The sequence below is a fragment of the Paenisporosarcina quisquiliarum genome (assembly GCF_043641925.1).
In the GTDB taxonomy this organism is placed as follows: Bacteria; Bacillota; Bacilli; order Bacillales_A; family Planococcaceae; genus Paenisporosarcina; species Paenisporosarcina quisquiliarum_A.
In genome coordinates this window covers 1-57,671 of the sequence record NZ_JBHZRU010000023.1, presented here as the reverse complement: position 1 = coordinate 57,671, position 57,671 = coordinate 1, and the positions used below count along the sequence as shown (strand labels likewise).

Here is a 57,671-nt window from a genome sequence, read left to right as displayed (position 1 = left end):
AGAGCCATGGCAATCCAGACGCGTTGACGCTGTCCACCTGATAGTGAATCGACTGGATGGGACTTGAAGAATTTCGTACCTGTCACGTCAAGTGCCCAATCTATCATCTCTAAATCTCGTTTAGTCAATTGACCAAAGCGATTTTGATGAGGAAACCGTCCATATGAAACCAGTTCTCCAACTGTTAAGGCCCCTGCGCTTTCAGGTGTTTGTGGCAGAACCGCAATTTTTTGAGCTAATCGTTTCGTTGGTTCTTTGACAATGCTTTCCCCGTCGAGAACTATTGATCCACTTTGATGTGGAATTATACGTGTTAAAGCCTTTAACAAAGTAGATTTACCACATCCATTAGAGCCAATAATCACTGTTATTTGTTCATCTGGAATGGAAATCGAAAGCTCATCGACAATCATTCGATCACCATATCGAATTTGTAAATCCTTCGCCTGTAGCCGAACCATTTGCTACCTCCTTCCCACCATCTTGTATGTATTTTAACTGATAACGATTATCAATTTCATTTACAACGTAACTATAATGGGGTAAGCTAGAACTGTCAAGAGGATTGAATATAAAAAATAATTGTCAGAATTTAATGCAAGTTGAGGAAGGATTGAAGAAGGAATGAAACAATCAGAACTTTATGATGTAACGATTATTGGTGGAGGTCCAGCTGGACTATATGCCAGTTTTTATAGTGGGTTGCGTGGTTTAAAAACAAAGATTATTGAATTCCAACCTCAACTTGGTGGCAAAATTCATGTTTACCCCGAGAAAATGATTTGGGACGTTGGCGGACATCCCCCACTTCCTGGCGCAATGTTAATCGATAAACTAGTTGAACAAGGTTTAACCTTCCAACCAACCGTCGTATTAAACACAAAAGTGGAAGCCATTCACCAAGGCGATGATCGAATTTTTGAACTCGTCACTGATTCGAATGAACATCATTTCTCTAAAACTATCATTGTGGCCATTGGTAGTGGCATTTTAACTCCACAGAAACTTCAAATTGAAGGCGCTGACCGATTTGAGGTGAGCAACTTAAACTACACAATTAAATCGTTAATGCACTTTAAAGATAAAACGGTTGTTATTTCAGGTGGCGGGAATTCAGCCATTGACTGGGCTAATGAACTCGCTCCGATTGCAAAGCAAATTATTGTTGTCTATCGAAAAGGAGACTTTACCGGTCATGAAGCACAAATATCCAAACTTTTTGAAAGCAATGCCATCTGTCTGTTCCACAACTCAATCTCAAAACTGATTGCATCAAGTGACAATTCTAGAATTGAAACGGTTGAAATCACACATGCGACTACCGGTGAAAAACAATACTTAGCTGTAGATGAAATCGTCATTAATCATGGATATGAACGGGATATTGCCTTACTTGAAAACAGCCCCGTTCAAATACAATTAGCGAATGGATCGTTTATTGAAGGAAGCACGAACAGTGAAGCTTCTGTTCCAGGGATCTTTGCAGCGGGCGATATATTAAAGCACGAAGCAAAACTAAATCTCATTGCAGGGACTTTCCAAGATGCTGCGAATGCTGTGAATAAAGCGAAGCAATATATCGAACCAGAGGCTGCCAGTGTAGCAATGGTTTCGTCTCATAACGATGTCTTTAAAACGCGCAATAAAGAACTGGTGAAAGAGTTATTAAAAGAAAATGTTCATGCTTAAGCTACTTATTTTGAACCATAAGAAAAAGGGGCTATCTTAAAAGTCATTTAGTGACTTAGAGATGGTCTCTTTTCAGTCATGGCATGATTTTCACTTCAACGCACTTTCATGTTTCGAAGATAGCGGAGCAATGCAAATCCCTCTTCAAACACTAGTGTTATATTGAGCTACATGGATGGCATGCGCAGCAGGTTAGCAATAAGACACTGAATGTTTATTGTCGCTTTTGAAAGATATAGTGACGGATACGAAGCATGATATGTAATAAGTAGGTAACATAAAAATAGCTGCTCTAAGATGAGCAACTAAAATGAAGAATCGAATTTTTAATTTTTAAAAATTAGTTATGTACTTGAAGTTTGTTTCCATTCGGGTCATAAAAGCAAAAAAATTGATGTCCTCCATCTTCTTGAATGGATTCTACTATTACATCTTGACTTAATAAATATTCGTAGAGTTCATTAATATTTGGAGTTGTGAAACCAACAGAAAATTCTGCTTGACCATCTTTGAGAAAGTGGCCTCGTGAATTCATGTCGGCTTCTACTAATACTAACAACGGACCGGTTTCAAGCTCAAAAACAGCTAATCCATCTCTAGTAAATCGTAATTTGAACTTAAGACATTCTGAATACCATGACACGGATTCATTAAGATCGACAACCGGAATTCTAAAATAGTGGATACCATTGATTAGAGAATTACTCATATTGTTCCTCCTTAAAAAAAATAAACTACTTATAATTTCTCTAATCTTATATAAATATCCTTTTTTTATTGAATATTTTTAGAACACAGTTTGGTCCTACTACGACATAACTTTTTTTATTATTTATAAAGGTTTTTCTAACGAGTTGTAGAATTATGTAAAAGAAAATTAATAGAAAGGGTGAAATGTTAATGAATTCAATTGCTTCTCCAATCGCATGTAAGGTAAATAATGTTTTTATCCATGTTAGTAACTTAGAAAGATCTGCAGAATGGTACAGTACACTACTTGGATTATCCTTTAATAAGGATAATGTTTCATCTCCCGTTTATAATATTCCTATTACAGCTGAGACTGGACTTACTTTAGACGACCACACTTTCGATCCAAGCTTTACCTTTAATCCTTCAAACCATGTATTATTTAATTTTTTCGTCGAAGATATTGATGAAGCATACAGATTTATAAAAAACAAAGAAATAACAGTTGTTAGAGAAATTGAGCGTATTGGTGATTTTGCCTATTTTAACTTTCTCGATTTAGATGGAAACGTATTAATGATCTGTAATTGTTAAATGGCTTGAACAATGGTTTGAATTATCCACCAGTGCTCTTTTTTTATTGCACAATTTTACTATTCGATGCTTTAGTTAAAAAGACAGAAAAAAACGAGCTTGGACATGCTACTCCAAGCTCGTTTTCCTATACAAATCAATCATTAATTTTAATTAACCTATTAAACAAACAAACTTAAAAGCAAAATAAAGCCTAATCCAGCAACTGATATAATTGTTTCTAGTAATGTCCATGTAGCAAACGTTTCTTTAAGGGTTAAACCAAAGAACTCTTTGAACATCCAGAAACCTGCGTCATTTACATGGGAAGCTATTAAACTACCAGCTCCAGTTGCAAGAACTACTAAAGCTAAATTTACATCCGTAGTGCCTAACAAAGGGATGACTAAACCGGCAGTCGTTAGAGCTGCAACGGTTGCTGATCCTAAAGCGATTCGCAAAATAGCAGCGATTATCCATGCTAATAAAATCGGTGATAAAGTTGTATCACTAAACAATTCAGCAACGTATCCTCCAACACCACCATCGATTAACACTTGTTTGAAGGCACCGCCACCACCGATAATTAATAACATCATCCCAATACTAGCAATTGCACTAGAACAAGAATTCATTACTTCTTTCATTGGAATATTTCGTGCTAATCCCATTGTGTAGATTGCTAATAATAGTGACAGTAACATAGCGGTAGATGCGTTCCCTATGAAGCGAACGATTTCAAATGTCATATTATCTGGAATGTCCATTGTTTGTTGAACCATCGTAATAACGGTTGCAATCGACATTAGAATAACAGGAAACATTGCCGTGAATACACTAATACCAAATCCAGGTGTGTCTTCTAGGTTAAATGTTTTTTGTTCTCCTAAAGAGGCAATATCACCTGTTCGGTTAAATGAATCCGGAACAAGTTTTTTAGCAATCTTCGTAAATAAGGGACCTGCTAGAATTACCGTAGGGATGGCGATAATAAAGCCATATAGCAATACTTCCCCAATATTTGCCCCATATTCACCGGAAATAACGGTCGGTCCCGGGTGAGGTGGTAGGAAACCATGGGTCACCGATAAGGCTGCAGCCATTGGAATTCCTAAATAGAGAATAGATACTTTTAATTGTTTTGAAATGGAGAAGATAATTGGAATTAATAATACTAAACCAACTTCAAAGAATAATGCCACACCGATAATGAATGAGGCAACGACAACTGCCCATTGGATGTTTTTCGGTCCAAATTTATCGATTAAGGTCATTGCAATACGTTGAGCCCCACCCGCATCTGCAATTAATTTACCTAGCATCGCACCAAGTCCAAAGATTAATGCTAAATGTCCAAGCGTTCCGCCTAAACCCGCTTCAATTGATGTAACAATACTGCCTAAAGGCATTCCTAATCCTAAAGCAACTCCAAAAGATACAATGATTAATGAAACAAATGTATTTAGTTTTAAGCCCATAATCAGAACGAGTAAAGATACAATTCCGATGGCAACAATAAATAACGGCATTTTTATTTCCCCCAATTTTAGTTTGTGTTTTTAGATAATCCTCTTTGATACTTTGCAATGCTTGCATACTCTTTTTCTAAAACTCTTGATACATTAATGAAAATTGGTAGTAATTCTCGGTATTCTTGTACATCTTCTTCGATTGGTGTGTGTTTATGTGTACTGCCAATCATGTCAGATACAACATCAAATGATTCGATTTCTCCTATTGCGTATAATCCTAAAATACAAGCCCCTAAACATGAGCTTTCATAGCTTTCAGGGACAATCACTTCCAAATCAAATATGTCAGCCATCATTTGACGCCATACATCTGACCTTGCAAACCCTCCAGTTGCTTGAATTCGAACTACCGGTTCATCCATTACTTCCAGCAAGGCTAAAAATACGGTGTATAAATTGTAAATAACACCTTCAAGAGCTGCTCGAATCATATGTTCTTTTTTATGGGACATTGTTAAACCGAAAAACGAACCGCGTACATCCGGATTCCATAATGGTGCTCTTTCACCCGCTAAGTATGGATGAAACAGAAGTCCATCCGCTCCAGGTCTTACGCGTTCAGCAATCTTGATTAACACTTCATACGGATCAATACCTAATCGTTTTGCGGTTTCTACTTCTGAAGACGCAAACTCATCACGAATCCATCGAAGGACCATTCCTCCATTATTAACTGGCCCACCAATAACCCAATGCTTTTCCGTTAAGGCATAGCAGAAAATTCGTCCCTTTTCATCCGTTTGGGGACGATCAATAACTGTGCGAATAGCTCCACTCGTACCAATCGTTACAGCTACTTCTCCTTTTCCAATGGCATTTACACCAATATTAGAAAGCACGCCGTCACTAGCACCAATCACAAAAGTTGTTTCTGAACTGATTCCAAGCTGCTTGGCAAATTCTGCGTGACAGTTTGTGAAAGTCTCTGTTGTAGGTACTAACTTCGATAATTGCTCGCTAGTAACACCTGCAATCGATAAAGCTTCTTTGTCCCAATCTAATTTTTTCAGATTCATCATCCCCATAGCTGAAGCTAAGGAATGATCAACAACGTATTGGTCAAATAACTTTTTAAAGACATATTCTTTAATACCTATATACTTTTTCGCTTTACTGGCGATTTCCGGTTTTTCATTCACAATCCAAGCCAATTTACTTAAAGGGGACATCGGATGAATCGGTGTTCCTGTCCGTTTGTATACTTCGTGTCCATTCATTTCTTCTTTAATTTTCCGCGTCCAAGCTTCACTTCGATTATCCGCCCAAGTAATACATTGTGTAAGTGGCTGATCATGCTCGTCCATCGCAATTACACTATGCATGGCACTACTAAAGGAAATGAACTGTAAATCTTCAGAAGATATGTTGGATTTCGCTATAACTTTTGAAATTACATGTAGAACTGCTTGGAAAATTTCATCTGGATCTTGCTCAGCTGTCGATATATCCGGTGTGTGCAATGGATATCCCTTGTTTTCTTGTTGAATGATTTCACCTTGTTGTGTAAATAAAACCGCTTTCGTGCTAGTTGTACCAATATCTACACCTAACATATAGTTCGTCATTGATTTTGCTCTCCTTTTGTCGTGAGCATTTGTTGAGACATCCAAAGATCATCTACGGTACCTTGTACGTCATCAAAATTCTGATGCATAGCTTGAATCATGATATCTCGATCCTTCTTTTGTATCGCTTCAATATACAGGTCGTGATTCTTCAAGATGCGAGAAAAATCTTCTATCTTTTCCTCTAGTCTCATCCGCATGGACAACAGAATTAAACTCTCCATAACAGGTTTTGCATTATTCCAAATCAAGTAAATGTAAGTATGATTAATCGAGCGAATGACCGTCTCATGGAATAAAACATCTTGGTATGAAAACTCATCCGCATCTTTATATTTAATCGCTACTTCCATCATTTCACGGATTTTACTCAGTTCTTGCACTAACTCCGTTGTATCTATCTTTAATATACGTTCATATACAAACGTCTCGATTAATAGACGCACATCATATAATTCTTTAATATCTTGTTCATTTAATCCGATAACGACAGCACCCATTCGCTCTAAACGAATCATGTTTTCGGATGCTAATGTTTTTAAGGCTTCCCTAATGGGTGATCGACTCACTTCAAATTCCTGAGCTAATTTATTTTCTGATAAAACGGTACCCGCTGGTATCATGCCTGAAATAATTCGAATACGTAATTCAGATGCTAAACGCACTCCCGTGGAAGCGTTTCCAATCCACTTTAAAGGAAATAAGAATTCTTCACGTTTTTCCATACTCTCAGTCCTTTATTCATATTAGGTATACTTGTATACAAGTATAATAGTAGAGAAACTCAAAAATGTAAACGCTTTTATCTTGGGTAGTTTTATTGTAATTGGATATTTATGTTAAAATGTAAATAAGTTAGTGAAGGAATGTACTTAAACTTACGGAGCAGGTTAGTAAATAAAAATTTAATTCAAAAGGATTGAACTAATGATTTTTATTATTGATAAAAACCCCAAAAATGAAACGTTTGAGGCGTTAATGGATTTAGCATTCGAAACTTGCACTGAATTTCATCTAGTTTTAAGAAGAGATATGGGGAATATTCGAGCATTAGATCCTATCTTAGATAAGTTTAAAGGTTCGCTCAAAGAAATGAAGCTTGAATCAAAATGGGCAAGTACAATCTTGGAAGACGATAATAAAGCAGAAGTTTACTATTACCATGCAGATGAAAATGCCAAAAAAGTTGTAAAAGAATTGTCAAACTCATTGTATGAATGGTGTTTGTCAGGACCTAATGTATTACCTGAAGATTTATCATTTTTTAAAGATGACAGTGTTTGGTTAGTTAATTGTGCACATGAAAGAGAGAGCTATATAAATACGGATGATGAAGATGAAATTCAGAGGTTAAAGAATATTAAAGGATTAAAGATTAGTGAATATCCTCGGTAATTATGTAAAAAACCTTTTCTTTCTTCGACTATTCTGTGCCTCAAAGCTCTGTTATTTAATTATTAAGAGATAGGTAGTTGAATTAGGACTTACAACTAAATAAGTAGTAAGGAGTGTATGTAATAATGTGGCGTTTCTTAATGGGTATTACATTATTTATTCTCCTCATTTCAGGGTGTCGATCAAATAACATTGATGAAGATGTAAATGATGAACAGAATGACAATAAAAGTATTATAGAAGTGGTAAGCAAACATGGTCACATTCAAAATCTCGACGCTTTAAATACATTTGTAGAAAATGTTAAGAATCAACTTAAATCTGAAATCAATTATGTTCGTTATGGAATAGAGGGTCAACGTGGAGTAATGACACTAACATTTAACAGTGAAAATATTAATGTTTTTCATGAAGTGGATGGGAATTTTATAGAAGAATATAAGTGTAAGGATGTAATAGTAGAAACAAACGATGATGTTAAAAAATATATACTTATTCAATGTTCAGGTGATTTCGAAGGGGATTTTGAGTTATTAGAAGTTTCGACTAAGCAGTTCAATTAACGAAGTAATTAGTTCATAAACAGGAACTTTTCAAAAAAAAAGTGAGTTGAGATTGGCTCTCCGAACAATCATATTGGTAAAAATGATATCTTTTAAAAATAAACCCTCTTATTTTGATAAAACTTAATTCAAAATAAGAGGGTTATATATTTTAATTATTGAGGATTCTTTATAAATTTCTATCTACTAAAGAAAAATAATGATCCCTTTTTTTATTTAGCAACGCCTTCAAATTCTTCAATAACTTTGTTGAATTTGGTTTGAGTTTCTGAGACTGTTATTTGTAAATCCTCTGTAATTTTACTAACCTTTTCTACTTCCATGGTAATATTCTCTACATTGGTATTCACATTTTTGATGGCATCATCAACATTACCAGCCAATTTTCGGACTTCATCAGCTACAACTTTAAAACCTCGTCCTTCTTTTCCAACTCGGGCTGCTTCGATCGCTGCATTTAATGCCAACACATTTGTTTGAGTTGAGATATTGCGTATGGTTTTAGTTATTTCAATTATTAAATCAGTTTGTTTTTTTAGTGATTCAACTGCTTGAATTTTTTCTTTAGAATTTTGAACAACTAGACTTACTAATTCTATTGGCATATCCTTTAATTGACCGATGATTTTTGCCGTGTTATTTTCTCGTTCTGTAATATTGGTTGCTATTTTAAGAACAGCATCAACTATTCCATCTTCATTTAAAATTGGAATATAAGTGGCTTCTAACCAAAGTGAATTGCCCGTCTTATCGACCCTTTGAATCTTCTCTTGAAACTTATTCCCTTTTTCAAGATTCTCCCACAATTCTTCATACTTTCTACTGCTACTGAATTCAGCAGTACAAAATTGTTTATGCTGCATATTCTTCATTTCATCAACTGTATATCCCATATTCACTGCGAAATTTTCATTTACCCAGATAACTTCTCTATTTATATTAAATTCTATCATGGCTAAATTTGATTCGAGTGCTGCTAAAACAGATGTTTGATCTAAAATTTGAGTGCTCCTAATACTACTTGAAATAATACTCATAACCATAAACTCCCTTTGTTAAAAATGTTAGTAACTATATTGTAACAGTTACTTTGACCTATTTTAAAATTATTCAGAAAAATATATTAGTACATTAAGGCTAATTATTAAATGATAGGAATTTTCTTTTAAATGTGTAAAATTTGGTGTAAATAAATAGAAAAAGACCTTTTAAAATTAAGTAAACATAATCAAATCTTCCCTATGAACCCGTTTACAACAGATATTATCCAATAGTCTAGGCTGATAATCCAATTACAGTATGCTTTAATTTCGAATTGTTTAATAAATATTCAGCCTAAAAAAATACGCCCAGAAAAATCTGAGCGTTTTTATTTAACATATATATTACCAATATATATTTAAAGTATATGCGAATTAGATTGTCCATAAGGATTAATTTCAACGCCTATAATTCAATTTTGAATTTTTGTGAATCGCTTAATTTATTTTCATCCTTATCATATACATCACTAGTTGTAATCTCAATCCATTTAAGGTCTTTAGAAGATTCTAAAATAAAGCCTAGGTTGCCCTTTTTAGTTGTGTTACCGTCTATTTCACCGTTTAAATCTTCAAGATAAATATCTTTTTCCCAATCAATTTTCTCACCTGTGTTAGTTTCGATCATTGCTATTGGAGCAAAATTCACTTTTTCTTCGGACATATTTTCTGTTTCAATAAATACTTTTACAAAATTAAATTCCTCTTCATGTGTCAAAACATGAAAGTAATCAACAAGGCTGTAATCCGGCCTCAAGTGAATAACCTTCATATCTTTCACACGAAGTTCAATCGGACCAACAGGGTAAGTCTCATTCACAAGATTAATCGCCTTTAAAGTAGCTTCCCCTTTTTCATCTGAAACTTCTTGGCCAACTTCCAGTAATGAACGATCATCTGTCACTTGTGGATTTGAAGAGTAATCATTTAAATAATCGTCTTCTTTCTGTTTTTCGCTTTCAGAAACAGAACTGCTTTGTACGTTACTAGAACAACCATATAATAAAAGGGATACAAGTGTAATAAGGATAAATATATTTTTCAAGTAAAACCCTCCGTTTTTTAAATTTAGCAATAAAGAAAAAAGGACTGACTCCATATCTAAATGTCAGCCCCCATACTTTCTTTCTCTGGTTTATTATTTATCGTTAATAATAGTTTTATTTTTCTTTTTACCTTTTTCTAAGATATCAAAAACGTTTTTTGCAATGTCGATATTGTCAATTTGACCCGCAAAACGTTGTGCAGATGGTCCAAAGGCATAAACAGGAACATCTTCACCCGTATGGCCGCCAGTAGTCCAACCAGTGCTAGAACGGGTGTCGAAAATCTTTTCAATTGCATTATCAATATCGATACCTTTTTTAGAAGTCGAAGCATCTTTTATAGATTTAATTTCCTCTGTAGTTAAATCAAGTTCAATATATTTTTTTAACGTTTCTTCAACATCAGCACCATTCACAATTTCTTCTGCCATGAAATCAGGTGTTTTTTTTGCTGCTTTAATTGGAGCACCATCCCAGTTATATATACCATTTGCACCAATAGAATAACCGCCTGTAGAGTGGTCAGCAGTTGCGATGACTAGTGTATGCTTGTCCTTTTTTGCAAAATCAATTGCTGCTTTAAATGCTTTTTCAAAGTCTTCCATTTCACTCATCGCAGAAACGATGTCATTGTCATGACCCGCCCAATCAATTTGGCTTCCTTCTATCATTAAAAAGAAACCATTTTCATCTTTTTTTAAACGATCAATTGCAGAGTTAGTCATTTCTTCTAATGATGGAATGTCCTCTGTACGGTCAATCATCTTTGGCATTCCGCGTTTCGCGAATAACCCAAGAACCTGTTCGTTCTCATCATTTAATAGCTCATCTTTGTTAGTTACATAACTAAAGCCGTCTTTTTGAAATTCTTCAACAAGATTTCGATCGTTACGAACAAATAAATCAGTTCCTCCACCAAGAAGAACATCCACTTTATGTTTACCATTTACCAGGTCATCATAATAATCATTTGCAATAGCATTCATATTTTTACGACTTTCATCATGTGCGCCAAATGATGCAGGTGTAGCATGTGTAATTTCAGAAGTTGCAACAAGTCCAGTTGCTTTCCCACGTTCTTTTGCAGATTCCAATACTGTTTTCACTTCGGATCCATCATTATCAACCCCGATGGCATTATTGTATGTTTTAATACCAGCAGACATTGCTGTTGCAGCGGAAGCTGAGTCAGTAATATTTTGAACAGGATCTTCTGGATAGGTCATTTGTTGACCAACAAGATATTTATCAAGCTCTGTTCGATTCGCGAATTTGGAGTCAGAGCTATCTTGTAAATAACGATAAGCAGTTGTATATGATACGCCCATTCCATCCCCAATAAGGACAATAACATTTTTTATTTCTGCATTGTTTGACTTTACTTCTTTTGCCTCAGCGGTAGAAAAAGTTCCTCCTAAACTACCAACTGCAACTGTAGTCATTACTGCCAAGGGTAAAAGTTTTTTTTTCAATTTTTTATTAATCATTATGTTTTCCTCCTCCTCTTATCTTGAATTTATTATATTTCTCTAGTATTAATATGATATTAATTGGGTGTAACGATATTGTAAGTTGAGTGATAGGAGGTAGAAAGAATCAGAGAATGGTTTTTTTATAAGTAAATGAATTCAGTGTAATTACTAAAAAGGGGGTCCCGTATTATAAAACTCTTATTTATTGTATTAATAAAACTGTAATTAATATCGTCATAGTAAAATACTAATAGAATGACCACTGGAAGAATTTACAGGAGGTTTACAATCTTGAATTATCGTTAATATAATTACTTAAAAAAGCGTCAATCCTTTATGGATCAACGCTTTGTCTATTGATTATTAGGTTGGCTACATATTTTTACTTTGTTGAAGAAGTTTAGATTCTCCAGTACGTTCCCATTCTTCTACCGTCTCGTATGCTTTTTGAGGCGAATACCCTTTACCTACAAGAACCCCCATTAGAATAAATTCTTGAAGAATGTGTGTAGCGTTTATGCCTCTTTTCACATCTTCTAATCCTTCATCGACTAGATATTCCGTATATCGTACCCATTCATCAGGAGTCCTTCCAGAAATATCGGTATTTCCATTGCCATGACTATGCTCTTCTTCCGCAGCTAGTGCTTCTGCTTTTGTTTCATGAACAGTACCAAATGGATGATTTGGAGGAGCATAAATCGAGTAAAGTCTTAGTGGTTCATTACCTGTGTTGGTCAAATTGTGCCATGTGCCAGCAGGTATTAAGATTGCAAAATCATCATAAACATTTCTCTGGAAATTTAATTGATCTCTACGTTTGCCCATTTGAACAATTCCCTGACCTTGTTCAATACGAAGAAATTGATCCACGTTAGGATGCATCTCTAAACCAATATCTTCTCCAGGGTTTAGACTCATTAACGTAACTTGAAGATGATCTCCAGTCCATAAAGCTGTTCGATACGTGTCGTTTTGTTTCGTTGCTTCATTAATATTAACAACATAAGGTTTTGGTCCATAATCTCTTAATAAAATATTCTCAACATTGTTTGAAATGTCGGTTCCTTGAGGAAAAGCTTGGTAAGGATACTGTCTGCCGCAGGTACACATGGGTACATGAACGTAATGAGGACACTGGTACATATGAGGAACATAGTACATTTTCTCAATCCCTTCACAGTTTATACAAATAACGTATGCAACTGAGGAATGGGATGTACTTCACATCCTCCACATAATCTGTCGCGATTCTTGGATAATATGGCGTTTGGAGCTTTTAATATAGCGTTCCAAACCGATAATTTGGCGCAACAATCCATTAATTTGGCGATAGCCAGTGATTTATTGGCGATAGACCAAATTCATTCTGATGCTTCTGCAGACGCAGAAGCTTCATTCGCATAGACAGGGTTTTAACACAATGCGACCAAACTACACACTAATTGTTTGGATAACTACACAGTTCTATTAAAGTGCCATCTGTTGAAACGGGATTTAAATAAATGAGTCTTCTTCCCCGAATATTTGTACGGAGCGTGTCTTCTAGAAATCGAACTCCATCTTTTCGTGCCTCCAGAATCGCTTGGTCCAAATCGTCCACTCGATAAGCGATGTGGTGTACCCCTTTTCCTCGCTGCTTTAGAAATCGAGCAATTGGGGAGTTCTTGTTAGTTGGAGCTAATAATTCAATTATTTTATCATTCGTTTTAACAACAGCAACATGTACTTCAACACCAGGTGCATCACTTGTATAGCGATCCTCTAGTACACCATTTAGTACATTCAAATAAAAGGGAAGAGCGTCGTCAATATTTCGAACAGCAATTCCTACGTGATCGAGAACATATTCCATTACGTTGCCTCCGTTCTGTATATAAATCCTAAATGTATCTTTCATCAATGTTACACGTATAGATAGATAAAATGACCGATTGGAGCTAATAACATGGATCTTATTTTATGGATTACAGTTTTATCTGGCACTTTTATCGCTATTTACGCAGCTAAAAAAAGAAAAAGCAAATAATGAACCCACTTGATGTGGCACTTATTTAAGAAAATAGACTCCTTATGAGGGAGTCTAAGTCAATCACATTAAGTCGAACACTAAATCCAAGTCTGTCATCTTCATGTGGCAGACTTTTTCATTCCATAATCTTCTTAAGAAGTTGTAAATCTTTTTCATTTGCTCTTTTCAACTTTTTACGCAGCTCTATGAAACATTATCTTTTTTTCTCGGAGCAGTATAGATTCTTCTTTAATTATAGATTTTCTTGAGAACTTACATGCTTTTCTTTTCAATCCAGTTATTATAAGTTTCTTTTATACCGTAAAGGTTATCAATATTTTGTACCGCAAAAACAATCTTTTCTACACATACCTCTAGTGACTCTGTTTCTGTATTTACGGTAACATCGTATACTTCGCTTTGTTGATGGACATAGTTTAGTTGACCCTTACCCTGTCCAAATGGTCTATCCATTCTTTGTAATTCCCTTCTATCAAGCTCCTCTTCAGAACAATAAACACCCACAAATAAGATGGGATAATCATGTAACTTCGTTAACAAATCATCCATCGTTTCATCATTAAATAGAATTTGATCTACAATTAAATTCACTCCATAATCACTGAACATCTTTATATTGTCATGGAAAAGAAATTCAGTATTGACCGGAATTAGTCTCCCGTTTTCAATACCCCGCTCTTCCATCACTTCTATTATTTTGTCATACTCATCAATACTAAAATGATGATATTTTTTTAACTTTTTAAGTAACTCTTTGGATAATGAAGATTTCCCCGAACTGGATACTCCATTAAGAATAATAATTTTCCCTTGTTTCATTTATTCTTCTCCTTGCAATAATTGGGTTATAGGTACTAACCCTTTCCAAAATCAAACTTGCCTGTGGACACTTATATAGAATTCTAAATCACTATCATTTAATATTGAACATTAAATCCAAGTCTGTCATCTTCCTGTGACGGCTTTTTTTATTCCATAATCTTCTTAAGAAGTTGTAAATCTTTTTCATTTGCTCTTTTCATCATTAAACCCATGAAAGGTTTTGCCAGTATAGAAAAACCAGTAGGTGTTCCTTGGTTAATCAGAGACATCCTAGTGGATTCAGGACCGTCATTCTCCCACTCGTAAATCGTCATCATAGGAAAAGGACCATTGGCAGTCTCCATGACAAGCTTTTTCATAGGAATGAATTCCTTAATTTCATATGTGTATGCCAGGTCCCGCCCTAAGAATTTAGCATGAAATGCAATTTGATTACCCACTTCCAGCGATTGACCAGTTTTCCATTCGGCAGAATCAATATTTTTATACCACAAAGGTGCATTATCAGGAGCAGCCGAAAAATTCACTACTTCCTCTAACGGTCTATGAATCAGTATCTTTGTTTTCACTTTAAGCACTAGTAATTCCCCTTAGATTATAGATTTTATTGGTTCGAGGTAGAAAACCATTAACTATATGCACTTAAAATTGCTAACCGCTATAGTCACCACCACATTATCTTTATCCATTTTAGGACTGATGCCACACCTCTGGATTCTTTCCTTCTACATAATTTTTTAAGATGTACATTAGAGAGCCCCATGTTGTATTAATCATAGGGTAACCACCCTCCATCGAATCCCATCCAGAATGATTAAAATTCAAAATCGTATCTCCATTATCATTTGCATTCAATTCAAAACGGATTTTTGTACCTTTCCATCTTGGCATATCATGCTGGGCAGTCCATTCAACCAACTTCCCTTGTTCAAGCTGATCAATATGCATTAGGAATACGGCTTTACGATTATAAAAACCAAATTCAGCGACGCTTCCTACTTCAGGTTCAACTTTTGCATCCGTTGTCCACCAATTCTTAATTCCTTCAGTCGTGGTAATGGCCTCATATACTTTTTCTGGAGTTGCATTAATTGTGATTTGATGTGGCATATTAATCATTTTATTTTTCCCCTTATGTCATATTTTTTAAATTCTTGATACCTGAAATGTGCTCACTATAAATCATAGAGAATGTATTTTAAGCTAAATATGATTTCAATCCTTCATGTAAGAAACTTGTCCAACCGTGACTATGATTATTCGCTTCCGCTTCACTTGGTAAGTCTTTATGAGTTATGACTAACTCAGTAGACTCATTTTTATTAATAAAGTCAACAGTCACAACTGTATTAGGAAACTCATCATCTCCATTTTCCCATTTCCAAGTAAATACCAACTTTTCATTTTTAACAATCTCTAAATATTGACCTGCAATTATATGAACTTGTCCATCTGGAGAATGCATATTGTATTTATATTTCCCATCTACTTCAACATTCATTTCCACGATTTTCGTTTTAAAGCCCGCAGGTCCCCACCATTTTTCAAGTTCTTCTGGTTTCGTCCAAGCATTAAAAACTCTTTCCGTTGGAACAGAGTACGTATTACTTAATTGAAGAGTAAAATTTTGTGCGTTATTCATTGTAATCACTTTTCATTTCCTCCTTTTTCTTCTTCAGAATTCAATAAATACTTCTCTAAACTTGATAACTGACTCTCCCAGAATGATTTCAAGGTATCAATCCAGAGCGCAGCGTCATCAATCGCGTTTGTTTGAAGATAATAATATTTATTCCTTCCCACCTTTCTAAACGAAACTAAATCGGCATTTTCTAAAATCTTCATGTGTTTTGAAATAGCTGGTAAAGACATATCAAATGGTTCTGCCAATTTCTTGGTAGTTTGCTCTCCTCTAGATAATTCTTGGAGTATTGCTCTTCTTGTTGGATCTGCTAAAACAGAAAATACTTGATTGAGTCGGCCTTCATTATAGTTAACCATGTGGTTAACTATAATTCATCTTAAATATAATTGCAATGTTAAGTTGAAAATTAGAGAATCTAACCAATTAGAAATTTTTTCAAGCATAAATAAACCTCGAACTTTGAACAAAGTTTGTTCAAAATCCGAGGTTTATCTATTTTTTTTGTTCATTTATACAATACAAAATTCAACTTCAAGCATAGCATTCGTTAGTACAGCAAGTAATTGCCTTACTTTATTAAAATATTAGTACTAGTGTAATTAGGACATTTTTTTAAGATATGCTTCCTCAAGGATTAACTTTAAATTCTCACCTCTTTTGGAAGTAAATGAAGTCCAAAACTTCTCTCCTATTTCAGCAAGTTGTTTAGGAGTGTATTCATTTTTATCAAATTCCCCCCAACAACCATCCTCTGTTAACTTGTCCCAAAACATATAATCGGCAAATCTTCGATTTTCTGGTGGTACATCCGAACCCATTGAATCCAACTTCACTAGTTCAGGGCATAACCACATTGCAGTACATACAGATAATAAGCCTGCATGTATCTCTTTAAGTCCTTCTAATCCAACTTCTTTTAGTGCTTCTTCCCATGCTAAATGACGATATGTTGTAATTACGATTAACTCTGGATATTTAAAGTTCATATGCTTTACAAAAGCTGACTCCCAATATGCTCCACCATGTCCGTTGCATAAAACAAATTTTTTAAAGCCTTGTCTATTTAGATTCACTATAATTTCTTCTAACATTGCTGTTAAAACATTTGGACTAACAGTGATTGTACCTTTATAGTTTGCGTGTTCTTCAGATGTATTAAAAGGAATAGTGGGTAATACATAGGCATTTAATAATTCGCCAAATGATTTTGCATATACTTCTGCTATCAGAGTATCTAAATGCATCGGTAGGTTAGGACCAAATTGTTCCGTTGCTCCAACAGATAATATAGCTATCTCTGTTCCACTTTCGTCAATCTCTCTGGTAGAATTTTTGTAACTAAGCATTGTAACCTCCGATTAAAAACTCATTAATATTCCATTTACTTCTTTTATTAAAATTACATCAAAACCGCGACCAATATATTTCCGCATTTAACATCTTACATGTTTACGTTTAAAACCAAGTTGCCCTCTGTCTAAGGCTTTTTGAATGTTTTCGGAAGCAAGTAGGATACTGGTTTTTTTCTTTTCTCGATTGATTTCGACTGGTCCTATTGCTTTTGCAGTTTCAACCGCTCGTTCATGGAGAGGTACATATGATATTGCAACAGTGTAGACAAAATTATTCATAGAAGATTTCGTTCGATCTGGTGAATCATGAATTGTTTTTTCCACCTGTTCCAGCATACCGGCAAGTTTGCTAGTACTGAATTCCTCATCCTTTCGATTCCCCAAAAGCCAGCAATAGCAACTCCAACCTGCCGACATTCTAAGTTCTTCACCGCTTGCGATCCATTTATCTGCAACGGCTTGTGCGAAATCAGTTTCAGCTAAAGTAACCGAAACTACATGATCGGAAAGCATATAAAAATAAGCTGCATCGATCCAACGCTCGAAATCCGACTCAGTCATACTCGTCGTATCCGCAATCATGCCGGCCAAATACATAGCGTCGTAATTTCCCGTCGCATAAAGTTGTTCAGCTATAAGCTGATTCCCTTTTATTTTTTTAGCAATCGGCTTCATTTTACCTGTAGCCGCGCCAAATAGAGGTTCTTGTGCACCGTTACTGATATAACTCTTCTTCATTCGTTCATTACTAAGTGCTTCTAATTCCTGCATAGCCATTTCGAAATCCGTCATATTGATTTTCCTCCTTTTTGATAAACTGCATTGTTATTTTTAAACTTACACTTAACTTCTGCAATCATCCATTTTAAGTTCACTAGTATTCTGCTCAAAAAGATCCAAAGCTGTCGATGATATTACTTGATAGTCTTCTTCTAACCATACATTTATATCACTCACATAATCTTTTTTGAAGATGATAGAAGACAAGCATTTTATTATTTTGTAAGAAGAATAGGGATGGGGGAAATTCGGATCGTTTTTTGCATCGTTCAGGAATTTCTTTAAGATTAAGTGATTTTTGGAATAAATAAATTCTACTAATTTTGCTCGATATTCTAATGCATCGGATTTCAATTCGGGAAAATGTGTGTAGTCATATAAATGCTGAGCTTCGTGTTTCAAGTAGGATACCTGAAAACTGTCGCCATCTAAGTTCTTATAACGCTTCAAATTACAATACAAACCATTTTCATTTGCCCACCCACCGACAGCTCTATTGTTAAACGATGCGTAACCCATCCAACCTTCCAATAAAAATTCTGACATCATATGTACAGATACTGTAATCATTTGATTTGGTATTTCAACATCAAAATTCAATGTCTCCATACGCTTCCAAATATATGCGCCTCTAAATGGTGGCGTAACTCCACCCAAGAAATAATATCCTTTTTCAGAAAAAATGGAAGCCAACTGACTTTCGGTTTCATCGATATCAAAAGATGATTCTATGTTTAAATGCATTTGTAAACTTTTATTCAGATTTAACTCAGCTACACTCATTTCTTCTGCATTTGTTAATACTGTTCGAAAATAATCATGATAAGCTGACAAGACACCTTTAATCCAGGAATCTTCCGTCAGAATATTTTCATATGCATTTTGAGAGAAAAATCTTTCGTTATATTTCTGCTGTAGTAATTCAATTTCTTTTGTTTTTGGCTGAATACAATTAAGGTATTCCATTGCTGAATTTATATCTCCTTGAAGACACAGCGAATAAAATTTATCCATTTATTTCATCCCCTTTAGCAATAGCAAATGTTTTACTCAGACTTTGACTTTCCAACAGTATTATTCCGTTTTATTGTTATCAAAACAAAAAAATCTTGTATCTTTTTACATTACCATATTCTAGATTCAATTCCTTTTACTATTAAAAATCATTTACTGAAATTCACGGGAAAAGAACTGTCAAATTAGTTCCTAAAATAAAACAGGTAGAGAAAACTGAATCGTTTTCTCCACCTGTTTATTCTCAGTTAATTTAAATTTGATAATCCACATTAGTTATCTACATCTGTTTCTTGCTCGAAATATTGTTTTCTTAACCGACTGGCTTCTTTTTGATTCAGCTCCGTTTCAAAAGCTACATCAAAGCTGCCCGTCCACGTATTCCAAACGCGTATAAAGACCAGATCTTCGGTTGTATCGTGTAAATGAAATTCGAAACATACTGCAGGTACGGTTTCTTTTACTTGAATCGATGTGATCTCGTCAATTTGTTTCTGACCATCATCCACTAAAACTTCATATCCTGAATCTAAAATCATTTGGGTCATTTGGTCGTCATCTAAGCTAGTGACATCCTTTTGTGTAGTTTCTTGTTCGATTCGATATTCAGCTAAATCATCCGTGTCTTCAATCATTTGTTGCTCGTAATCATGGATTAAAACTTCTTGATGGTACGGACTATAGAAAAGGTCGATTTGTTCATCGGTTGGATCATGGACAAATGTGCCTCTCGTTAAATGTTCCGTTCCTAGAGGCGTGAGTTGGTATAAGCCATCTGCCTTTTCGACCATTTTGTTTTGTTTTAATAAAGCCATCATATGCTCGACAAAGATGGTTTCTACCGCTAAGAGTTCACCGATTTCATTCGCTTCTTTAACATCTAATTTCTTTAGAATCTTCAAAATCATTTTCATTAAGACATCCATCTGACTTCGCACGACGGTTTTCATTTGAACATCTGCAAGTTGAATCGGAAAGACCCACGCTTCACTTCCAAGCAAACGCATATGAGGTTGTTCTGTAAACTGCTTGGCTACTTTCGCCAGTTCTTTTTCGACTTGCGGATTGACACTCATTGCTTCACTTCCTACCTTTTGCTCGCTTCTAATACTTTTAAGCCCTCGTGTTTATTCACCACGTGTAATACGTGTTCAAACATTTTTCGTTGAGGTTCTTTCAATGCTTTTTGCGTGAACATATCCACACTTCCTACAATCATGAGGAGTTCGCGTGCTCGTGATAAAGCTACATTAAGTCGTCGATAATCCTTTAAGAAGCCAATATTGGCATCTGGCTGCAGATGGTTTCGTACAAAGCTGAGGATGATGACGTCCATCTCCATCCCTTGGAATTTATCAACCGTACCAGTTCGTGTATGAAGATGCGGAAGGTCGAGCTCTTGGCTCAGCATTCGGTCCACTTTCTTCACTTGTTCCCCATAGAAACTAATCACGCCGACTTTTTTCTTCACAAGTTGACCTAGATCACCTTTTTGTTTGGCAGAGGCAGTAGCTTCATTCAAATCAAGCAATAACGCTCGGATTTGTGCGAGTTCAGCGGCATTATAAAAACTTCGATTATGTTGTTCCCGCTCCTCTAAATAACCTTTCGCGTTCGGCATATCATACCAAAGGATATGTTGACCACGTTTGAACTGCTTGCCGTCAAGCAAGTGGTCCCGGTCTTTATTCGAATCGGTCAACCCACACTCCAGCCCGTAATTTTTCTCTAAGTAAAACGGGTTGATGGTTTCCATTATGTGCTCGTGCATTCGGTACTGAATACGTAACGTCGCTTTGCTATCGTCAGGTAAGTCTTTAAACAAACGTTCAAAAATAGATTCTTTCAAAATCGCTTTCAAATCGGCTTTTTCTGTTGGATCTGTCATTTCTTCAAGCACTTCATCCATCGTGTCTTGTCCAACGAGTGGCGGTAATTGATGATGGTCACCAACCAATATGATTTTCTTCCCTTTTAGCATCGGCAGTAACAGTTCTGGTGGCGTCGCTTTGGATACTTCATCTATAATGACCACGTCAAAATCGGGATATTGATTCACGAAATCTTTACTTGCCGAAATGGAACAAGTAACGCCAATGACGTTGGCGTATTGAATATACAATTTCTTGATTTCATCTAAATCGTAAGCCGTCGATTCACCAAGCATTTCTTGCCATTCCAAACGAATGTCGTTCGATACGCTCAAGAACGTCTCTTTTCGTTTTAGTTCACTTAAATGGACAGACTTCTGTTCATAGTCCGATTTCACTTTGCTTAGTAACGCATCAATGTCGATTAACACGATTTCTTCTAAATCAGCCACTTCTTGAGCAAAAGACTTTTGCTTTTGTTGTTCATCAGACATTTTTTGTTGTAATTCATCAATCGTCGTTTTGAACTGAGTCATTTCATGCTGACGTTTTAGCACAACGGCTTGTTGCGCTACAGAAGCTTTTTCTAAACCTTCTACGTAACTCTCTTCTGTTCCTAGTTGTTCAAGTTCTAACTGCTTTTCTCCAAGAACTTTTTCTACTTCATGCAGTGGTGCTACATCATCATTATTTTTATTCATTTCCAATAAAGACTGTTCAACAGAGACAATCTCTTCGTCGAGTGTCGCAAGTTGTGGCTGCATTAAAGAAATCTCAGCTTCTACTTCTTGTTGACGAGTCACAAGTGCTTGTCCAACGACTTCTTTTAACTTTTCAAAAGTTGTTAAAATTTCATTCTTAATCTGCTCATTCCCTTGACCTCGTGAAACCTTGCTATTTAAATTCCCGTTACGAGAAGCTTTTAAAACCATCATATGTTCATAAATCGCCGACAATTTTTGGCGATCCGCTTGTTGCAAGGGCTCGCGGAAGGCATTCATTTGTTTCGTATAATCCCGGAACGCATCGATTACTTTTTTCACATAAGCATCTTCTAGCTTTACTCCCGTTACGTGAGGCAGCATAGATATTTTTTTTGCTAGCATTTTCATATTGTATTGGTGCGCATGCAGCTGCTGTTCGGCATACGTAATGGCTTTATTCAAAGTAGCATCTACTTCAGAATGGTTCCCTGATTGCATAGAAGCTTGATAATTTAAACGCAATCGACCCATCTGTTGAATCAGCGAGTCGATTTCCTTTGTGCGAGTCCATGCATCCTGTCCAATTAAAGCTTGCAGTTCAGGGATTTTTTTCACACTAGGAATTTGTTTAGATATAAGTTCTAAAGATGCTAGTTGACTCTGAAAACTATTAAGTTGGACTTCAGCCTTCTGACGCTCGCTTTGTTTTTTCTGAAGTGACATCTCAATTTGTAAATAGGCTAACTGTTTCCGAAGTTCACTGACTTCATCTAAAAGTCGTGAATGCAGTTTTGCGAATTCACCCGTTCCAGCATACAAGGCAACTTCATTGTTTAACCGTTCATATCTGCTTTTCGCATCTTCTAAAATGTCTTCGCTCATATTTAATTGACGTTCGAATTGGCTCTTTTTGCGATTCAACTCTTGAACGTACGTCTGACTTGTTTCCAAATCGAGCTTTAGTTTGATTAATCTTTCTTTAGCCTGTGCCTTTTCAACTTTCTTTGTTTCAAGCTCATCTATTTCAATCTTTAAATACGTGACGGTTTCTTCGGTATCTTTAATAGCAGCAAGTAAGGCATGTCCTTCTTTTTCAAACTGATTTACATGCGTTGCAATGGACGAAAGTGTCTGCTCTTTCCAGTAAAGAGCCACTTGTTCTTCCACAAAGCGCTGTCCTTCTTCTTCGATGCTTTCACTTCGACCAATACGTAAAATTCGAATGTCTTGGTCCTTCATCAATTTACCAAGTGCATTATCTACCGCTAAATTCGATTGAGACGCAACAAGCGTTTTCAATCCCATCTTCGCATGCTGATAACAAATTTCCGATATAACTGTGGTTTTCCCGGTTCCAGGAGGGCCCTGAATCACATACATATCATTTGCAGCAATCGCACCTTCGACTGCCTGTCGTTGAAACTCATTTAGATTTTGTTTGAACGATAAGTCCTCGGGTACTTTGCCTTTTCGCACAGTTGGTCGTTTTTCAAATAGTAGCTTTTCAAGATTTGGGTTAACCGCCCAACCATTTTCAAGACGTTTAAAGCCGTCCTTTAGTCGATTGATTTGTGCCATTTCCGCTACATTATCAAATGCGAGTTTTCCGTTTGCAGGCACTCTCCATTTTCCCGTTCGTGCCTTTTCTTGAAGATCCCTGCCCAGTTCCACATCGATACTTCGCTTACCCATTTGAACTTGTACTACATTCCCTAGGCTTTGGTTCGTCTCAACTAATTTAACAGCTGACTTTTTATAATATTTATCAAATCCGTTTGGTAGCTTTTGTAGTTCAAACGTTACTTTACGGAAATCAGGACTTAATCGAGCTCCTCGAATGCCTATCTCAAGTCGATCCACATCTGCATTTCGCTCTATTACATGTAAATAAGATTCCCAACTTGAAATCCGTTTCTTTACATACTCCGATCGGTCGGAAGCAATGGGTAATGATTGAATGATTCGATATAGAGTTAGTGTCATTTCAGTAGATACTAGCCCTTTACGATCAAACGCCATCTTCATGTGCAAATGTCGGTTATTTCCTAATTGCAGACGCTTCTTCGTGATGTAAAAATGAGAAACTTCAAGCCCGTTTCCAATCCATTCACATTCCATAACCGGAGTGCCTTCAATTGTTTCTGAATCTATATATAATGAGACGCGTCGCTGATTTGCCTGTCCATCTGCAAGACGTTCCATATGCACTTCCACAATGGCAGATGCATTTAACAATCTGGTCAATTCTTCTACCATTTTTGGCTTACTCTTTTTAAACCGGCTGCTCACAGCTAGATTGCACCGTGTCACATCCATACTTTTCACCACACTCACAACCAAAACACTCCTAACCCGTCCAAACCATATCTCTCTATTGTAAAGGATTGCGGTCCTCAAATCGACCACCCATTCATAAACCTTTTTGACCGTTTTAGGAAATAAAGAATAGCCACCTTCGAGCAGTTGGCGAATACGTATGTTAATAAAAGTTTAAATGCAGTAAATAGCATTTGGATATTTATGTTAAAATTAAAGTAAATTTATTGACCTATAGAAGCATTAAGTGATATGTGCTGATGAAATAAACTACAACTTTCGAGGAGGATGTTATGAACTTTTTTTACCCCTTAATTTTAATTGTAATATTATTAGTAGGATGTTCTGCAACAACGCTTGATGATGCATTTAAGAATTCTGGAAGAGAAGACGTAGAAATTTTATACCAGGATGATAACGATAAAGTTGTACTATTTTTAGAAAAAGATTTTTCAGGACAACCAATGTTATGTTTAAACATTTTTACTAAGGTAAATTCGAGATATGAATATGACGCTGGAACTGGAGAACACGCTCAAAATATAGATTTATCAAACAAATATGAAATTGTAAAAGCAACCCTGGTTGGTAATAGCTCCATTGGTGCTCTATGGAGAGGTGTTTTTAATTACCCACAAGCTAAAACTGTCAAATATTCATTAAAAGATAAAAATGGAAATGTTATTCTTACTTCTAGTGTTGAAATAACAGATAAAAATATTGTATATGAAAAAATACCTCAAGAAATTTATGAGAAGTACGAAACACTTCATTACGAAATATTAGATGCTAAAAATAATGTGATAGTAGAATGGTAATTATCACTAACTCGGCAAATTAGTTGAACAAGAAATTTAAAGAACATTAATATTGAAGAGGCACAATGAGAGAGAGAATGGAGGATAAATATTAGTGCAGAGTTATTCATATAGTATCCCTGAATCATATTCTTACTACACAAGTATTCCGATTTATAACAAGGACAACAATGTCATTTGTATCCTCATGAAAAATCGCCATCAATTTCTAACACAATTGTTTCACTCTCTTCTAGAATTAGGAATGCCCTATTGCTATAATGTTTTTTCGAACGATTATAATCCAATATATAAAATTGATTGTTTATTTACAGGAATCGGTTATTCTCTTCAGAATCGAGAAACTATGGATAAAGTTCCAATTAAGCAAAAACGAGTACAACTAATTGAAAAGATGCAATTATTTATTATCAACGGAGAAGTATACAAATTCGAAAAAGATTACACTTACTCAGGATCTTTAAAGAAAAATGATATTAAAATTGCTACCATCAAAAATATAGATAATACAAATATAAATAAAACGAAACGTATCCGTATTGAAGCAATAAATGACGATATCGCATCTCTAATTGCTGTAATGTATCAAACATTTGTATTTGAAAAATGATTTGTATTGTACAGGTTATTACTTGAACTAATAGGTGTTTCATTAAGAAGTTGAACTTATTACTCATTGAAAAATAGACGCTGGTTAGTTGAAAGTTATTGTATATAATTACACATTGCTAAAGGGGTTCTTATGAAAACTCATTATTATTTAGGTTGGTTTAACAATTCATTTCCAGAGAATCTGGTCAAGGTGTTACAGGAGGATATAACTCATAGAAAATCGCTTGTTATGATTAGCTCGAATCCGTCTATTTATGAAGATGATGGTTCTACTGAACGCTCGTGGCTTGACCAAGCTGGCATTATGTTTGATGAATATCATTTAATTAATGATCGCGTACAGAAGGAAAATGCTCAAACGATCATTCAAAACGCTTCAGTCATTTTCTTGCTAGGTGGGAATACTGTTAAACAAAATGATTTTTTGATGGACTATGAGTTATCAGATTCGATTAAAAAAAGCAACGCCGTTGTGATGGGGGCAAGCGCTGGTGCCATCAACATGTCCAAGAAATGGTTATGTTCGAAAAATTTTGGATATCAAGTAGAAATGAGTTCTATTTTCGACGGAATAGGTCTTGACAATTTTTCCGTCCTCTCTCATTTTGACCTTGAAAATAATATGGCACTGGTACAAAGTGAACTATCTCTCCTATCGGAAGAAATAAATATTTATGCATCGAACAAAGATTGTGCTGTGCGTGTAAAGGGAGACAAAATCGACTTTTTGGGCAATGTTTATTTAATTTCACACTCAAAGATTCATAAATTGGATGCGACGCTCTAGTTGTAGTGAATATGGCTTTGGTTTAATTGAATTGAATGGATTGATTTCAAAAGCAAAATGAAGGTATGTAGAAATTAAGTACCGCTAAAAAGGCTTGGAAATTTACAGCTCCAAGCCTTTTGCTTATAGTAACAGCGTTAAATGGAAAATCGTTTTCCCAAGTCATTGTTCATCGTTCTGCCTGAGTATGTTAAGGGTAATTTCAACATAACAAATTCATTTAACCTTCGATTGACTTTAGTAACATCTAATTCACCATTGGCTTCCTGTATAACTTCAGCATAATATATACAGTCATTTATTTGACCGATAATTGATCTCTCACTTGTTTTTGTGTAACGAATTCCATCGAACTGTTTCAAGTATTCATCGATAAGTGACTGTTCAATTCCGTCAGCTTTCAGATTATCTTTAATCCCCTCAATAATGAGTTCATCTAAATGTTTTATGTCTTTTTTTAATAGTGGACCCAATACAAAGTTATAGCGAGATTGATTGTTCATGATGATTATGTATTTTTTTCTCTGAATGATAAACAAATGCGCGTGCCATGAGAATAATTTGTCCTGAATATTAGGTAGTTGGTCAATATCTTTGTTTATATAATCCATCAATTTTTTTGTACATTGAATGGTCAGCATTCGTGCACTTCCTCGTTATAAAAATTCACTCTTTCTTTATTCATAGCGACAAATACATGTTAAGAATATCCGTATGACTTTTTAAAATTTATTGTTTCTCACTTCAAATTCCGCTTTTACTTGCTCAAGCAATTCTGGGTTTGCCAGCAAATCATAGCCTGTAAGTGCCATTGCCAATGCGCCTCGAGATAAAATGTGATGAGAATTGTCAGTGATGGTTAGATCGGCCATTTCCGTTGTATGGAATACGAGACCTGGTGAATCAAGTCCAATATACGGATGAATGGATGGGCAAACTTGACTGACATTTCCCATGTCTAGTGAACCATAGGAGTCTTTCGAAGGATGAATGGTTTCCACTCCGGTTGACTTTAAATTCTTGCTAAATACATTCGACATCACTTGATTGGTAATCATGTTATCGTAACTCAATTCGTAGTTATGCATGGACAGTTGAGCACCGGTCATAAGCTCAGCCCCCTCTGCAATCTTTCTTACCTTCTCTACCACTTCATTTAAATACGTACGATCTGAAGCTCTTACATAGAACTGGGCTGAAGCATATTCTGGTACGACATTGGCCGCAACGCCACCTTCTGTGATAATGCCGTGTATTCTTACATCCGAACGCACATGTTGACGCAGAGCATTTACACCATTAAACAACTGTACTACTGCATCAAGTGCGTTGCTGCCTTTTTCAGGAGACGCTGCTGCATGACTTGGACGTCCTTTAAAATCAAACTGAATGGCGTCCATTGCAAGTGAATCTCCACTTTCATAAGATTCATCAGATGGATGAAGAATCATTGCCGCATCAATGTCTTGAAATACACCTTGCTCAGCCATGGTTACTTTCGCACCGTTCGTTTCTTCAGCAGGTGTGCCAAGGACGACAACCTTCCCACCGATATCCGAGACAACTTTCGATAATAGAACTCCTGCACCAATGCCCATTGTTCCAATCATATTATGTCCGCATCCATGACCAACACCTGGTAGTGCATCGTATTCTGCTAGAAATGCAATAGCAGGACCCTTCAACCCGCTATCAAATACTGCTCGGAATGAAGTGGGACGACCTACGATGCCTTTTTCCACATGAAAATCATGGCGTTCTAAATAATTGACGAGTAGCTCCATGGATTTAAATTCCTGGTCACCAAGCTCAGGGTGATGATATAAGTGATCACTCATTGCCCATAAATCCTGCTCGATACCCCGTAACTCTCTTTTCATTTGGTCTTTCATTTCTACACGTCCTCTCTAGCAATTAATAGGTATACACCTAAAAAATCATCTCTTCTTCATGACATAAAACACATAGCTATAATCACGATTGTATTGGTTATATAGATCGATTTCCTGTTGGAGCATGTCCACAATTCCTAACGCAATATCATTACCTTCATATTTATCTTTCATTTGAAGAAGATTCTTTTCTAAAGGTTTATAGTATTCCTCTGTCCAGTCTTCTTTAGGCAGGGTAAATGATGATTGATATGAGTACTCGACATCGTTTATTTGTTTTATTTTTGCTGGAATCGTATTCATTTCCGAGTAACCTTGTTCCCAAAATCCCTTACTTTCGTTCGCAGGATTATTATGTAACCAAGAAATTTCACTACATACGAGGTAGCCATCTTGTTTCAAAAATGGATTCCAATCATTCAACCCTCTTTGAAATCCTGCGATATAGATGGAACCCTCTGCCCAAATGATATCGAATGATTCAAGAGGAAAATCCATATCAAACATGGATAGGTTTAATACATCCACTCTTTCAGAAAGACCTTTTTCAACTAGACGCGTTCTTAACACATCTAGAAAATGTTCACTGGTATCGATTGCTTTAATATGTGCATTGGGAAACATTTCGGCTAATACTAGAGTTTGCGTTCCCGCTCCACAACCTATATCAAGGATATTGATTTTTTTATCTCGCGGAATATCTACCATCGAAATAGCCGTTTTAGTAGATCGTTCACTTCCAGGGGCTAATCTTGTAAGCCCTTCAAAAGCTTCATAAAAATAGGTTTCCCTCATGTAGATCACCCTCCTTCGCTTCAATCTTCTAATCATTCTTTTAAACATTCGAAATGGAAAAATACTTAAGCGAAATTTTAATAAATACAAAGCTGATTGGAATAAAAAGAATTGTACCAATCATAGCAAATGCTATAAACCATATGAATGATTCAACATCTAATAAAGACCAGTATATTTCTTCTTTAAACATGTTGTCCAAAAATAATGCGATGAACATCGAGAAGAATGATATACAAAAACCGAGAATTAGACTGGAAAATAAATATCCTAAATTCCCTTTACGGATTTTCAAATAAAGAAGAATTCCAAATGCACCAATTGAAGGAATCACCGTCATCAGAAGAAAAAACGGGAAAGAAATGAACTCTGAAAACATTAAATTCCCAATACTAGATATCACCGATGAAATACTGAATGAATATAAAGTGCCTATTGTAATCGCTGTTAAGTATTCATATTTAGTCACACTATTTCCTCCAAGCGAGGCATTTTAGACTTTTCGATTTTGAAAGTAGTCTTCACGAGTCTGTACATAAAGTAAGTTTTGCACTTCGCGATTACCTAGTCTCGTCAGTACAAATGGCTTCGTCCAAAGATAGCGGAAACCTGTTTTTTCGACGACGCGACGAGAGTTGTTGTTAAAGTCAAAATGTCCGCACCAAATAATGTCGAGATTCATATCTACAAATCCATGATGAATAACCGCTTCAACGGCTTCAGGCATGATGCCTTTGCCCCAGTATTCTGGACTAAGCACATAACCGATTTCTCGCTGAGGCACATGTTGTCGATCTGCATCAGGTCGGCGATCGTGCAAGCCAATACCGCCAATTACGGTACCCGTCTCTTTCCATTCAATCGCATATGTATCTCCTGCAGATTGGAAGAATCCAATGACTTCAAGACTTTCTTCAATATTTTGGTGTGGTGCCCAACCTGCCATAGGTCCAACACGATCATCTTTCGCATACGCATATAAATCTTCAGCGTCTTCTTTTTGCCAAGGTCTTAAAAGAAGTCGATCCGTTTCAATGTTAGGAAGTATCCATGGAATCACTTTTCCGTATATTATCCAGTTGCTTGAATCGTTTGGTTGGAAATCATTTTTCAGTTGCTCAAACCCAAGCTTTTCGTAAAGATCTTGCGCTTTCCTATTATCTGCTTTCGTTGTTAGTATCACATGTCCATGAAAGGAGCTTAACCATTTCGTTACAAGTTGTTTGCCAATGCCATGACCAGAAAAATTTGGATTGACCATTAATTCGACCAATTCCATTGTTTCATTCATCCATTCAGGCGTTTCTTTTAATGCTTCTGCCAATTTATCGTGGTAGTACTGACCCGGTTGAGAAGCGTAACCGTAAACATAGCCAATTAATTTACCCTCTGCATAAGCTCCTATTGCCTGAAATCGAGGGTACGTTATATGACGGTTAAACTGTTCTTGAAATTCCTTTGGTTCTTTATTCCACACAGTTGTATAGAGATTCACAACTTCCTCTTGATTAATTATGTTTAAATCTATTTCTTTCCACTTTATTTCCTGCATCTTCTCATCCGACCCTTCTTCTAAGTTGTTGTGATGCTTCTCTTTATTAAATTCCACATATTTAATAAAACTCCTCTTATAAACGCTCTAATAACCCTAACTCTCGCTTCTGGGATTACAACTGGACAATTAACCCCTCTTTCCAATCAATCTGCATAATTTCGATATGCCGGCATAAATTCTAAAATACCCATGCTTTTTAATAGAAATTTTAAGGTAACACTTAATTGTAATAACGCTCCTGCTAGGTTATTCTTCCATTTATAGAAGTCACATTATTTCAGGAGGGTATATATGGATCAATTTGATAACACCCTTCAAACTTTCATAGAAAATGCGGGGTGGTTAGCACCCATACTATTTGTTTTATTGCATGTATTACGTCCGCTTTTATTCTTACCTGTCATTGTTGTTTGTATCGCAGGTGGCGTATTATTCGGGTTCTTTAAAGGCGCCATTTTGTCGTTTATCGGTCTTACGTTGATGAGCTGGGTGTCTTATTTGCTTGTGATGAAATTCCCAAGGTTTCGTGCTAGGGTGACGCGATTGAAAGATAAAATGTTTAAAGATAACTCCATTACAATTGGCCAAGTCATGATTTTACGAATTATGCCATTTGTTCATTTCCATTTGCTTTCGTTGTATTTAATCGAAATGTCAAAAACCTTTAAGCAATATATGATTTTCTCCATGGTTGGTGTGATTATGCCAGCAATCTTTTATACCGCGTTTGGTGAGGTCATTACCGAATTACCTTGGTACATTTCAATCCTATTGTTTATGATTTTAGCGACGATTTTTTGGTATGTCGGCAAACGGAATAAATTAAATATCGCCGCGGAATAAATACTCGTAACTGAATACCGGGATCATGCATATTCTGAGAAGTATGCTGTAAGAATGGTTGTTCATTGACAACCATTCTATTTTTAATTACTATATGTTTAAACGTTTAAACATTTAAGTATTTAAGTACTCAAAAATAATGGAGGTAAGTATATGAAGAAAACAGCATTAATTACAGGCGCGACTAGTGGATTAGGTTATGAGTTTGTTCAATTATTAGCAAAAGAGCAATATAACCTTATCGTAGTTGCAAGAAATGAAGAAAAGTTATTGAGTATTAAATCGGAGTTCCCTTTATTAAATGTTACAACAATCCCAATGGACTTAAGTAAACCAGGCTCAGTAAGAAAAATGGTAGAAGAAATACAAGAAAAAGGACTACAAGTAGATGTGTTAATCAATAATGCTGGCTTTGGTTTGTTAGGAAAATTTGATGAACTAAATGTGGAGAAACAACTGGAAATGATTCAACTTAACATTTCTGCACTAACTGAGTTAACTCACGCATTTCTCCCTCAAATGAAAAAAAAAAAGTTTGGACAAATAATGAATGTAGCAAGTACAGCCGCTTTTCAGCCAGGTCCAATGATGGCTGTGTATTATGCAACGAAAGCATATGTACTGTCATTCTCAGAAGCACTTGTTGAAGAGTTAGCAGGTACTGGTGTAACAGTAACTACGCTATGTCCTGGTGCGACCAAAACCAATTTTGGTTCTGTTGCAAATGTTGAAAAGACAAAAATGTTTAGCAATGCAATGGATGCCACTACTGTCGCTGCACTAGGTTATAATGGAATGAGAAATGGAAAGCGCGTAGTAATTACCGGCAATTCAAACAAAATTGGCGCTACTGCAGCCAAATTCTTACCAAGAAGTACGGCTGCGAAAATCGCCAAATATGTTGCAGGAGATAAATAAGTAGTAATTGAGAGGTGTCTTAAATGACTAAACAAGCAATAGACGTTTTTAGAGCATGTATCCCATTATTTCAAACATTTTCAGACCCTGCGAGACAAGACATCATCTTGCTTTTGGCTGAACATGAAACTTTAAGTGTGAATGAAATTGCGGACCAATCAATATTGTCTAGACCTGCTATTTCTCATCATTTGAAAATTTTAAGAGACAATCGATTAGTGCAGATTGAACAAAAAGGAACGCAACGATATTATTCTCTATCCCTTGAAACGAGTGTCGAACAGTTAAAAGAATTGATCCAATTGGTTGAAGAAGAATGTATTTTATAGTCTGTCACTTAAATGAGCTTGAATAATCAATGTAAAATGAATGTCTTTCTATGACCTATAACGCCTATCCTCTACATATAATTAATACTGAATTCATTGTAGAGGGTGACTAGGTGTTTGGCTTAATAGAGAAGGCACTTTTTTTTATGATTGCATTAAGACTCATTTCTGGAAGTATTGAAATAACCGCTGCCATGTTGATGTTAAAATATAACGACTTAGAGAAAGCCTTTTATATCAATACGATGCTCGCGTTAGTGGGACCTGTCATTTTAATCGTGACAACAGGAATAGGATTATCAGGGCTCTCAGAAAAGATTTCTTTAAAAAAAGGCATCCTTCTTTTTAGCGGGATTGTTCTGATCATCATGAGTTTGAAGTCTAAATAGAAAAGGCTGAAGAATGTTTCTTTGATGCCTTTTCTTTTTTATTTGCGAATTTAAAGGATTCATTCATTCGAAAGCGAACTATACATATACAACGATAAATGGAGGATTAATATGAACTCATCTACTTTTCAATATGTAACATACATATCATCAACTGCAGAAAAAGTGTGGGAAGCATTAACAAGCACTCAACACACGGAACTTTATTTTTTTGGAACAGCCATCAAGTCAGATTGGAAAGTGGGCTCTCGTGTTGAATATTTCCGAGGTGATTTAACGGATTCAGGAGAAATTTTAAGCTATGAACACAATAAAGAAATGACCTATACATGGGAAAGTGTTGGTGACGATACTGTGCGCGAAGTACCAACGATTGTCTCGTTTTCATTACAAGAAATCGATAACCATGTAGTTAAGCTGACATTGACTCACAAGAATTTGTTAGCCGCCGATTACGTAGAAGAAAACGATACTTTTAGAGGAGTTAATAATGGCTGGCCATTTATTTTAAATAATTTAAAGACTTACCTAGAGAGCGGAAAAACGATGGAAGTATCAATTTAGAAACATACGAGAGGAGTCACAGTTCATGAATGTGACAAAAGAGATTGAGCAACTCGAAAAAGAGATTACTGAAAAAAAGCAACGCATAAAAGAGTTACGAAAATCTGAGCCACAAAAGCTCGTCCAAAATTACGAGTTTGAAGGGAAAGAAGGAACATCCATTTCACTTCTTGATTTATTTGGTGAAAAAGATGAACTCATTGTCATTCAAAACATGGGCAAATCGTGTTCCTATTGCACCATGTGGGCAGACGGATTTAACGGCGTCTATCACTATCTCGCTCACAAAGCACCTTTCGTTCTTGCCTCTCCAGATTCGCCTGAAGTTCAAGCAACACTAGCGGAAGAAAGAGACTGGAAGTTCCCGATGATCTCCACGCAAAATAATTCCTTTAAACAAGATCTAGGCTTTGTTATAGATGGACAAGTTTACCCTGGGGTCTCTGTATTTAGAAAAACCCCTTCTGATGAAATCTACTTGGTTGCTAACGATTTCTTTGGACCTGGAGATAACTATAGTTCTCCTTGGCACTTATTTGAGTTGTTGCCATCTGGCTCAGAAGGTTTCAATCCGAATGCCGTTAGACATGTTAAATAACTAAATCAAAACCCCACTCGTCTCAAATCATAGACAAGTGGGGTTTTTGTGAAAGTGAAGGTTGGAATGCTTATATACCGCGGTCATATCCAAGCTGAATTATTTTTCGACGAGTGAGTAGCCAAGATATTCAAGCGCGAACTGAATGTTTGCCACGAATTTAATTTGTTGATCTTGGCCATCCATATTTTTTACATGTTTTCTCGCAAACGCAGGAGTAACGCCAGTAATAATGGTTTCTACTCCCATTAAACTAAGTGCTTCAATCATATTGAAGAGAACATTTGGAAAATCATCTTCCTGAACCAGAAGCTTCGATAAATCGATAATGAATGAATCAATATCATTTTCGGCAGCATTATGTAACACATCGCTAATGATTTCACTCGAACGATTTTCATCTACAATGCCTTGAATTGAAAGTATCGAAACCCCTTTCGTTATAGGAATGATCGGTACACTTAAAAAGCCCATATTATACTTCGTCTGATCCAGCTCAATCATGTGTGAAAAGATTTCAGCCATAGATTTCAAATAGTTAATATCATCTTGTGAAAAGTCTTTTTCCTCTTTATCCATCACACACAACGTTCCAAATACGTCTCCCTTTGAATCTTTTATGGTTACGCCTAAAAACCCTTTGACGTTTAACTGACTTGTTACTTCTAATTGTTTGGTTATTTCGTCCTTCATTAAGTTACCTGTATGCATTGAGTCATGTTCATTCATGATGATCAGACGACAGTAAGTGCCACCGTACTCCACAGAATATCCTTCTGGAATAATCATTTCTTCTTTATTAAACGAACTGAGCACAGTCATTGCTGTTTCCCCTCGTCTCGTTACATAAACAGAGTTTACATTAAGGTGCTTACTAATCACTGAAAACATTTTTGAAGAAATGGACTTCAATGAAGAGTGCTCCGGAATCGTATTCTTATAATTTGATGGCATTAAGTCCCCCCCTAAAATAACGCTTTTCCTTAATAATTCAGTAAAGTCTGATTTTTATTATATCAGTTTTATAGGTATTTTTATAACAAAACACAAATTCTTACTATTTCTTTCAATGATTCTGTTTTCCGTTACCTATCAAGAAAAATCCTTTTAAAAATAAATTTTATTTATTAGTTGCATTTTGCAATTATTTAGCATATAACTATATCAAGAGGTGAAAAAACATCGGAACTACCTTCTATTCCAATTTTCTTTATGACTCTAAATTAATCTTTTCTTATCGACTCCACCAAGTTTTTTTAACTCTAATGACTCATTACTTAATGCCACGGAATAAGTATTTTTACTTGCAAATTACAAATTTTAAAAAATGAGAGGAATGATTTTTATGTTTAGTTTTTACGAAATGCAACATGTGATGGAAGCAAGAAAAATGGAATTAAATCAGCAAATGGAGAAAGTGTCATATGCACGTCAAGCAGGTATGAACAAAGATCAAATGAGTTTGTTAGAATTGATGAAAAAAGTGTTTAACGTTCGTACTAAATCTCGTCAGGCTGAATGTTGCGCTTAATCGCACAAAGATTCTTAAATTAACACCAAAATCGGCATCCAATTAGCATTACAATTGGATGCCGATTTTTCATTTTTATATTAAGTTTTCCTCTATTATTTTACGAATAAGTAATTTTATTGATTAATTTTTCGGCTGCTGCACTGGTTTAATAATGACTTCTGAAATAATTAGTCATCATCCTCAATTTGAGCATGATATATTTTGGAGAATAAACACCATATTCCGCATATGGCTAGTCCTACTATAGAAATCCATAAGGCGGTTCGGAATCCCAATTCATCGGCGATAAAACCGCCTAGTGGTGCACCAATTACAATCATACTACGATTGAATGATCTCATAGTAGCATTCATTCGACCTTGCATCCTTGCTGGAGTTATGGACTGTCGGAAACCCATTTCGAGTGGACTTTCTACCCCCATTCCAAAACCGTAAAGAAATTGACCGATAATGACCATAACTAGTGAAGTAGTCTGCATATTTCCGTCTATAGCTGGTGGTGCTAGGACCATAAAGATTACTGCTGGACCATACAAGATTCGTGAAAAGGTTATAACACGTCCGATACCAAAACGCCTACCCGCTTGTATTGATAGAGAGGTACCAATCACTGCGCCAATACCTGCTGCAGATAAGACAAATCCTAAATTAGACGGCTTGAATCCAAGTTCAATTATTGCGAACGTTACGAAAACGGTAATTAACATGCTATGGAAGAGAAACCAAACATGTGTATTTATTGCCAACGGACGAAGGTATTCGTGTCGATAAACCCATTGAAAACCTTCTTTTATTTGCACGCCCAATTTATCCTTCGAAACAATAACTGTGTTTTGATATTTTATTAACGACAACATAATGCCTGAGAAAATATAGGTCCCTGCATTCAGTAGGAGAGCGAACGGCGCACCAATCCCTGCGACTATTCCTCCTGCAAGTGCTGGCGCACTAGTTTCTGCGACGGCTGAACTTTGCCCTAATCGTGCATTTGCCTCCGTTAACATGGCGCGAGGTACTATTAGTGGCACAAGAGACTGTGATGCAACATCATGAAATAGTGACATAATTCCAAATAAAATCATGATGACAATTAGCCATCCGATACTAATCATATCGAACATTGCTAATAGACAAATTAAGATAAGTAAAATTCCTCTAGTAAGATCAGAGACTACTAATATGTATTTTCGGTTTGTCCGATCAACAATAACGCCGGCGACCAGCCCTAAAAGCATGTATGGTAACCACCTAGATGCAGAAATCCATCCAACATCAATTGTACTTCCACTTAGGTTAACTATTACTAAAATTTGTAGTGCAAGCGTAGTGATATATGCGCCAAAGTCAGAGATTGTTGAGACAATCCAAAAACGAGAAAAATCTTTATGCTTGAAAAGTTTCATCCATTCATGCCCCCTAAGCACAAAAATTTCACCCTATACGTTCTTTAACTTAGCTGCACCGTTACCGTTCTTTCTAGAAGTAAGAAGTGTCTATTTAGCTTTTGAATTTGATTCAAGCACCTAGAAGTTAAAGAACTATTTTAAAGGACATTCATTGTTTTAAAATCATTGCTTTCATTGGGTTATAGATTTCCAAATAAACATTTTGTAAATTGGAACAGTTAACAGCAATGACACGTATGTCGCTATTATAATCTCCTCCTAATTATTCAAATGCGATTTGAAACTCCACTTTTCACTACTAATTCGACACTCTTTCAACAAACACCTACTTATTAAAACTAATCTCTTTAGTTCAATAATAGAAAGGCTTAAATCTTTTAGATTAGCGAATAATTATTTTTGATGATGGCTAAATAGTTCTCGTAAGCTAAGATGGGAATGTATGGATGTTTTAACGTTTTAAACAAAATATTTTACCTTTTTGATAGGTTTTCTACTTTATATACGTATTAATAGGCAAGGTACCCAAAAATGATCAGGGAGAGGTTGAAGTGAAGATAACAAATGAAAACGTTGTACAACAAATAATCATTAAAAATGAAAAGACTATTCCTTATCTTATAAATAATTATGAAGGACTGCTAAATAGTATTATTCGACGATATTTGAATGGCAATCAACAAGATATTGAAGAATGTTTCGCAGATGTCTTAACGTCGATTTGGTTTCATATTGATTCATTTGATTCCACAAAAAATGAGTTCAAGCAATGGATTGCTGCAATCGCAAAATATCGAGCGATTGACTATATGCGCAAAACTGAAAAAACAAAGCAATTTGGAAGTAATTTTGGGTTTGATGAACATGTTTATACTCAGACAACAGTCGAGCCAAGTGGAGTTGATTTATCTACCATATTAAATACATTGAACGCTACGGAACGAGCGATATTTGAAAAGTATTACTTGGAGGGTGTTCCATCCAACGAAATTGCCAAGGAATACAAAGTAAAGCAGTCTTGGGTTCACAATAAGCTTTCCCGAGGTAGGAAAAAGTTGAAAACTATTTTAGTGAAGGGTGAGGTGTGAAGGATGTCCATTTTTAAAGATTTAAATGATGTAAAACTAAACGTAAGTGAGTTTGAAGAAATGCCACTCTCAGCAATGGAACGAAATCGCATTCAAAAAAAAGTGTTTAAAAAAATAGCATCAAAGAAGTCGATGAAGCAAAAGAAACATTCTTTTTTAATAGCTGCAGCTTCGTTAATTATCATTTCAAGTTTTACATTTAGTGCTACATTTCCAGCCTTAGCAACAAAGGTACCAATTATTAATAACATATTTGCATTATTCGGTAATGATGAAAATTATGTATTTGAGGAATATGATAATTATTCGACCGATATAGGGGTAACACGAGAAAGTAATGGCGTTAGTATTACGGCAACTAATGCCGTATATGATGGAGAAAATATTACAATTGCTTATACGATTACGAGTGAAAAAGATTTAGGAGAGAGACCTGTTTTAAAAGGAAAACTAATGGTAGAAGAATTCGGAGATCGTTATAAGGATACTGGATATTTTGAAAATTATATAGTAGAAAAAATCAATGACCATGAATACGCTGTTATCTATATCTATCAATTAATCAAAGGGTCTAAACCAGACGCCCTTCACCTTACATGGAAGGGAGATTCTGTCCTAAATTTGAATAATGCTTATCAAGAAACGTTAGGAAGTTGGTCTTTCCAATTTTCATTAGACATGTTAGATACTAAAACAAAAAAATATGTACCGAGTGAGGTCTTCTCTGAGGATAAAGGGATTGAAGTAGGCGTAACAAAATTAACGCAAACTCCCGTTTCCTCAACCATATATCTGTCGGAACTAGTGGATGAGCGGTTAGTTTCACAAGAAGAGGAAGAATTGCGAACTGTTTCAATCGATTACTTAATATCCGATAATTTAGGTAAAGAATACAAGTATGTTCATTACCGAGATACTGGTCATAGTACAGATTTTGATGTGAATCATAGGAGCTATCCAAGAATTACAACGAATGTAGTTGATGATGCAGCGACAACTCTTACCATAACACCAATCGTGCATGTGTATAGAGTGGCTAATCCTAATTCAAAAGGCGAGAGTCCTCTAGTGCCAGTTATGGAACCTTACGCTATTGAATCCATTCAAGTACCAATAAATAAGAATTAGGTTAAAGACACTATTCCCTTTAAGGTTCACCTAGCTTTTTGCTAGGTGGACCTTTTTTCTGTTTGAGCTTTATATTCACACCTATTTCAAATAAAACAATCCACCATTCACAATCTCCACTTTAATTTTTGCTTTGTATTGTTCGTTCATTGCTTTTTTCTCCATCTCGTAACATTCCGGTTTTTCTTCTACTCCTTCATAGAAATACTCCAAAACCTTTCGATCCTTTTGCCATCTCTTATTCGCTTCTTCTGCCCATGAATGATCATCGTTTTGAATATATTTATCAATGGCAGCGTCTAAACGTTCAAGGCCACGCACGGGTTTAATAAAATAATCCAATGTAAAAGCGCCATCAGACATAATCGTATCCAGCTTCAAATTAATGAGTGATTCTTGAAACTGATCCACTATTCGTCCTGTCATTAAATTAATGCCGAGTGAAAAGAGCATTTCTCTCGTCTGATCACTGTAATAAGAGACGAGATAATTCACGCCTAACCACGGCGTTAAAATAGTTTTTGTCACATGAGTGTGCGTTACTCTCTCAAACATCTGAACAAATGCACCTAGCTCATTTGTTACTTGGAAAATTTGATTGAGTCTCGGGGAACCAAAGTGAATGACTTCCCCTTTGACGTCTTCCGTTAATTTATTTTGATCGGTTATAAACGTTAGTTGAGTAGGATTTGGTTCTGCCCCTGTACTTTCTTGATATCTCCAATAAAACGGGCGATTCATAATTCGTTTATCCATATCCACGGTTAACTGCACAGTCATATAATGCGGATGTTTATTTAAAATGGGACAATCATTTTCTTTAAAAAAGTCATGTAAATAGCTATGAATTTGTTGGGGGTACATGAAAATCCTCCTCTCGATTCCCCTTTAACTCCTTAAATCGTTTGTTTGAATGACGATAGGATATCGTCTAAATTACCGACTGCTTTTTCAAAGACATCAATTTTAGTGTGAAGCAATTTTAAGATATCGTCTTCAATGGTGTTTTCAATGGCTAAATTGTAAATATGCACATCATGTTCCTGGCCTAGCCTGTGCACACGTCCAATTCGTTGTTCTAGCTTCATGGGATTCCAAGGCAAATCATAGTTGATGACATGGTGGCAAAATTGAAGATTAATTCCTTCCCCACCTGATTCAGTCGCAATGAGCACTTGCGCATGATTCTTAAATAAGTGCTTCATCCAATCTCGCTTGCTTTTCTTGAACTGACCATTGAATAGAACACTCGTAATTCCTTTTTGATGTAAAAACCACTGTAAATATACTTGGCTCGCTCGATATTCGGTGAAGAGAATGACTTTATCATTTGCCTGCTGGATTATTTCATACGCTTTTTCTGCTTTGGCATTGATCTCTAACACCATCAGTCTTTGAATAATTTCTTCTACATGGGCAATCTCTTGCGGTTCGGTACATTTTTGTCGCATTTTATTTAACGTTAAATAGGTCGCTTCTTTGCTGCTACACATTTCCTTTTGGAGTGTAATCATCGAGAAGGCACCCGAAAAAACAGGAGAGATATGTTTAAGCTCTAAAATTAAGTCGTACACTTCTTGTTCCGCTTGGGTAAACTGAACTGGAATGGTTTGCACCTTACGCGTAGTCCAATCGATCCCAGTGTCCTGCCTTCTATTTCGTACCATGACTTGATTCACTAGTTCTTTCAAATACTCATCATGTTCCCAGTTATGCTTGCTAGCAGAAAATGATGATTGGAATGTCTCGTAATTCCCTAGATGACCAGGTTTTAGTAATGAAATAAGATGAAATAATTCAAATACATTGTTTTGAATTGGCGTGGCTGTTAATAATAAACAAAACTTCTTCTTCAAACCTTGAACAAACTCGTAGTTTTTCGTTTTATGGTTTTTGAGTTTATGTGCTTCATCGATAATAATCATGTCGTAATCTTGTGCATAAATATGTTCTTTGTGCGGGCTTTTCTTCGCCGTATCCATACTCATCACAACTACATTGTAATGGTCTAATGACGTGTTTTTTCGATAAGGAATCGCCGGAATATAAAATTTCTGATTCAATTCTTCTGCCCATTGATTGATCAGTGAAGCCGGGGCTAATATGAGCGCTTTTTTCACAAGGCCACGAATGAGATATTCTTTTAATATCAAACCCGCTTCAATGGTTTTACCAAGACCTACTTCATCTGCTAAAATCGCTTTTCCATTCATTCGCTCAATGACCGTTTCCGCCACATCCAACTGATGTTCAAGTGGTGTTAGGTTCGGCAAATACTTCGGTGATTGCAACCCGCTAAAATCAGTAATTAAATTGGTTTTCACCACTTCATAATTCATCTGATAAAGTGTCCAGTTATCCCATGGTTCACGATTTTCTAACCGTTCGATTAAACCTTCTTTCCATTCGGATGACCTATCTATCATCATAAACTTCACCTCAAACATCGTTTTCTTTTTTATAATTTGTCCCAAAAAGAAGTTCCTATGTTTTTTTCGTGAAATAAATATAGGAAAGGGTAGTTGTTGAACACGTTCTTGGAAAAAATCTCGTTATAATACATGGATTTAACAAATAAAGGACGATCAATTCACTTTCGAATTGATCGTCCTTTTGTGTTGTATAGTAAGTTTTCACGTTTTTTATTCTTCAACAGGAACTTGTTTATACACTTGGTCTTTCTCTTCTTCCGTAACTTGTCTAATTGGTTTTTTAATAAATACTGTTAACGCTAAAGCGACTGCGGCAATGAATGTAGAGATGAAGAAGGTATAGTTGATTCCTTCCATTAGGGAAATATTCATTATTTCCGCTGGATTGGTACCGTTCTTCGCTAAATCACCGGCTGCAGAAGTTGCTCGTGTATTCATTACGGTTATTAATAGCGCTGAACCAATCGCTCCAGACACTTGCTGAAGTGTATTGTTCATGGCTGTCCCGTGTGGGTATGCTTTCATTGGTAAAGTGTTCAAACCGTTCGTCATAACTGGCATCATCACCATGGATATGCCTAACATACGAATGGTATAAAGGAACATGATATGAAGATACGTTGTTTCAACACTTAACTCACTAAAGTAATAAGTTGAGAGAGTAACAATTGCCATCCCTGTTATTGCGAGAACTTTTGCTCCGTATTTATCAAATAATTTACCAGTGACTGGTGACATAAAGCCCATCACTAACGCTCCTGGTAACATGAGTAACCCGGAATCGAATGGTGAGATTCCTTTGATCGTCTGTACATAAATCGGCATTAAAATCATAGCCGAGAACATGGAAATGGATAAGACAATTGAAATCGCAGATGACAAAGCAAACATCGGGTATTTGTAGATTCTAAATTCTAATAATGGCTCTTTTAATTTCAGTTGACGAAGAATGAATGTCACGAGTGATACGACACCAATCGTGATCGTCCCTAAAACATAGGGGTCACTCCATCCATTTTGTCCAGCCGCACTAAATCCATATAAGATTCCACCAAATCCTAAGCTTGATAGGACGAGTGAAGGTTTATCGAGCGAAATTTCTCTGTTTTGGAAGGTTAAATTCTTTAATTTAAAGATCCCTAATAATAATGGAATCAAAGCAATCGGTAAGACAACGAAGAACAGCACTCTCCATGAGTAATGTTCAACAATATAACCTGAAAGTGTTGGTCCAATAGCTGGAGCGACAATCATCACCAATCCAAATATCCCCATTGCCGCACCACGTTTTTCGACTGGAAACGCAACTAGCATGACGTTCATCAACAGCGGCATCATTAAAGCCGCACCCGCCGCTTGAACCATTCTAGCCCCAAGTAACACACCAAAAGTCGGTGCAAAACCTGCGATAATCGTTCCGAGTACAAATAATGACATCGCTAATATGAAAATCGATCTATTTGAAAAACGTTGAATGAAGTACGCACTCGCTGGAATTAAAATCCCATTCACTAACATATAACCTGTCACTAGCCATTGAACGATTGATGCATCTTTTATATTTAAATCTGTCATAATCGAAGGCAATGCGATATTTAATAGCGTTTGGTTAAAAATCGCCACAAATGCCCCTGTAAACAAAATGGCGATAATGCCATAAGGTGGTTTTTTCTGCTCTGTCATTTTTATTCCTCCGTACTACATCTATTGTTGATCACTTTTTATAAACCCCGTTTTTAATCAAATGAAGGTCGAGTGTATAGTTTTTAATGGATTCCTCCATCGATAAATCAAGTGCGAAAACTTGAATTAGATTTTGGAAAGTCACAGCTCTAATAATCTTCACAACATGAAACAATTCCGCCTCATGTTGAATGTTCAAAAGATCCATGTTCACTAACTTGGCTACTTCTGCAAATCGGCTGTTCCTTTTTTCTTCGGATATGCTTTTTGATATTGTATTTTCTATTCGATAATTCATATTTAAAAAAGCATTTTTGAAAAAATAGCGAAACTCTTTGTTTTGGATGCTCTCGAGCATCATCCTGTAAGATTCGATGAAGGTAGGAATAAGATCACCGTCTTTTTTCACTAAAATCGATCGAAATCTTTGATTGAGCGTACTTGAGTATTCTTCAAGCAAGAAGTAAAAAATGTCTTCCTTGTCTTCAAAGTATTGATAAAAGCTACCCCTTGGAATGGCAGCATCTTTGATGATATTAGCGATAGAAGCTTCTGCTAAAGGAGCGCGAGAAAATTCTTTCATCGCAGCAGAAATTAATGATTCTCTTTTTTCTTTTGGTAAATTAAAAAAGGTTTGCTTTGGCAACCTATAACACTCCCATCTACACATAAGTGACACCGTGTCATACTGCAAGATTTCATTATAAATGACACCTTGTCACATTGCAAATAAAATATGACAAGGTGTCATATTTCGGGAATAAAAAAAGGATTGCCCATATTAGGACAATCCTTTGATTGTTTAATGAATAACAGACAAGATTACTCTTCAGCTTATAAGTTATTAAAGAACACACGAATGACATCCGCTCCGCCAATGAAAGTTCCTAGAGAGCCCCCTAAGTTTGTTAGGACCACTACTAATAGGACTCGCGTGACTTTATTATGCCAAAATCCTTTGATCGAAAAAACATCTTCAGAAAGTGTTTCGAAATCACCGATGTTCGGTCTACGCACATACGCTTGTACAATTCCGGATACCCAACCCGCTGCGATTAATGGATGCAACGCTGTAAACGGTGCCGCCACAAACGCTGACAAGATGGCTAATGGATGACCAAGAGCAACAGCAGCTCCAATGGCTGCAAGTGTTCCTGTCCATAAAATCCATGCAATGGCTTGATCAAAACCTGCTGCCGGATTGGCAATGAACGTATAGGCGATCAGCGCAATAATCAGCAATGGAATCGCCCATCCAAGAATTTTAGGAACGATCGATTTAGGAGGTGTTTCAGACAAAGCTTTTAAATCATGTTCTTTATGGATTTCTTTTGTAATCCCTGGTACATGTGCTGCACCAAGTACGGCCACCACTTTATTGCCTGGTGCGTCTTTAATTTTTTGAGCTAGGTACTGATCACGTTCATCAATTAAAGGCTTTTTCAGTTTCGGAAAATGTTCCGTAAACTCCGCAAGAACTGCGTTCAACGTATCTTGCGTTTTCATTTTCTCCAGTTCATCTTCAGATATCGTTTCTTTACTGAAAATGCTAAAGAATATACCATTCAAAAGTTGCGCTTTCCCTGTCAGACCAAGATTGTGCCAAATTCGTGTAAAGGTGACTTGAATATTACGGTCAGCTAAAACAAGTTCTGCCCCAACATCCTTTGCCGATTCAATTCCTTGAATCATTTCTGCACCAGGCTTAATATCAAATTGTTTTGCTAAACGATTTTGGAAAGAAGAAATCGCTAAATTCATTAATAACAATGAAGCTTTCTTCTCTTTAATGACTTTAAAGATATCCGTCTCTTTCCACTTATTGTTATCCATAACCGACTGGTATCTCTGTGCATCCAATTCAATACATACCGAATCTGGTCTCTCAAGTTCGATGACCTCTTTTACTTCTTCAGCACTTTTTTTCGATACATGAGCTGTACCGATTAAAATTAATTCTTTTCCTTCTATATGGATCCGTGTGATATTTTCTTCCGGCATAATTGACTTCCTTCATAGAATGTATTTCTTTTTACGCAATCCGGTATTCCTTGATTACGAAAAGACTGTCTACTGTTAATAATGAAGTAGACTGTGAGAAATTTCAAACATCTTTTCAAGTGATTGTTGATATTCCTCAAAACAGCTGCGCTTTACACAGATCGATCTATAAAATATGCTCTTAGAAAGTAAGTAATTTAACCATTTGATCTCTTCCCACCGCACTAATTAGAAGTGGTAATCTTGGTCCACTATTTTCATTCAAGACTAGTTGATACGTATTTTGGAACAACTCTTTTTGACATACTCGCATTCTTTTTGCCCATCCCCTCTAATGCTTTCACCACAAAATACGTAGTCACAACTTCACGGAAGTTGCCCATATGAACTGAAGATGGACTAATCCCTGGCACATGTAAAGACTTCTTTTGTTGGGTGTTTCTCAATTAATTTTTCAGCTATTTGGTATGCCCAATGCATATCAGTCAACTCTTTTATAAAATGTTTAATCACTTCATGTTAGAAAATAAAAAAACTCTCACCTCTCAAGATTTTCATCTTGAGGGCGAGAGTTGAATTCACTGTACCACCTCAGTTTTGCTTATTGATTACTCAACAAGCCTTATCAGTTACGACAAATAATGAGATACCCTATCCCAATAACGGAGGAAACCGTCGTAGCATCCCTAAGAAATTCTTAGTTCCGTACGAAGCTCAGAGGTTTTATTCAATAAAAGTCACTTCCCCCCATTTTCAGCGTCCGGGGGTCTCTGTAAAGATTTGTTTTATCTTTACCCGACAGAACACTCCCACCTCAAGGAATGAAAAGGGCGAAGCCTAATGAGTAGGTGGGAGATGAATGTCGGTTGGCGGTAGCCAAAACTTTCCTCACGATGATACAATGAGAACAAACATTCGTATCGTTGGGGGTGGAAATTATGTTAGTTAATAAGGCATACAAATTCCGGATCTATCCAACCAAAGAACAAGAAATCCTCATTGCTAAAACAATTGGATGCAGTCGTTTCGTATTTAATCGCTTTTTAGGGAGATGGAACGATACTTACAAAGAAACTGGCAAAGGATTATCGTACCATTCTTGTTCGGCTGAATTAACACATTTAAAAAAGGAGTTCGTATGGCTAAAAGAAGTTGATAGCATTGCCCTTCAATCCTCACTTAAAAACCTGGCTGATTCCTATTCACGATTCTTCAAGAAACAAAATAAAGCACCACGCTTCAAGTCTAAAAAGAATAAGGTGCAATCCTACACAACGAAAGAAACAAATCATAACATTGCCATTGTAGATAACAAAATAAAATTACCGAAACTGGGTCTTGTTCGCTTTGCAAAAAGTCGTGAAGTAAAAGGTCGTATTATTCGTGCGACTATTAGACAAAATCCTAGTGGCAAATACTTTGTATCCATTTTGGCCGAAACAGTCGTTCAACCATTGGAGAAAACTGATTCATCTATTGGCATAGACTTAGGGATCACTGACTTTGCAATTTTTTCTGATGGTCGCAAGATTGACAATAATAAGTTCACATCAAAGATGGAAAAGAAACTAAAGCGTGAACAACGGAAACTTTCAAGACGTGCATTGAATGTTAAAAACAAGGGGATAAGCCTTCTTGATGCCAAAAACTATCAGAAGCAAAAGATAAAAGTCGCTAGATTGCACGAAAGAATCATGAACCAACGTGACGATTTCCTTAATAAATTAAGTACAGACATCATCAAAAACCACGATATTGTCTGTATCGAAGATTTGAATACGAAAGGAATGTTACGCAATCATAAGTTAGCAAAATCAATCTCTGATGTATCGTGGTCTGCTTTTGTATCGAAATTAGAATACAAGGCGAAATGGTATGGTAAAACCATCGTGAAAATAAGCAGATGGTTCCCGTCTAGTCAAATATGTTCCGATTGTGGACATCAGGATGGCAAGAAATCTCTTGAAATAAGGGATTGGACGTGTCCTGTTTGTCACGAACATCACAATAGAGATATAAATGCCAGCAAAAATATCCTAGCCGAAGGCTTAAGAACCTTATTTTTGTCTTAAACAAAAGGGTAGAACCGCAGGAATCTGCGGGGATAGCTTGGTCCATAAGAGAAGCCTCTGTTGACAAAGAAATACGTCAATAAGTACGCTCTGTTCCCAAGAATCTCCCACTTCAATCAGCACGTAAGGTCGATAAGTGGGGGTAGTTCAATTACTCGTCTCTTCATCGCTCGTTTAACTATTAATAATGATAGTAGCAAATTGATCTCTGTATTACAAACAAATTTGTAATAAGATGTTATACCTTTTGTGAATTGGTGATTTATTAAAACTATAATATAGGTTTATTGAAAACAAAAAGACGATTTAACCTATTTGCGGTTAAATCGTCTTTAACTTATTCATATGGATTTACACGATTTTTTCCAAGCTTACTCTTCTTCCATATCATCAGGGAAAACCACTGTTTCGAATACTTCACTTGTCGCTTCATCTTGTACATTTATTTCAACTTTTGTGTTTTCCGCATCTACACCATCAAACACTTGGTAATACATCCCCATCATGCCTAGCCCCATAGAAGCGAAGCCATCAAAGCTGTCTTCATAGAGCGCTTTATCAACAGTTAAGGTAAATGTCGAATACTCTTTGTTAGCAGTTACTTCACGTATTGATGGATAATCTTCAGTCACTAGTTCATCCATATACTCTTTAACGCCAACTTCCATTTCGCTCATCATTTCTTTGTGCTTATCTTTCGACATCTTATAAGTAACTGATCCATCAGCATTCTTTGTTGCCTCTTTAATACCATCAGCTTTAGCTTCAGCGATGGCTGTATCAATATCTTCCCCTTCAAAGAAGCTAGCAGGAAGAGTAACTTCTACATTGAAAAGGCCTTTATCTACGCCAACTGACTCGTCTTTCTCAGTCTTACTATCTGCAGCAACAGCTTCAGTTTTTTCTTTGTCCTTACTTTCTTTTTCAGTATCATTTGTAGATGAACATGCAGTTAAAACAAGCATACTCATCAAAATTAGTCCAAGTAACAGTTTTTTCACGTTAAAGCCTCCATTATGGGTGTATATTCTTAGAATGTCTTTACTAATTTCTTAAATAAAAAATAGTTAATTACCAAGTCCAGTTATAAACTTTAACTTTTACCTCTGTTGCTTTACCACTGATATCTTTCGGTAGCTCAGGGTATGTTAATTCAAAACCTGCTTTGCCCTCAGGGTTTAAGGAAACTTGAAGTGAACCTTCAAGGACTCCTAGCAATTTACCTTCAGCATCATACAGACCAGATGCAATACGGATATCATCTGATTTTTCTTCCGAATCGTTGATGATTGTCCCCGTAACTTTATATGGAGAATAGGCATATTCATCAGCTGATAAGTCTACTAACTTTGTTGCATCTGCTTTCAGCAACTGTGCTTCTTCTGATACCGTATCAAAATCAAGATTTAAAGACGCTTTAGCAAAATCAGTTTCAGCGTAACCATCTAATGTTGTAGATGTTGTAATATAGGCAGTTTCACCAGGTTGAATAATACCCGGAGTAGCAGATAACATTGTATCGGTACCTAGTACGGACCCATCTGCTCCTTCAAAGTTCACTTGAATATCGCCAATACTAGCTGCCTCTTCACCATTGTTTTTCACTTCAGCACTGTAGTGAACCCACACAGAATCAATCGAATCTGTCCATACTCCGTATGTTTCTTGGAATACTTCAATACTTGCCTCTGCTTTTACTTCTTCAGTTTGTTCTGTATTTGTCTGTGTTTCATTGTCGTCGACTTTTGTTGATGTAGTTGACTCTTCAGCTCCACATGCAGCTAAAAAACCAACACTTAAAAACGTTAATCCAAATAATAATTTTCTCAATTCTAATTCCCCCAATTCTTATCATTTATATGATAGCAACAGTAATAATAAAGCATTTAAGGTTTTTTACAATAACATTTCAGCGAAATAGAACTTTCACCCTAATTATTGAAATAATTGTAAATAATCTATTAATGATAAATGTTCTGATTAAAGTGCAAAAATAGACTTATTGTTTATTCCAATAAAACCTACCTTTAACGAAATTGCCTTTTATTGCATGAGAAAATCCCCTTAGAATAAATAAATTCTAGGGGATTTTCTCTTTAAGGTTATGTCGTTTTGCAAATGAATTTTAATTTCTATTCACGTTATTACTCTTGAATATATTCATCACTTTTGTACTCTAAAACGTCTCCAGGCTGACAGTCTAAAGCTTTGCAAATTCCTTCTAAAGTTGATAATCGAATCGCTTTTGCTTTTCCGTTTTTCAATATAGACAGATTCGCCATCGTTATTCCAACCCTGTCCGATAGTTCTGTTACACTCATTTTCCTTTTCGCCAACATCACATCAATATTAATTATAATTGCCATAGTTTTCACCTCAGACCATTAAGTCATTTTCTGATTTTATATCGATGGCTTCTTGTAGAAGTCTTTGAAGTACAGCAGCAAAGACAGCAATGACTAATGGAGCAAAAATCATCACCATTCCCACTAGTCCGAGACCAGGTGCGTCATCGATCTCTGCTAGTATAAAGACGAATGGAAGGGCTAGTACATACAAGCCACTCATGATAAGAGCACTATTTTTAATTTTCTTTAAAGCCCTTACTGATAACTCGGAGAAAGCTTGGTTTTTGTCAATATAGCTTAAGAGGTTAAAAGATTGATACAAAGCAAAGTAAAATGGGATCGTGGAAACATACATGATTAATAGAATGCCATACACCACATATGCAATATCCGAACCTCTTTCAGCTGCTTCATTAGCTTCAGTCGCAATCTGAGGCAACAAAAAGATACACAAAGCCAGAACCGGAATACCAATAAAAATGACAGCTATCTTTAAAAAGAGTGTTGTTCCGCGTTTCATAAAAAGCACCTCACTAATTTATTTTCAATTTGATTTTAACAGGCAATTTATCGTTTTACAATAAATTATTGTTGTATTTAATTTTATTCTTATTGTTATTTAAATATTCATTACATTTTTAAAAAAAAAAAAACATTTCTCATGACAAAGAAATGTTCTGTAGCTTGTACTTATTTAATTTCAAACCAGAGTGAATTTTTAATTAGCCAATCCTTCTTTAAGAACCGACGTTACGATATGCAACGAATCCCACTCACCCATTGAAAAGTACAAAATAGGATATTTTTGAGGGAAGAGGATTTTATTGATTTGTTTAGGTTGAAAGCCTTTATGATGGAGATCAAAAATTTCACTTTGTAGTTCAAGCAAATAATCGAGTTTACGATTGAGATTGTCTCTGCCGTTCTTTAAATATCCTGCATGATTGCAAAATACCTCATCGAAATCGTAGACAAGGACTCGTTTCAGGGAATTGATTTGCGTTGGAATGCTTTCATCTCGAAGAACTACTTTTGTCCGATCCTGACAATATAGGTCGCCGGTGAATAGTTGTCCTGTTTCTTTATTCAAAAAAGCCATATGATCTGCCGCATGGCCAGGAGTGTGAATAGACTCCCATGTTGCCCCTCTATTCGTAAAAGTACTCATCATCGGCTTCGCTTGAAATGGATCTCGCTTCCCCCAGAATACCTTCCTATACAACGGATAGTTCGCTTTAGACTGACAGCTTTTGATAAATTGCTCATTCATATAAATTGGTTTTCCTAACTGCTCTAGATAAGCCGCTCCACCCGTGTGGTCTTCATGATGATGGGTGATCATAACTTGATCGATTTCGTGTTGGTCAAAGAATGGGCGGAATTCCTTTTCGAGTGACTTTGCACCTGTATCAATTAAGATGCCGTCCAACAAAAAGCTGTACACATTTAGCTTTACGCCTTGAAATGCGATGGTGCCGTTAATCATTTGAACACCATTTTGTTCGGACTGCTCCACCTTTTTCTTAAAAATCATGAATCCCGCTCCCTTTAAAAAACCTTCTGTTTAGAAGACTTTATCATAAAATGAATGAGTATTCACATTAATAATATGGCATCTAACTTTACATAGGGCAGAATAGCGTAGTTTAAGTTCCAAGTAAAAGAACAAAATAAGTAACGCCGTAAATAGGAATTGCAAGGGAAGTAATGACAAACATGGTCATCTCGCCTTTAGAAAGTTTTCTTTTCCACTTAGTTAGTTTGAGTTGTCTGTGAAAAATAATGCTTGAAATAAATAGCAAAAGAGATGTTAAATCTTGAAGGGATTCAAAAAATGTGACCACGTCATTTCATCCTTTCCTTTTCAAGCTGACGAGATTTTTTATTTCTCTCAAATCAATTCTTTAGCACTGAAATTTCCATCTGAATTATACCGATAATTAAAACCCTTATTTATATATTTTTACAATAATTTGGTATCCTTTATTTTTTGAAATTTTCTCTACATGAATATGATTTGCTAAGACAAACTAATACGAACCAAAATAAGAAAGGATGATGCATTGTGGGCAGAGATGATAACAAATCCCATAGTAATAGCAAACAAACTTTACCTCAGTCTCCAAAAAGCCTAAAAATTGCACCTGGTCGTATTAAAGAAGAAACTGCTAGTGAGTTTGCAGAAATAGGAACCAAGGCTTTGAAAGTTCTAAATGAATCCAGTCAACAAAAAATCGCTCCAGATAATATTAAAGCAGAACTCGCTCGCGAATTTGCAGAGATCGGTTCCAGATCGTTGAGAGGTAAAAGAACAGCGATCCAATATACATCTAAGAAAGAGTAGCTAGGAAATAAAATTGCACCCACCAAACTTTTAGTGTGTATTGGTTGGGTGCATTCCAACATTAAATGCAGTTTTTCAATATTGAAATTTACATATTTTATGTTTGAAGGAACATTCATTTTACTTTCGGATTTGAATAAAGTTAATCGTGCTGATTTGTAAAAAGCTTTGACATGCGAGTGGATATGTTATAAATTACCCTATAGACGAACATTTTTAAAAAACAAAACTTTAATATTCGGATTTAGAGGTGTAAATGATGGAAAACGTATTTGATTACGAAGATATTCAATTAATTCCAGCGAAGTGCGTAGTAAATAGTCGTTCTGAATGTGATACAACGGTGACTTTAGGTAAACATACGTTTAAGTTGCCTGTAGTCCCTGCCAATATGCAGACTATTATTGATGAAACGATTGCGATTTACTTAGCAGAAAAAGGTTACTTTTATATCATGCACCGTTTTCAACCAGAGAAACGCATCGCTTTCATTCAAGATATGCAGTCTCGTGGATTAATAGCTTCTATTAGCGTTGGCGTGAAAGAGGAAGAATACGCCTTCATACAACAGTTAGCTACTGAACAACTTGTACCTGAGTTCATTACGATTGATATTGCACATGGCCATTCCAATGCAGTAATCGAGATGATTCAGCACATCAAGAAACATTTACCTGAGAGTTTTGTGATTGCAGGGAATGTCGGAACGCCTGAAGCAGTAAGAGAATTGGAACATGCTGGTGCGGATGCAACTAAAGTGGGTATCGGACCAGGAAAAGTTTGTATCACGAAGATTAAAACTGGATTCGGAACTGGCGGTTGGCAATTAGCGGCGCTTCGTTGGTGTGCAAAAGCAGCAACGAAGCCAATTATTGCAGACGGCGGCATCCGTACTCATGGAGATATTGCGAAATCGGTCAGATTTGGTGCATCCATGGTCATGATTGGTTCCTTATTTGCTGGACATGAAGAGTCTCCAGGTGAAACATTCGAGAAAGATGGGAAACTCTTTAAAGAATATTTCGGTTCAGCTTCGGAATTCCAAAAAGGTGAAAAGAAAAATGTAGAAGGCAAGAAAATGTTTGTCGAGCATAAAGGTGCTTTAGAAGATACATTGATCGAAATGGAACAAGATCTTCAATCATCTATTTCCTATGCAGGTGGCAACACATTAGAAGCCATTACTACGGTAGACTATGTAATCGTTAAGAATTCGATCTTTAACGGGGATAAAGTATATTAAAAATAACTGTAGACATCCAAAGTTCATCATTGAATAAAAGATATTTTAACCACTAATCGTATCACTAACAACATACAAAAGTAGCGGCAGAAGATTCATTTCATTCGGCCGCTATTTTTGTATTTGGTTATACCTACTCCATCGTCATAATTACTATTTTTTACATATAAACGCTCTTCATTCATTAAGATATCCAGTAAAGTTTGATCCTCTATAGCTTCGAGAATAGTTTTACCCTTTCTTATAATTTCTTGCCCTTCTAAACCCAAACATTCTAATGATATTCCTTTCCTAATAGCAGCTAATTGTTTATACGAGGAGTTTGATTTACAAATATTTATTAATGAATCAAGAGTATTTATGGCATCTTGATAATCTTCATTTTTTATTAGTAACAACGACATATTTAGCTTTATATTAATTTCTAATTTATATGTGTCTTGAAATTCTTTATATTTTTTGAGATTTTTAATTGCATGATAAGTGATTTCTAAAGCAGTATCTATAGGGAAAAGAAAAAGAATCGAATTTAATAGTTGAATTTCTTTAATATACCACCCATCATACTTTGAAAGTCGGCTCCATATATTTTCAACTTTTAAACGTATTATATGCATATCCTTCGCTTCAATAAGAAGCAGTAATGCCTCGCAAATACTTTTTATGTCCCTTAATAATATGTCCTCTTTATCTACTAAATAGGTATCTATACTTAAAATCAACTCATTTAACTTAGCTGGATTATTATAAGTCATTTTAAAGAACCGATTGCATAGTTCATCCTTTTTAATATATTGATAGCCATTTTTTATGTAATTGAACTCTTCATGGGATATATCTAGTTTTTCTAACAAGGAAATATATGAACTATACATTATATCCATTTTATTAAGCTCAAATTTAGAGTATGCACTTTGGCTCAAAATATCTTTTGCTATGTAATGCTGTGAAATTCCTTTATTTTTACGTATTTTTTTAAAATATACACCGATTTTCACGTCCTCGACAACTCCATCCATAATGAAATAGTCAGATACGACTTATTTGTTAAATATATCACATTATAGGATAAATTTGTATTTAATAAGAGAGGAGGGTTAGAATGACAGAAATCTTACAAATTCTTTTAGATGCATGGTTTATTGGAGGAGGATGAATTTATTTTTCTCTCAATTGTTCTTTATCATACTAAAAATCTATTTACTTTAATTATTAGGAGGAATTTCATATGAAAAAGATATTACCTACTTTAATTTGTTTTACCTTCCTATCACTCCAGTTCCTAGTTCCTGTTAGTGCAGCACCAAATGATATCGCATCCATCAAAATTGAAAATGTTAGTACACGCATTTTTACTGACAAGTCTGGTCAAAAGGTTTTGGAAAAGATATCTAAAAACAAGCAAGGTGATATAATTGAAGTCTCTGTCGAAAAAGGGGAATATGCTACGGCAGTAAATACAGGTGACTTTTCTACCCAGGCTGTTGTGTATTATGCCGCATCTCGAAGTACAGTTTCTTCAAGATTAGAATTTGGTTGGGCGCAACTTAGAATCTACGCTAACGGATTCTCTGATTCATATACAAGTAGTTCTAAAACTTCAAAGAAGGCAATTGATAAAATTAGTGTAAATACTACTCTTCTCATGAATGGCTCAGTAGAAGATCAGGATACGGATAATAGAACAAATTCTTCTTTTGCAAATACTTCTGCAGCACAACAAAGTTGGATGGTTCCTACAGCTCCACAATATTCTCGTAGCAGTCACGCATATCATCATTCTGGGGCAAATAGTGTATATCATAGTACAGAGGCTAAACGATAATTAATTTCATTTATATTAAATTTTAATCAAATATTGAGTATGAAAATCTGTATGATTTTCATACTCTATGAGGTGTTAATATTTGAAAAAACAAATCTTGCTAATTTTTATCCCACTATTAATATTAAGTGGATGTTTAAAAGAAGAATCTTATGAAGAAACTTATCAGTCTCACGAACAACCCATGGCAGAATTTGAAGAAGTTTATACACTTGGACTTTATGATGGAGATACTTTTGAAAAAGAGCGAACTTTTAATATCAAGGATGATTCCTTTACAAAAAGTGTAGTATTAGGAAATAAAACTAGTAAAAATAGTTCTTTTATTCTTTTGATCTTTGACCATGGTGAGCAGCTTGAATTCAGTGTTAGTAATGGCGAACCTACTATCAACCACAGTTTTGAAATAATGGCAGGTGAATATAAGGAGCTTAAAGTTTCATTTCAGGATCTTGATGACGGCTTCCATTCTATTACATATGTAGTTTTGCCTAACCCTGAAAAATTACCAGATGATTATGAAACGGCAGTTTCTCTAGCAGATATATTTTCAATTAGGGTGAACTTATTGAAAAATATTGATAATATAACTGATGAGAGACCTGCATTGTATACAGACGCATTAATTAGTGAAGATAGAAAAATTCATGGTGTATTTTTAAGTAGCAGAGAAAACTTATATGAAGCTTTGTATAAAGAAAATATGGAAGGCAATAATTTTTCTTACAATTTAATTTATGGTAATTCGAATTCCGAGTCCTTAGACTTTTATATCGTAGGATTATTGAACTTCAAGCAAACTCTAATTAGCGGGAAAAACAAGTATATATACGACAATCTTAAACCTGGTGAGGAAAAATCTATTCCAATAGAATTTAAAGAGTCGTTAAAAGAAAGAAATAATTCGCTTCAATTTCTAATGATAACCACACCATTTAATCCTATAACACAACAAAAACCTTTTCTTCTACAAGATCCGTTAGCAAGCAATAGAATGGTATTAATAAAATAGATCGGCGAGAAAATGTTTGTAGAGCATAAAGGTGCCTTAGAAGATACATTGATCGAAATGGAACAAGATCTTCAATCATCTATTTCCTATGCAGGTGGCAACACATTAGAAGCCATTTACTACGGTAGACTATGTAATCGTTAAGAATTCGATCTTTAATGGTGATAAGGTATATTAAGAATTTCTCCCAATGTACTATGGGATTTATTGAATGAAATGCCGCTAAGGGATAAATCAATCCATCATTATATTCATATTGAACTGAAATCACTATTTTAACAACAAAAATAGACCATCAAATAGCATTCAAATTGATGGTCTTTTTTAATGTTTTCGGTAGGAAGGAATTGCTATCTGAGACCATCCTTTTTGCTAGTCTACTAATAACTATAGCAATAGCAATATTTATAAGAATAAAATAACAGTAATTTATGCCGTTCGACCTTCGACATCCACTTCAATATTTCCTTCAAGAGCTCTTGAATATGGACATACTTTATGTGCGGCTTCCACCAAATGTTTGGCTACATCCTTTTCTACATCCCGAACCAAAACATCCAGTCTGACGGATAGTGAATAGCCTTCATCACCTTGATGCAACGTGACGTGAGCCGTCACTTCCGATCCACCGTGTTTGATTTTTTCCTTTCCTGCCACCAAATTCAGAGCTGAATCGAAACAAGCAGCATAGCCTGCCGCAAAAAGTTGTTCTGGATTCGTTGTATCTTTTTTTACACCTGGCATTGCCAGCGCTAAATCCAACACGCCATCCTCTGATTGGACTCGGCCCTCCCGTCCACCAGTAGCCGTAACTGTCGCTGTAAAAAGTTCTTTCAAATAAATTCCCTCCTCGTTTTATTGTGATCTACTCATGTATTATGTGAATTTGGACCAATCCCATTCACATTACGTATTAATCCCCATTTTTTATTTTTATTGGCTGGTCTATAGGATACTTTTAAACTGAACTCAATTTATTGAAAAAAACCAAGCAAGTGTAGAATCCACTTACTTGGCTTTTAAACCGAGCACTATGTTCATCATGATTGGAAATCTTTCATTACAATAACGGGGTTGGTTCACCAACACTGTAAATTTGCAATGAATGCATCGCTCTGGTGCAAGCCGTGTAGAAAACTCTTCGAAGGCTCTCATCTCCGTATACATCCTTGGATGCGTCATATATGATGACCGCGTCGAATTCAATACCTTTGGACAAATAGGATGGGATGACGACAACTCCTTGTTCATATTCATCCGAGCCTTTCTTCAATAACTGTAAATGTCAATCTAAACATGTACACTTTCGCTTGTTTAAAGATGCACAAAATTACTCGTTTTCTTTATCCAAATG

At 35.8% G+C, this 57,671-nt stretch carries 62 protein-coding genes and 3 pseudogenes (1 of these 65 running past the window's edge); 23 read left to right on the top strand and 42 right to left on the bottom strand.

Annotation, left to right across the window (positions count from 1 at the left end; genetic code table 11):
• Positions 1–461, bottom strand: the 5' portion of a protein-coding gene (locus tag ACHUE4_RS15280) for an ABC transporter ATP-binding protein (protein WP_394191582.1). The gene continues 331 nt to the left of window position 1, outside the view; the window shows 461 of its 792 coding nt (coding positions 1–461); it begins with the start codon at positions 459–461; its stop codon lies off the left edge, out of view.
• A 163-nt stretch (positions 462–624) separates the two neighbouring features.
• Here ACHUE4_RS15280 and ACHUE4_RS15275 point away from each other — a divergent pair, with 163 nt between their 5' ends.
• Positions 625–1,689 (top strand): NAD(P)/FAD-dependent oxidoreductase, encoded by a 1,065-nt coding sequence (locus ACHUE4_RS15275; RefSeq protein WP_394191580.1) that lies wholly within the window; start codon positions 625–627, stop codon positions 1,687–1,689.
• A gap of 340 nt (positions 1,690–2,029) precedes the next feature.
• On the opposite strand, the gene ACHUE4_RS15270 is transcribed toward ACHUE4_RS15275, so the two are convergent.
• Entirely contained in the window at positions 2,030–2,398 is a 369-nt protein-coding gene (locus ACHUE4_RS15270; protein ID WP_394191578.1) for a VOC family protein, read from the bottom strand.
• A gap of 191 nt (positions 2,399–2,589) precedes the next feature.
• On the opposite strand from ACHUE4_RS15270, the gene ACHUE4_RS15265 reads away from it, so the two are divergent.
• Positions 2,590–2,973: a VOC family protein gene (locus tag ACHUE4_RS15265; protein ID WP_394191576.1), complete on the top strand. Its 384-nt coding sequence runs from the start codon at positions 2,590–2,592 to the stop codon at positions 2,971–2,973.
• A 161-nt stretch (positions 2,974–3,134) separates the two neighbouring features.
• On the opposite strand, the gene ACHUE4_RS15260 is transcribed toward ACHUE4_RS15265, so the two are convergent.
• The 3 genes from ACHUE4_RS15260 to ACHUE4_RS15250 are packed head-to-tail and all read right to left on the bottom strand — an operon-like array spanning position 3,135 to position 6,774.
• Complete coding sequence (locus ACHUE4_RS15260; RefSeq protein WP_394191574.1) at positions 3,135–4,481, bottom strand: GntP family permease; 1,347 nt, start codon at positions 4,479–4,481, stop codon at positions 3,135–3,137.
• A 17-nt stretch (positions 4,482–4,498) separates the two neighbouring features.
• The gene (gene gntK / locus ACHUE4_RS15255) at positions 4,499–6,049 is read right to left on the bottom strand and encodes a gluconokinase (protein ID WP_394191572.1); all 1,551 of its coding nucleotides are present in this window, start codon (positions 6,047–6,049) and stop codon (positions 4,499–4,501) included.
• A complete protein-coding gene (locus tag ACHUE4_RS15250; RefSeq protein ID WP_394191570.1) occupies positions 6,046–6,774 on the bottom strand; it encodes a GntR family transcriptional regulator in 729 nt (242 codons plus the stop codon). The genes gntK and ACHUE4_RS15250 overlap by 4 nt, the downstream gene beginning before the upstream one ends.
• Before the next feature lie 202 nt (positions 6,775–6,976).
• On the opposite strand from ACHUE4_RS15250, the gene ACHUE4_RS15245 reads away from it, so the two are divergent.
• Complete coding sequence (locus tag ACHUE4_RS15245; RefSeq protein WP_394191568.1) at positions 6,977–7,444, top strand: stage III sporulation protein AH; 468 nt, start codon at positions 6,977–6,979, stop codon at positions 7,442–7,444.
• 125 nt (positions 7,445–7,569) lie between these two features.
• Positions 7,570–8,007, top strand: a complete 438-nt coding sequence (locus ACHUE4_RS15240) for a DUF4362 domain-containing protein (protein ID WP_394191566.1) — start codon at positions 7,570–7,572, stop codon at positions 8,005–8,007.
• Between the two features lie 212 nt (positions 8,008–8,219).
• Here the strand turns inward: ACHUE4_RS15240 and ACHUE4_RS15235 are convergent, their stop codons facing one another.
• The 4 genes from ACHUE4_RS15235 to ACHUE4_RS15220 form a co-directional block, all read right to left on the bottom strand.
• On the bottom strand, positions 8,220–9,044 hold the full coding sequence (locus ACHUE4_RS15235) for a methyl-accepting chemotaxis protein (protein ID WP_463510140.1): 825 nt from the start codon (positions 9,042–9,044) through the stop codon (positions 8,220–8,222).
• 409 nt (positions 9,045–9,453) lie between these two features.
• Positions 9,454–10,092: a hypothetical protein gene (locus tag ACHUE4_RS15230; RefSeq protein ID WP_394191562.1), complete on the bottom strand. Its 639-nt coding sequence runs from the start codon at positions 10,090–10,092 to the stop codon at positions 9,454–9,456.
• 93 nt (positions 10,093–10,185) lie between these two features.
• A complete protein-coding gene (locus ACHUE4_RS15225; protein ID WP_394191560.1) occupies positions 10,186–11,580 on the bottom strand; it encodes an alkaline phosphatase in 1,395 nt (464 codons plus the stop codon).
• A gap of 357 nt (positions 11,581–11,937) precedes the next feature.
• Positions 11,938–12,729: a cupin domain-containing protein gene (locus tag ACHUE4_RS15220; protein WP_394191558.1), complete on the bottom strand. Its 792-nt coding sequence runs from the start codon at positions 12,727–12,729 to the stop codon at positions 11,938–11,940.
• A 48-nt stretch (positions 12,730–12,777) separates the two neighbouring features.
• On the opposite strand from ACHUE4_RS15220, the gene ACHUE4_RS15215 reads away from it, so the two are divergent.
• On the top strand, positions 12,778–12,972 hold the full coding sequence (locus ACHUE4_RS15215; protein WP_394191556.1) for a hypothetical protein: 195 nt from the start codon (positions 12,778–12,780) through the stop codon (positions 12,970–12,972).
• A gap of 34 nt (positions 12,973–13,006) precedes the next feature.
• On the opposite strand, the gene ACHUE4_RS15210 is transcribed toward ACHUE4_RS15215, so the two are convergent.
• The 11 genes from ACHUE4_RS15210 to ACHUE4_RS15160 all read right to left on the bottom strand — a co-directional run bounded on the left by ACHUE4_RS15210 (position 13,007) and on the right by ACHUE4_RS15160 (position 24,119).
• Positions 13,007–13,420 carry a VOC family protein gene (locus ACHUE4_RS15210; RefSeq protein ID WP_394191555.1) on the bottom strand — a complete coding sequence of 138 codons (414 nt, stop codon included), beginning with the start codon at positions 13,418–13,420 and terminating at the stop codon, positions 13,007–13,009.
• 429 nt (positions 13,421–13,849) lie between these two features.
• Positions 13,850–14,416: a phosphotransferase-like protein gene (locus ACHUE4_RS15205; protein WP_394191553.1), complete on the bottom strand. Its 567-nt coding sequence runs from the start codon at positions 14,414–14,416 to the stop codon at positions 13,850–13,852.
• A gap of 149 nt (positions 14,417–14,565) precedes the next feature.
• The gene (locus tag ACHUE4_RS15200) at positions 14,566–14,997 is read right to left on the bottom strand and encodes an SRPBCC family protein (protein ID WP_394191551.1); all 432 of its coding nucleotides are present in this window, start codon (positions 14,995–14,997) and stop codon (positions 14,566–14,568) included.
• A gap of 112 nt (positions 14,998–15,109) precedes the next feature.
• Entirely contained in the window at positions 15,110–15,538 is a 429-nt protein-coding gene (locus ACHUE4_RS15195) for an SRPBCC family protein (protein WP_394191549.1), read from the bottom strand.
• A 79-nt stretch (positions 15,539–15,617) separates the two neighbouring features.
• Positions 15,618–16,061, bottom strand: a complete 444-nt coding sequence (locus tag ACHUE4_RS15190) for an SRPBCC family protein (RefSeq protein WP_394191592.1) — start codon at positions 16,059–16,061, stop codon at positions 15,618–15,620.
• A gap of 5 nt (positions 16,062–16,066) precedes the next feature.
• Complete coding sequence (locus ACHUE4_RS15185; RefSeq protein ID WP_394191547.1) at positions 16,067–16,420, bottom strand: ArsR/SmtB family transcription factor; 354 nt, start codon at positions 16,418–16,420, stop codon at positions 16,067–16,069.
• A gap of 243 nt (positions 16,421–16,663) precedes the next feature.
• Complete coding sequence (locus tag ACHUE4_RS15180) at positions 16,664–17,410, bottom strand: creatininase family protein (RefSeq protein ID WP_394191545.1); 747 nt, start codon at positions 17,408–17,410, stop codon at positions 16,664–16,666.
• An 87-nt stretch (positions 17,411–17,497) separates the two neighbouring features.
• The gene (locus ACHUE4_RS15175) at positions 17,498–18,208 is read right to left on the bottom strand and encodes a DNA alkylation repair protein (RefSeq protein ID WP_394191543.1); all 711 of its coding nucleotides are present in this window, start codon (positions 18,206–18,208) and stop codon (positions 17,498–17,500) included.
• A gap of 51 nt (positions 18,209–18,259) precedes the next feature.
• Complete coding sequence (locus ACHUE4_RS15170) at positions 18,260–19,210, bottom strand: hypothetical protein (protein WP_394191541.1); 951 nt, start codon at positions 19,208–19,210, stop codon at positions 18,260–18,262.
• 272 nt (positions 19,211–19,482) lie between these two features.
• Entirely contained in the window at positions 19,483–20,286 is an 804-nt protein-coding gene (locus tag ACHUE4_RS15165; RefSeq protein ID WP_394191539.1) for a hypothetical protein, read from the bottom strand.
• An 11-nt stretch (positions 20,287–20,297) separates the two neighbouring features.
• Positions 20,298–24,119 carry an AAA domain-containing protein gene (locus ACHUE4_RS15160; protein ID WP_394191537.1) on the bottom strand — a complete coding sequence of 1,274 codons (3,822 nt, stop codon included), beginning with the start codon at positions 24,117–24,119 and terminating at the stop codon, positions 20,298–20,300.
• 275 nt (positions 24,120–24,394) lie between these two features.
• Between ACHUE4_RS15160 and ACHUE4_RS15155 the strand changes: the two genes are divergently transcribed.
• The 3 genes from ACHUE4_RS15155 to ACHUE4_RS15145 all read left to right on the top strand — a co-directional run bounded on the left by ACHUE4_RS15155 (position 24,395) and on the right by ACHUE4_RS15145 (position 26,318).
• On the top strand, positions 24,395–24,919 hold the full coding sequence (locus ACHUE4_RS15155) for a hypothetical protein (protein WP_394191535.1): 525 nt from the start codon (positions 24,395–24,397) through the stop codon (positions 24,917–24,919).
• Between the two features lie 94 nt (positions 24,920–25,013).
• On the top strand, positions 25,014–25,529 hold the full coding sequence (locus tag ACHUE4_RS15150; RefSeq protein ID WP_394191533.1) for a tubby C-terminal domain-like protein: 516 nt from the start codon (positions 25,014–25,016) through the stop codon (positions 25,527–25,529).
• 132 nt (positions 25,530–25,661) lie between these two features.
• Positions 25,662–26,318, top strand: coding sequence for a Type 1 glutamine amidotransferase-like domain-containing protein (locus ACHUE4_RS15145; RefSeq protein ID WP_394191531.1), 657 nt, complete (start codon positions 25,662–25,664; stop codon positions 26,316–26,318).
• Positions 26,319–26,455: 137 nt separating this feature from the next.
• Here the strand turns inward: ACHUE4_RS15145 and ACHUE4_RS15140 are convergent, their stop codons facing one another.
• The 5 genes from ACHUE4_RS15140 to ACHUE4_RS15120 form a co-directional block, all read right to left on the bottom strand.
• Positions 26,456–26,959 carry a DUF6933 domain-containing protein gene (locus tag ACHUE4_RS15140; RefSeq protein WP_394191529.1) on the bottom strand — a complete coding sequence of 168 codons (504 nt, stop codon included), beginning with the start codon at positions 26,957–26,959 and terminating at the stop codon, positions 26,456–26,458.
• An 81-nt stretch (positions 26,960–27,040) separates the two neighbouring features.
• On the bottom strand, positions 27,041–28,210 hold the full coding sequence (locus ACHUE4_RS15135) for a M20 family metallopeptidase (RefSeq protein ID WP_394191527.1): 1,170 nt from the start codon (positions 28,208–28,210) through the stop codon (positions 27,041–27,043).
• Between the two features lie 45 nt (positions 28,211–28,255).
• Positions 28,256–29,005 carry a class I SAM-dependent methyltransferase gene (locus tag ACHUE4_RS15130; protein WP_394191525.1) on the bottom strand — a complete coding sequence of 250 codons (750 nt, stop codon included), beginning with the start codon at positions 29,003–29,005 and terminating at the stop codon, positions 28,256–28,258.
• 40 nt (positions 29,006–29,045) lie between these two features.
• Positions 29,046–29,474: a hypothetical protein gene (locus ACHUE4_RS15125; protein WP_394191523.1), complete on the bottom strand. Its 429-nt coding sequence runs from the start codon at positions 29,472–29,474 to the stop codon at positions 29,046–29,048.
• Between the two features lie 24 nt (positions 29,475–29,498).
• Complete coding sequence (locus tag ACHUE4_RS15120) at positions 29,499–30,614, bottom strand: GNAT family N-acetyltransferase (RefSeq protein ID WP_394191521.1); 1,116 nt, start codon at positions 30,612–30,614, stop codon at positions 29,499–29,501.
• Between the two features lie 237 nt (positions 30,615–30,851).
• On the opposite strand from ACHUE4_RS15120, the gene ACHUE4_RS15115 reads away from it, so the two are divergent.
• From ACHUE4_RS15115 to ACHUE4_RS15090, 6 genes are all read left to right on the top strand, one after another.
• The gene (locus ACHUE4_RS15115) at positions 30,852–31,403 is read left to right on the top strand and encodes a TVP38/TMEM64 family protein (protein ID WP_394191519.1); all 552 of its coding nucleotides are present in this window, start codon (positions 30,852–30,854) and stop codon (positions 31,401–31,403) included.
• 153 nt (positions 31,404–31,556) lie between these two features.
• Positions 31,557–32,321: an SDR family NAD(P)-dependent oxidoreductase gene (locus ACHUE4_RS15110; RefSeq protein WP_394191517.1), complete on the top strand. Its 765-nt coding sequence runs from the start codon at positions 31,557–31,559 to the stop codon at positions 32,319–32,321.
• A gap of 23 nt (positions 32,322–32,344) precedes the next feature.
• Complete coding sequence (locus ACHUE4_RS15105; protein ID WP_394191515.1) at positions 32,345–32,650, top strand: ArsR/SmtB family transcription factor; 306 nt, start codon at positions 32,345–32,347, stop codon at positions 32,648–32,650.
• 113 nt (positions 32,651–32,763) lie between these two features.
• Entirely contained in the window at positions 32,764–33,039 is a 276-nt protein-coding gene (locus tag ACHUE4_RS15100; RefSeq protein ID WP_394191513.1) for a YqhV family protein, read from the top strand.
• Between the two features lie 111 nt (positions 33,040–33,150).
• A complete protein-coding gene (locus tag ACHUE4_RS15095) occupies positions 33,151–33,603 on the top strand; it encodes an SRPBCC domain-containing protein (RefSeq protein WP_394191511.1) in 453 nt (150 codons plus the stop codon).
• Positions 33,604–33,607: 4 nt separating this feature from the next.
• The gene (locus ACHUE4_RS15090; protein ID WP_394191590.1) at positions 33,608–34,201 is read left to right on the top strand and encodes a DUF899 family protein; all 594 of its coding nucleotides are present in this window, start codon (positions 33,608–33,610) and stop codon (positions 34,199–34,201) included.
• Between the two features lie 99 nt (positions 34,202–34,300).
• On the opposite strand, the gene ACHUE4_RS15085 is transcribed toward ACHUE4_RS15090, so the two are convergent.
• Entirely contained in the window at positions 34,301–35,155 is an 855-nt protein-coding gene (locus ACHUE4_RS15085; RefSeq protein ID WP_394191509.1) for a GAF domain-containing protein, read from the bottom strand.
• 391 nt (positions 35,156–35,546) lie between these two features.
• Here ACHUE4_RS15085 and ACHUE4_RS15080 point away from each other — a divergent pair, with 391 nt between their 5' ends.
• A complete protein-coding gene (locus ACHUE4_RS15080; RefSeq protein WP_394191507.1) occupies positions 35,547–35,732 on the top strand; it encodes a hypothetical protein in 186 nt (61 codons plus the stop codon).
• Positions 35,733–35,902: 170 nt separating this feature from the next.
• On the opposite strand, the gene ACHUE4_RS15075 is transcribed toward ACHUE4_RS15080, so the two are convergent.
• A complete protein-coding gene (locus tag ACHUE4_RS15075) occupies positions 35,903–37,138 on the bottom strand; it encodes an MFS transporter (protein WP_394191505.1) in 1,236 nt (411 codons plus the stop codon).
• A gap of 554 nt (positions 37,139–37,692) precedes the next feature.
• Between ACHUE4_RS15075 and ACHUE4_RS15070 the strand changes: the two genes are divergently transcribed.
• Both ACHUE4_RS15070 and ACHUE4_RS15065 read left to right on the top strand, forming a co-directional pair.
• Positions 37,693–38,229 (top strand): sigma-70 family RNA polymerase sigma factor, encoded by a 537-nt coding sequence (locus ACHUE4_RS15070; RefSeq protein ID WP_394191503.1) that lies wholly within the window; start codon positions 37,693–37,695, stop codon positions 38,227–38,229.
• Positions 38,230–38,232: 3 nt separating this feature from the next.
• Positions 38,233–39,357 carry a DUF4179 domain-containing protein gene (locus tag ACHUE4_RS15065; RefSeq protein ID WP_394191501.1) on the top strand — a complete coding sequence of 375 codons (1,125 nt, stop codon included), beginning with the start codon at positions 38,233–38,235 and terminating at the stop codon, positions 39,355–39,357.
• Positions 39,358–39,438: 81 nt separating this feature from the next.
• Here the strand turns inward: ACHUE4_RS15065 and ACHUE4_RS15060 are convergent, their stop codons facing one another.
• The 6 genes and pseudogenes from ACHUE4_RS15060 to ACHUE4_RS15035 all read right to left on the bottom strand — a co-directional run.
• On the bottom strand, positions 39,439–40,221 hold the full coding sequence (locus ACHUE4_RS15060) for a YqhG family protein (RefSeq protein WP_394191500.1): 783 nt from the start codon (positions 40,219–40,221) through the stop codon (positions 39,439–39,441).
• 32 nt (positions 40,222–40,253) lie between these two features.
• Positions 40,254–41,786 carry a DEAD/DEAH box helicase gene (locus ACHUE4_RS15055; protein WP_394191498.1) on the bottom strand — a complete coding sequence of 511 codons (1,533 nt, stop codon included), beginning with the start codon at positions 41,784–41,786 and terminating at the stop codon, positions 40,254–40,256.
• 213 nt (positions 41,787–41,999) lie between these two features.
• Entirely contained in the window at positions 42,000–43,472 is a 1,473-nt protein-coding gene (locus tag ACHUE4_RS15050) for an MDR family MFS transporter (protein WP_394191496.1), read from the bottom strand.
• Positions 43,473–43,503: 31 nt separating this feature from the next.
• Positions 43,504–44,118 carry a TetR/AcrR family transcriptional regulator gene (locus ACHUE4_RS15045; protein WP_394191494.1) on the bottom strand — a complete coding sequence of 205 codons (615 nt, stop codon included), beginning with the start codon at positions 44,116–44,118 and terminating at the stop codon, positions 43,504–43,506.
• Between the two features lie 188 nt (positions 44,119–44,306).
• Complete coding sequence (locus tag ACHUE4_RS15040) at positions 44,307–45,473, bottom strand: TraB/GumN family protein (RefSeq protein ID WP_394191492.1); 1,167 nt, start codon at positions 45,471–45,473, stop codon at positions 44,307–44,309.
• A 266-nt stretch (positions 45,474–45,739) separates the two neighbouring features.
• Positions 45,740–45,953 (bottom strand): annotated as a pseudogene (locus tag ACHUE4_RS15035) (lysine--tRNA ligase); the annotation flags it as partial.
• Positions 45,954–46,411: 458 nt separating this feature from the next.
• On the opposite strand from ACHUE4_RS15035, the gene tnpB reads away from it, so the two are divergent.
• A complete protein-coding gene (gene tnpB / locus ACHUE4_RS15030) occupies positions 46,412–47,545 on the top strand; it encodes an IS200/IS605 family element RNA-guided endonuclease TnpB (protein WP_394191490.1) in 1,134 nt (377 codons plus the stop codon).
• 371 nt (positions 47,546–47,916) lie between these two features.
• Here tnpB and ACHUE4_RS15025 read toward each other — a convergent pair whose 3' ends face one another.
• From ACHUE4_RS15025 to ACHUE4_RS15000, 6 genes are all read right to left on the bottom strand, one after another.
• On the bottom strand, positions 47,917–48,546 hold the full coding sequence (locus ACHUE4_RS15025; RefSeq protein ID WP_394191486.1) for a hypothetical protein: 630 nt from the start codon (positions 48,544–48,546) through the stop codon (positions 47,917–47,919).
• Positions 48,547–48,616: 70 nt separating this feature from the next.
• The gene (locus ACHUE4_RS15020; RefSeq protein WP_394191484.1) at positions 48,617–49,375 is read right to left on the bottom strand and encodes an FxLYD domain-containing protein; all 759 of its coding nucleotides are present in this window, start codon (positions 49,373–49,375) and stop codon (positions 48,617–48,619) included.
• 314 nt (positions 49,376–49,689) lie between these two features.
• Entirely contained in the window at positions 49,690–49,911 is a 222-nt protein-coding gene (locus tag ACHUE4_RS15015; protein ID WP_394191482.1) for a helix-turn-helix domain-containing protein, read from the bottom strand.
• 10 nt (positions 49,912–49,921) lie between these two features.
• Positions 49,922–50,413 carry a DUF2975 domain-containing protein gene (locus ACHUE4_RS15010; protein ID WP_394191480.1) on the bottom strand — a complete coding sequence of 164 codons (492 nt, stop codon included), beginning with the start codon at positions 50,411–50,413 and terminating at the stop codon, positions 49,922–49,924.
• Positions 50,414–50,611: 198 nt separating this feature from the next.
• Positions 50,612–51,427 (bottom strand): MBL fold metallo-hydrolase, encoded by an 816-nt coding sequence (locus tag ACHUE4_RS15005; RefSeq protein WP_394191478.1) that lies wholly within the window; start codon positions 51,425–51,427, stop codon positions 50,612–50,614.
• A 112-nt stretch (positions 51,428–51,539) separates the two neighbouring features.
• Positions 51,540–51,737: a hypothetical protein gene (locus ACHUE4_RS15000; RefSeq protein ID WP_394191476.1), complete on the bottom strand. Its 198-nt coding sequence runs from the start codon at positions 51,735–51,737 to the stop codon at positions 51,540–51,542.
• Positions 51,738–51,958: 221 nt separating this feature from the next.
• On the opposite strand from ACHUE4_RS15000, the gene ACHUE4_RS14995 reads away from it, so the two are divergent.
• A complete protein-coding gene (locus tag ACHUE4_RS14995) occupies positions 51,959–52,237 on the top strand; it encodes a hypothetical protein (RefSeq protein ID WP_394191474.1) in 279 nt (92 codons plus the stop codon).
• 259 nt (positions 52,238–52,496) lie between these two features.
• Entirely contained in the window at positions 52,497–53,480 is a 984-nt protein-coding gene (gene guaC / locus ACHUE4_RS14990; protein WP_394191472.1) for a GMP reductase, read from the top strand.
• A gap of 95 nt (positions 53,481–53,575) precedes the next feature.
• Here guaC and ACHUE4_RS14985 read toward each other — a convergent pair whose 3' ends face one another.
• The gene (locus tag ACHUE4_RS14985) at positions 53,576–54,478 is read right to left on the bottom strand and encodes a helix-turn-helix domain-containing protein (RefSeq protein WP_394191470.1); all 903 of its coding nucleotides are present in this window, start codon (positions 54,476–54,478) and stop codon (positions 53,576–53,578) included.
• A 230-nt stretch (positions 54,479–54,708) separates the two neighbouring features.
• Between ACHUE4_RS14985 and ACHUE4_RS14980 the strand changes: the two genes are divergently transcribed.
• From ACHUE4_RS14980 to ACHUE4_RS14970, 3 genes and pseudogenes are all read left to right on the top strand, one after another.
• The gene (locus tag ACHUE4_RS14980; protein WP_394191468.1) at positions 54,709–55,305 is read left to right on the top strand and encodes a hypothetical protein; all 597 of its coding nucleotides are present in this window, start codon (positions 54,709–54,711) and stop codon (positions 55,303–55,305) included.
• Between the two features lie 82 nt (positions 55,306–55,387).
• Positions 55,388–56,317: a hypothetical protein gene (locus ACHUE4_RS14975; protein WP_394191467.1), complete on the top strand. Its 930-nt coding sequence runs from the start codon at positions 55,388–55,390 to the stop codon at positions 56,315–56,317.
• Positions 56,318–56,320: 3 nt separating this feature from the next.
• A pseudogene (locus ACHUE4_RS14970) lies at positions 56,321–56,495 on the top strand (GMP reductase); the annotation flags it as partial.
• A gap of 251 nt (positions 56,496–56,746) precedes the next feature.
• On the opposite strand, the gene ACHUE4_RS14965 reads toward ACHUE4_RS14970, so the two are convergent.
• Positions 56,747–57,154: an organic hydroperoxide resistance protein gene (locus tag ACHUE4_RS14965; protein ID WP_394191465.1), complete on the bottom strand. Its 408-nt coding sequence runs from the start codon at positions 57,152–57,154 to the stop codon at positions 56,747–56,749.
• 223 nt (positions 57,155–57,377) lie between these two features.
• Positions 57,378–57,599 (bottom strand): annotated as a pseudogene (locus tag ACHUE4_RS14960) (ATP-binding domain-containing protein); the annotation flags it as partial.
• Positions 57,600–57,671 lie beyond the last annotated feature (72 nt).

What these genes read in the sequence shown, in the direction of transcription:
- gntK (WP_394191572.1), bottom strand. Translation starts at nt 6,049, where the DNA reads ATGACGAACTATATGTTAGGTGTAGATATTGGTACAACTAGCACGAAA.
- ACHUE4_RS15155 (WP_394191535.1), top strand. Translation starts at nt 24,395, where the DNA reads ATGAACTTTTTTTACCCCTTAATTTTAATTGTAATATTATTAGTAGGA.
- ACHUE4_RS15235 (WP_463510140.1), bottom strand. Translation starts at nt 9,044, where the DNA reads ATGAGTATTATTTCAAGTAGTATTAGGAGCACTCAAATTTTAGATCAA.
- ACHUE4_RS15165 (WP_394191539.1), bottom strand. Translation starts at nt 20,286, where the DNA reads ATGAGTGTCAATCCGCAAGTCGAAAAAGAACTGGCGAAAGTAGCCAAG.
- ACHUE4_RS15050 (WP_394191496.1), bottom strand. Translation starts at nt 43,472, where the DNA reads ATGACAGAGCAGAAAAAACCACCTTATGGCATTATCGCCATTTTGTTT.
- ACHUE4_RS15220 (WP_394191558.1), bottom strand. Translation starts at nt 12,729, where the DNA reads ATGTACTATGTTCCTCATATGTACCAGTGTCCTCATTACGTTCATGTA.
- ACHUE4_RS15135 (WP_394191527.1), bottom strand. Translation starts at nt 28,210, where the DNA reads ATGAAAGACCAAATGAAAAGAGAGTTACGGGGTATCGAGCAGGATTTA.
- ACHUE4_RS15245 (WP_394191568.1), top strand. Translation starts at nt 6,977, where the DNA reads ATGATTTTTATTATTGATAAAAACCCCAAAAATGAAACGTTTGAGGCG.
- ACHUE4_RS15260 (WP_394191574.1), bottom strand. Translation starts at nt 4,481, where the DNA reads ATGCCGTTATTTATTGTTGCCATCGGAATTGTATCTTTACTCGTTCTG.
- ACHUE4_RS15210 (WP_394191555.1), bottom strand. Translation starts at nt 13,420, where the DNA reads ATGGAATATGTTCTCGATCACGTAGGAATTGCTGTTCGAAATATTGAC.
- ACHUE4_RS15140 (WP_394191529.1), bottom strand. Translation starts at nt 26,959, where the DNA reads ATGCTGACCATTCAATGTACAAAAAAATTGATGGATTATATAAACAAA.
- ACHUE4_RS15015 (WP_394191482.1), bottom strand. Translation starts at nt 49,911, where the DNA reads ATGGCAATTATAATTAATATTGATGTGATGTTGGCGAAAAGGAAAATG.
- ACHUE4_RS15205 (WP_394191553.1), bottom strand. Translation starts at nt 14,416, where the DNA reads ATGAAACAAGGGAAAATTATTATTCTTAATGGAGTATCCAGTTCGGGG.
- ACHUE4_RS15195 (WP_394191549.1), bottom strand. Translation starts at nt 15,538, where the DNA reads ATGATTAATATGCCACATCAAATCACAATTAATGCAACTCCAGAAAAA.
- ACHUE4_RS15060 (WP_394191500.1), bottom strand. Translation starts at nt 40,221, where the DNA reads ATGTACCCCCAACAAATTCATAGCTATTTACATGACTTTTTTAAAGAA.
- ACHUE4_RS15250 (WP_394191570.1), bottom strand. Translation starts at nt 6,774, where the DNA reads ATGGAAAAACGTGAAGAATTCTTATTTCCTTTAAAGTGGATTGGAAAC.
- ACHUE4_RS14980 (WP_394191468.1), top strand. Translation starts at nt 54,709, where the DNA reads ATGAAAAAGATATTACCTACTTTAATTTGTTTTACCTTCCTATCACTC.
- ACHUE4_RS15240 (WP_394191566.1), top strand. Translation starts at nt 7,570, where the DNA reads ATGTGGCGTTTCTTAATGGGTATTACATTATTTATTCTCCTCATTTCA.
- ACHUE4_RS15180 (WP_394191545.1), bottom strand. Translation starts at nt 17,410, where the DNA reads ATGCTTAGTTACAAAAATTCTACCAGAGAGATTGACGAAAGTGGAACA.
- ACHUE4_RS15085 (WP_394191509.1), bottom strand. Translation starts at nt 35,155, where the DNA reads ATGCCATCAAATTATAAGAATACGATTCCGGAGCACTCTTCATTGAAG.
- ACHUE4_RS15115 (WP_394191519.1), top strand. Translation starts at nt 30,852, where the DNA reads ATGGATCAATTTGATAACACCCTTCAAACTTTCATAGAAAATGCGGGG.
- ACHUE4_RS15055 (WP_394191498.1), bottom strand. Translation starts at nt 41,786, where the DNA reads ATGATGATAGATAGGTCATCCGAATGGAAAGAAGGTTTAATCGAACGG.
- ACHUE4_RS15270 (WP_394191578.1), bottom strand. Translation starts at nt 2,398, where the DNA reads ATGAGTAATTCTCTAATCAATGGTATCCACTATTTTAGAATTCCGGTT.
- ACHUE4_RS15010 (WP_394191480.1), bottom strand. Translation starts at nt 50,413, where the DNA reads ATGAAACGCGGAACAACACTCTTTTTAAAGATAGCTGTCATTTTTATT.
- ACHUE4_RS15105 (WP_394191515.1), top strand. Translation starts at nt 32,345, where the DNA reads ATGACTAAACAAGCAATAGACGTTTTTAGAGCATGTATCCCATTATTT.
- ACHUE4_RS15065 (WP_394191501.1), top strand. Translation starts at nt 38,233, where the DNA reads ATGTCCATTTTTAAAGATTTAAATGATGTAAAACTAAACGTAAGTGAG.
- ACHUE4_RS15145 (WP_394191531.1), top strand. Translation starts at nt 25,662, where the DNA reads ATGAAAACTCATTATTATTTAGGTTGGTTTAACAATTCATTTCCAGAG.
- ACHUE4_RS15170 (WP_394191541.1), bottom strand. Translation starts at nt 19,210, where the DNA reads ATGGATAAATTTTATTCGCTGTGTCTTCAAGGAGATATAAATTCAGCA.
- ACHUE4_RS15265 (WP_394191576.1), top strand. Translation starts at nt 2,590, where the DNA reads ATGAATTCAATTGCTTCTCCAATCGCATGTAAGGTAAATAATGTTTTT.
- ACHUE4_RS15005 (WP_394191478.1), bottom strand. Translation starts at nt 51,427, where the DNA reads ATGATTTTTAAGAAAAAGGTGGAGCAGTCCGAACAAAATGGTGTTCAA.
- ACHUE4_RS15080 (WP_394191507.1), top strand. Translation starts at nt 35,547, where the DNA reads ATGTTTAGTTTTTACGAAATGCAACATGTGATGGAAGCAAGAAAAATG.
- guaC (WP_394191472.1), top strand. Translation starts at nt 52,497, where the DNA reads ATGGAAAACGTATTTGATTACGAAGATATTCAATTAATTCCAGCGAAG.
- ACHUE4_RS15215 (WP_394191556.1), top strand. Translation starts at nt 12,778, where the DNA reads ATGGGATGTACTTCACATCCTCCACATAATCTGTCGCGATTCTTGGAT.
- ACHUE4_RS15040 (WP_394191492.1), bottom strand. Translation starts at nt 45,473, where the DNA reads ATGCCGGAAGAAAATATCACACGGATCCATATAGAAGGAAAAGAATTA.
- ACHUE4_RS15275 (WP_394191580.1), top strand. Translation starts at nt 625, where the DNA reads ATGAAACAATCAGAACTTTATGATGTAACGATTATTGGTGGAGGTCCA.
- ACHUE4_RS15075 (WP_394191505.1), bottom strand. Translation starts at nt 37,138, where the DNA reads ATGAAACTTTTCAAGCATAAAGATTTTTCTCGTTTTTGGATTGTCTCA.
- ACHUE4_RS15190 (WP_394191592.1), bottom strand. Translation starts at nt 16,061, where the DNA reads ATGAATAACGCACAAAATTTTACTCTTCAATTAAGTAATACGTACTCT.
- ACHUE4_RS15185 (WP_394191547.1), bottom strand. Translation starts at nt 16,420, where the DNA reads ATGGTTAACTATAATGAAGGCCGACTCAATCAAGTATTTTCTGTTTTA.
- ACHUE4_RS15175 (WP_394191543.1), bottom strand. Translation starts at nt 18,208, where the DNA reads ATGACGGATTTCGAAATGGCTATGCAGGAATTAGAAGCACTTAGTAAT.
- ACHUE4_RS15095 (WP_394191511.1), top strand. Translation starts at nt 33,151, where the DNA reads ATGAACTCATCTACTTTTCAATATGTAACATACATATCATCAACTGCA.
- ACHUE4_RS15130 (WP_394191525.1), bottom strand. Translation starts at nt 29,005, where the DNA reads ATGAGGGAAACCTATTTTTATGAAGCTTTTGAAGGGCTTACAAGATTA.
- tnpB (WP_394191490.1), top strand. Translation starts at nt 46,412, where the DNA reads ATGTTAGTTAATAAGGCATACAAATTCCGGATCTATCCAACCAAAGAA.
- ACHUE4_RS15110 (WP_394191517.1), top strand. Translation starts at nt 31,557, where the DNA reads ATGAAGAAAACAGCATTAATTACAGGCGCGACTAGTGGATTAGGTTAT.
- ACHUE4_RS15225 (WP_394191560.1), bottom strand. Translation starts at nt 11,580, where the DNA reads ATGATTAATAAAAAATTGAAAAAAAAACTTTTACCCTTGGCAGTAATG.